Here is a 57,276-nt window from a genome sequence, read left to right as displayed (position 1 = left end):
GCCCGTGCATTGAGTGCCGCGGCAACAACCTCCGGGGTATGCGGCACAGGCGGTTCCACACAGTTCAACTCAAGAAGACCCGGACCGAGATAGGGGATCACCTCATCGGCGGCGAGCGCTTCCTTCGCCAGGTCAAGCAGCTTTTCAGCAAAACTGTCCCGCACAATGACGAGGTGGCCCGATGTCAGGATCGTGTTCATCTCGTTTCCTCGCGACGCACCTAGGGGCAGCATCAGCCCTCTTCGGAAATCTTCCTTGCCTCGACGGTGATCGGCAGACGCGTATCATGTGGGAGATCGGGTAGGAGGAGCCGCCACCCGTTCCTGAGCGTGACCGTTCCGCCCCACAACTCTTCCTTCTCGAGTTTGATGATCGGCTCTTCGAGGTCCTTTTTGGGGACATACGCCGACAAACCAGCATCGGTCCTGCGGATCATGACTTTCATCTGGCCGTCCCTTCATTGGTATTGCTTTCAGCACTGCAGGGCGCCTCGGCCTCGTCGAGGCTCATCAGTTCACGCGCTCGCATACCGACTACGGTGCCACGGTCGATCCACTCGACCGCATAGATGAAGAACTGCTGGAGAAAGGTGCCAATGTCGCGCACATATCCCTCGTCCCCCTTCCGCACGAGATTTTCGCCGATCTCCCTGCCAGGATAGGTGCCGTCATTCTTTATGTGGCGAGTGGCACGTACCCGCTCTCCCGGCATGAATCGTGGAGGCCTGCGGATTTCGATCTCCTCTTCGCGTCCGAGCGACATGTCCGTTCCCTGATTTCTCTTGCGGCTGAGATTGCGAACAAGGCGTTCCAGGCGTCCTGCGTAGGCAGCCCCCAACCATGTCGGCAGTCCAATGTCCGTTACGCAGGAACGCAGGTCTTCGGCACCGGACATACCGAGGCACATTGCTGCGCATCGAAGACCCCCTCGCATTCGGTGCACTTCTGTGACTCGATCACGTAGCTCTCGCCTTTGAACTTGATCGCGCCGGAAGGACATTCGAATTCGCAGGCGCCGCATTGGGTGCATTGGGATGCGATGATCTTGAAAGCCATTTTAACTCCTGGTCCGAATGAATGAGACAGCTCAGGCCGTCGCCGCGAGTGTGGGGGTCCCAGATGCGGCGATGTAAGTCACGCTGATTGCTGTCTCGATATAGTCATGGGCACAGGCGTCGGTGGCCCTGATTCCAGCCTCCGCGAGCTGATCCTGCGGGCAATTTCCAATCTTGGCGCACAGCACGATATCTATGCCTTGAAGCGCTGCGATGACGCCATCGAGGGCGGCTTCTGCGCCCCAGCCGCCAAGGCAATACTTGTCCACCTTCCGATGCCCGACGAAGCTGATCCCTTTCAGCGAGGCTTGATAAACCTGGAATTCCTTCGCATGGCCGAAATGCTCATTGACGCGGCCGCCGCCCTTGGTGGCCACCGCGAAGAGAAGGGACTTGCCGGGGCTCGCTGCCTTGACCAATCCGATCGCTTCTCTCCTAGCCTCGACGTGATCACGGCGCTCCTCCGCGACCAGCTCCCGATAGGCCTTGCGTTTGCTGGCATCGTAGGTGACCTCGCCGGGAATCCGGTCGACTGTGAATTCCTGGCCACGATCTTCTCCGAGCAGGCCCACGGCATCTGCCCGGCACTGCCGGCAGTGGCGCATCAACTGGGCGCCGTTTTCGACACGATCCTGAAGAGCCTTCATCTCCATTGCGTTTGGGCCGCGCTGCCCGCTCAGACCGTAGTGCGTGCCGTGGGCCGGGTCCGAAATCAGCGGCATAAGGTTGTGCAGGAACGCGCCTCGCTCCTTAATCCATCTATTCACCTCGATCAGATGCTCATCATTCACGCCCGGGATCACCACCGAGTTGATTTTGGTGAGGATGCCCCGCGCGGTCAGCATCTCCAGGCCCAACATCTGCCGCTGGTGCAGGATCCGGGTGGCTTCAATGCCGACGTAGCGGCGATGATCGTGAAAGATCCAAGGATAGATCTTTGCACCGACCTCAGGGTCGACCATGTTGATCGTGATCGTCACGTGATCGACATTCATGTCAGCAAGCTCATCGACATGGTCGGGCAGCGCCAGCCCATTCGTGGATATGCAAAACTTGATGTCTGGAATTTCCCTGGCGACCCTGGCGAAGGTCGCCTTCGTCTTCTTCCAGTCGTAGCAGGCGTCGCCCGGTCCGGCGATGCCGAGCACGGAAAGCTGCGGCACCTCATTGGCGACCGCGATCACCTTGCGTAGCGCCTGATCGGGCGTCAGCTTTTCAGAGGCTACCCCAGGCCGGCTTTCGTTGGCGCAGTCATATTTGCGATTGCAGTAGTTGCACTGGATGTTGCAGCCCGGCGCGACCGCGACGTGCATACGCGCGAAATAGTGATGCGCCTCTTCTGAAAAGCAGGGGTGATCCTTGATCTTCTCCCAGACAGCCGGATCCGTGTCGTCGGGCTTTGTCGACGAGCCGCAGGACGAAGACGCGCAGCCACCGGGTTTCATGGTGCCAAGCAACTGGTCACCGAATGTCGTGCTGAGGCTCTCAAGCGAAATTGCCGGTGCAGACATGAACGGCTCCGTTGCTGCGTGATGTCGCAGTTCAAAGCGCAAGAGCTATGCCAGCTCAAAGAGCTGTTTCGGTTCACGAATAGGCTTCTCGTGTCAGATTCCTTCGGATTGCTCCGACACACCTTTGTCGGGCTTACGACAGTGGACAAGCAAATAGGGTCGCGAGGCTAGCAGCCTCGGGCGCGCAGAGTGTGAGCGAGACCACTCCGGGCTGCTTACGCTTGACGTCATCGCGACGTCTGGAATTTCTTAACCTTGATACCATGCCGGCGCAGGGCGTAGCCGATTATCCAGGGCGTGAGGCCGGGGATACGAGCCGCCCTGGCAAAACCCAACCGGCCTTGTCAATCGCGTCGATCAGCCAATAGCGTTCCGTCAGATGCGGGCGGCAAGCGGCATGGTTCGGACGCCGGCCGTAAGGGGAGATACCTTGCTGCTGAGGCGCCGATGCGACTGGCCGGCAGCCGCAATCCGCTCGATCTGGTACAGCCTGTGGTATGAGGCGGCGAGTGCCTGATTGAGGTGCGTGGGTGTTGCCGGCAGTGGCGGCAATCTCCGGCTCTCCTTCAGCGTCCAGACGACGACTTCTCCATCACCCGTCTGCAGAAACGTGGGCAGGACGCTCACGACAATTGGCCAGCGTATGGCGAGCGTAATCTCCAGCTCGCTTGGCGCGGTCAGCACCTTCACATATCGTAGAGTCCCTGAGCGCGGTATCTGCTTAGGGCATGCGTGCGCCGGTCATCCGAATTTAAAGAGGATTCCGAAACCGCCGCGTGGATAGTTCCACTCGATCTCACCAGTCGTCCCGCACAAAATCCGGCAGGTGCCGCACTCCATGCAGCCGTCGGCAGTGATCTCCACTTGACCCTTGTCGTTCAACTCATAACATTTCGCCGGGCAGACGTGGGTCAGAGCGAGCAAATTCGCGCTCGGCTTCTGGTGCGGTCGCACTTTGATGTGCGGGCGGCCGGAATCCACCAAGTAGCGGTTCTGGTAAAGCTTGTCCTCGACACGTGACTTCGTCGCTGCGCTGGTCATTTCGTCTCCCCTCAGCGCCACGCCAATGCAAGGCGGACCGCGTCGCTGACCAGCCCCCAGCGCGAGCGCGCCTTGATGAAGGCCGCCGTGGTCGCCTTTTCCTTCTCGATCTTCGGCGTGCCGTCGACACGCATGAAGTTCTGCGCAGCTTGCGACATCAACCGCGGATAAGTCGTGAAATAATTGCATGAATTGGTGTGGAGCAAGGCCGGCATGTCTTTGTATTTCCTCAGGTCCTTGACCACGAAGGACTTGTCCAGCATGGCTTTGTAAAGGGCGAGATTCCGTTTGTTCATCGGACCGTTGCGGCTCTTGACCTCGACGATTGCCTCAGCCGCAATGCGGCCGGAGGTCATGGCGAGGTTCGAACCCTCGCGGTGAATGGCGTTGTTCAGTTGCGCGGCATCGCCGACCACGACCCAACCATCGCCAAAGAGCTGCGGAATAGCCTTGTAGCCGCCTTCGGGAATGAGGTGTGCGGAATATTCTTTCACTTCCGAGCCGGCGATCAGCGGCCGGATCGAAGGATGGCTCTTCAAGGCATCAAGGAGAACGTAGGGGCTCTCGACCATCGCGGCAAAATCGGAGACGAGGCAGCCAATGCCCAGTGAGATGGACTCCTTGTTGGTATAGAGGAAGCCGAGCCCGGCCATGCTGCGGGAGGTCGTGCCCACCGCCTCGATCACGCAGCCCTCATCGCCCTTTACGCCGAACCGCTGCTCAATGACCTCTTCGGGCAAGAAATGCATTTCCTTGACGGCGAGGGCCACGGTTTGCGGCTTTGGCATCTCGCGCAGGCCGGCTCGAGTGCCAAGCAGTCCGCAGACACCTTCTGCGAGAACGACCACGTCCGCGTAGATGGCTCCGCCCGCCCGGTCTGTGCGGACGCCGATCACCCTGTCATTGGCATCACGGATGAGTTCCGTCACGGTCGTCTCGCACAGAACGGTCGCGCCGGCCGCGCGCACCTTACGCGAAAACCATTTATCGAACTGGGCACGGATGATCGTGTACCGGTTGGGCTTCGCCTCATTGAAGTCGTCCGACCTATAGTGAATCCCTGTATGGGATGTGTCGTCCATCACCCAAAGCCGCTGTTCAACCAAATGCCGCTCGAGAGGCGCATCATCCCGGAAATCCGGGATGATCTTCTCCAGCATGTTCGCGTACATGATGGCACCCTGGACATTCTTGGAGCCCGGATATTCACCCCGCTCCAACTGCAGCACCTTCAGGCCATGGCTGGCCATGGTGTAAGCAGCTGCGTTTCCGGACATGCCTGCCCCAACAACAATGGCGTCGAAGTTTTCCTCGATCATGTCCATCCCCTTAGCTCGAAAGCTTATCGCGACTGTGGGGCGACAGCCGCCGGGTGAAGGCTTCCGTCAGTGCGGGCAGGAAGCGGATCGCGTCGGTGACGATTCCGAGGTGAGCGAAATCGAAAATCGGCGCGTTCGGGTCGGTGTTGATGGCCACGATGAGATCCGCCCCCTCCACGCCAACCCGATGCTGGACGGCGCCGGAAATCCCGGCCGCTATGTAAAGCTTCGGCCGGATCGTCTTGCCAGTTTGGCCGATCTGCCGATCAGCTGGCATCCAGCTCTTCTGGACCAACGGACGCGAACAGCCGTGCTCGGCGCCGATTGCTCGTGCGAGGTTCTTCACAAGCTGCAGGTTCTCCGCCGCGCCAAGACCAAGGCCTCCCGCAACCACGACGTCGGCATAGGCAAGGTTTGCCTTCGCCGACTGATTGTCCGGCAGGAAGCCGAGGACTTTGGTAGCGATCTCGTCCTCGGCAAGCGAAAGCTTGTGCCGGATGACACGCCCGACCGGTTTATCCGTCCGCTGCGGCATGGGCATGACCCTCGGCCGCACGGTCGCCATCTGCGGGCGGAAATTGAGCGTATAGATCGTGCACAACAAGGAACCGCCGAAAGTCGGACGCGTGGCGGCGAGCGAACTGTCGGTATCCACATCGAGTTCGGTGCAGTCGGCCGTGAGCCCCGTCTGCAAGGTCGTCGCCACGGAGCCGGCAAGATCCCTGCCCAGTGTGGTGGCACCGAGAAGAAGGATTTCGGGTTTGTGGGTATCGACCAGATCCGTCAGCGCCTTGGTGAAAGGTTCATTCCGATAGTCGGCGAGCAGGGGCGCCTCGGCGATGTACACAAGGTCAGCGCCATACGCGAATGCTTCGGCAACGGCGTTCCCGACGGCCTCTCCCGGCGGTCCAAGCACGACGCCTGCAAGCTGGACCTGAAGCTTGTCTGCTAAGTTGCGGCCTTCGCCGAGCAGTTCGAATGATACCGGATGGACCTCGCCACGTTCGAGCTCGATGAAAACCCAAACGTGCCGATAGTCCTTGAAATGGGCGGGCAATTCCTTCTTTATGCCGGCGCGGCCGGCGGCAGGGCGAGGGGTTTCTCCGTTCGCGGTCGACATCGTTTTGCTCCTTGCCGTCACGCGCCGCCGTTAAAGGCGAGCTCATGTTCCAGCGCCGGCTGGCGGGTGAAGATTGCGGTGATGAGTTCGTCAGCGACATCGCGCAAGGCCTTCTCGGCGGTGTCGATTTGTGCCGCCTTTTCAGCTCGAGCAGGAGGGGCGAAAACACGTTTGACGACCGTCGGTGAACCGCGCAGGCCGCATTTGGTGAGATCCTCAATGCCGGCGTCGGCCGCGCTCCATTTCAAGACCTGGCTGCGCGCGGCGCACAAGGCGTCCTGGATCGAGCCCCGGCGGATCTCGTTTGTGCCTTCCAGCATGGTGATGAGGCAAGGGAGCCTGCTCTTCAGCATCTGTGTGCCGCCTTCGGAACGGCGCTCGACCTTGATCTCGCGTGCAGCAAGGTCGACAGAAGGGATCTTCGCGACATAGGTCAGTTGCAGGAGTCCGAGGCGCTTGGCGATGCCGGGCCCGACCTGGGCGGTGTCGCCATCGATCGTCTGCTTGCCGGTGAAGACGAGGTCTGGCGTGCCGAACGTCTCGCCAATCTTCGCGATTGCCTGGGAAAGGGCGAACGAGGTTGCCAGCGTGTCGGAGCCGGCAAAATAGCGGTCGGTCAAGAGCACCGCTCGGTCGGCGCCGTAACCGAGCGCCTTGCGCAGCGCGTCCTCTGCCATGGGCGGACCCATGGTGAGCACAGTGACTTCGCCGCCATGTGCGTCGCGCAGTCTGAGCGCTTCTTCGAGGGCGAACAGGTCGTAAGGGTTGATGATGGTCGGAACACCCTGGCGCATGATCGTGTTCGTGACCGGATGGACCCTTATCTGTGCCGAGTCCGGCACCTGCTTGATGCAGATTACGATGTGCATTGGCGGTTTCTCTAGGCTCCTGTCCGGGTCCGGCATTGCGGTTTCTCCTTTGTCCGCATTATTCGTGCCAAGTCTCTTGCGCTCCCCTTTCCTACAACTTCGGCTGGTTGCTTCTGACGGCGCTGTGGTGATGACCGCATTTGGCGGCTGCTCGACATTGTCGCGTCGCACCCTTGTCGCCGATCATTCCCGTCCGAACCGCTTCAGTACCGAGTCGAACGGAACAAAGGTGTGACCCGGCGCGGCAGGTTTGTTCGGATCGTGGTCCTTGAGCACCTTGAAAATCCGATGTGTGAGCGGCGAGGAAATCGCAAAGTCCTCGTAAGCTCGTTCGAGCGTCGCGCGCACCCTCGCGGCAATCACCTGGTCGGGCAGACCGGAGAAATCTTCTTCGGCGAGGTATTGGCCCACACGCTTCATGATATGGAGCCGCGAGACATTCAGTACCTTCGGGTCATAGGCGACGCCTAGGACTGAGAAGAATTCCTCTGCAGCCGACAAGCGCTTCAGTCGTGCGAGGATGTCGGTGACATCCATGGGGCGGCTGTCAGCGGAACAATTCATTGCATTCTTCCTGGTCGCAAAACTGTGGCCTCTGTGCGCTCGCGCACGGCTGACTTGGACCCGCACAGCTCGATGAGGGATGGCTCGCTGCACATTCCATCGTAGAGCTCGACCAGTCGAGTTGCAGTGACGGTCGATTTGGTCTCGGCCGCCTCGCGTCGGACGCGGGCCACCATCGCGGCTGCCAGATCCGGGTCGAGATCGCGACCGCTTTCGCTCAGCACATGGGCAATCGCAGTGGCGCCGGAATGCTTGCCGATGACGATCCGCCGGCAGCGGCCCACGAGAGTCGGATCGAGCCCCTGATAAGTACGCGAGTCCTTCAGCAGCCCTGCGACGTGAATGCCGGATTCGTGGGTGAAAACATCGGCGCCGACGACCGGCTTAGTGGCTGCGGTCTGCCGGCGGGCGGCCCAAGCCACCTGGGCGGCGAGGCCGGGCAATGCGGTCAGCTCAATGCCGGTGTCTGCGCCGTCGAAGACTGCCATTGCGGCGGCCACCTCCTCCAGCGCGGCATTGCCCGCACGCTCGCCGAGCCCCAGGACGGTGACGGAGGCATGGCGCGCGCCTGCGCGGATCGCCGCCAGCGTGTTGGCGCCAGCAAGTCCGAGATCGTTGTGCGCATGAAATTCAAGGTCGATTGGAGACTGCACCACGAGCTGGGCGACAAGTTCGAAGGTCGAAAACGGGTCGAGAACACCGACTGTGTCGGCCAGCCTCACGCGGCTTGCGCCGGCGCGTGCGGCCGTCTCGATGACGCGGGCGAGATGATCCCGATTGGCCCGCGAGGCATCCTCGCAGCCCACCGCGACGAAGAAGCCGGCATCGGCGGCGCGCCTGACCATATGATCGATGACCTGGAGCGCTCCCGCCTTGTCGAGGCCGAGCTTGGCGGCAAGTTGGATGTCCGACGCAGGCAGCGACAAATTGACCGCTTGGACGCCGCTCTCGATCGCTGCATCGAGATCCAACGACGTCATCCGGCACCAGGCCATGAGCCGAACCGGAAGACGCCGCGCTACCACGGCGCGAATTGTTTCCATCTCGTCGACGCCCATGACCGGCGTGCCGATCTCGATCTCTGTCACGCCAGCCGCCGCAAGAGACTCAGCGATCTCCAGCTTTTCCGTCGTGGTGAAGGCGACGCCCGGCGCCTGCTCGCCATCGCGCAAGGTCGTATCGTTGAGGGAGACATGACCGGTCATGACAGGCAGCCTGTTCTTCTGCGGCTCACGCATAGACCGGACTACCCGGCCCAGAACCGGAAAAGCTGCGCAGCTTCCCCACGATTCCCGGCATGACCTCGAGCACCCGGTCGATGTCCTCTTCGCTGTTGTCCCGCGCCAAGGAGAAGCGGACTGCCGCGTGTGGCGTTTTCATCGCGCTTAGGACATGGCTTGGTTCCAGAGAGCCGGAGGTGCAGGCCGAGCCAGAGGAACACGCGATGCCAATGCGGCTGAGGAGAAGTGGAATTCCATCACTTTCGACATGTTCGAAGGAGATGTTTGCGGTGTTGGGCAACCGTTGCAAGGGATCACCAGTGACACAGGTGCTTGGGATGCGCTGGAGGATCCCGCCCTCCAGGCGATCGCGGAGCGACTTTACCCGTGTGGTCTCGTCGTCCATGAATTTCAAGGCGAGTTCGGCCGCCGTGCCGAGCCCGGCTATGCCGGGCGTATTCTCGGTTCCAGCACGCCGGTTGTGCTCTTGGTGACCCCCCTTGATCAGCGAATGGAAATCGACGCCACGTTTTACGAAAAGCGCACCGATCCCTTTCGGCCCGTGCAGCTTGTGGCCGGAGAGCGACAGCATGTCGATTGCGGTCGACTTCAGGTCCATCGGAAGCTTGCCGACCGCCTGCACAGCATCGGTATGGAATAGGGCGCCCACTTCCTTGGCCAACTCGGAAAGCCTTGCCACGGGGAAGATCACACCAGTCTCGTTGTTCGCCCACATTATTGACACGATTGCAACCTGTGGGGTGAGGGCGGCCATATAGGCGTCGAGATCGAGCCGACCACGGCAATCCACCGGGATCCTGTGCACCTTGAGGCGGCGGGTCTTCTCAAGATGCGCGCAGAGCGTCAGCACGGCGGGATGCTCGACCGCGGACGTCACGATCTCGGTTCGGTTGGGCGCCGCCTCGAGCGCTGAAAGAAGCGCTGCATTGTCGCTTTCTGTCCCACCCGAGGTGAAAGTGATCTCATCCTCGAACTCCGCGCCGATCAGAGCTTGCAACTGCCTCCGCGCCTTTCTCACCGCCGCACTGACTGAGGCGCCAAGTGCGTGTGCCGACGAAGGGTTGCCGAATTGATCCCTAAAGAACGGCAACATCGCTTGCACGACCTCAGGATCGACCCGTGTGGTTGCGTTGTTGTCGAGGTAGACAGGCTTCATAGGTGCGATCCTCAGTTAAACAGAATGACGCGAGCGCTAGACCGACTCGTTGAGCCTCTGGCGCATGCCGTTGATGATCATTTGAACTGGCAGCGCGCGCAGGCGCCCGGAGTGTTTGACGTAAACCGGATCTCCGTCGATATGGACATGTTCGCAGTGGCCGTAGGTCAGCCCGCAGGTAAGGACGCCCGAACGCGATAACGCTACCGATGAGCCGAATTTGGCGCAGCGGCGCGATTTGTCCGCAAGCAGCTCGGGTGCCACCAGGAACCGAGCTGCTTCGGGAGGCGACGTTCTTTGAATCCTACTGGGAGCGAATGGCGGTCCCGAGATCGGCTTTGACCTTGTCTTGTTTTTTAGGACGGGGACATCTGTTGTGCCGGCCATATAAGTCTCCTCTGCCGCAAAATCACTCTGTCGGCCGCACAGACGCTTCGGGCGTTTAACTGAAGGACTTGCCGCAGCCGCACTTTTCGCGCGCATTGGGGTTATCGAAGACAAAACCGGAAGATTGGAGCCCGGTGAGGAAGTCGACGGTCATGCCGGCTACATGGGGTTGGGAGCCCGCGTCCACGAACAGCTTGACCCCATCTGTGTCAGTGATCGCGTCGCCCTCGCGCGACACGCTCTCCAGGCCCATTAAGTATTTGAAGCCTGCGCAGCCGCCGGCCTCGACCATAATGCGAAAGCCTTCCGCCGGCTCGCTGGCACGGCAAAGAGCAGTCTTGAAGGCGGCAACAGCGTTGTCGGTGAGCGTAATCATGGCTCCATTCTCCTCAGTCCGCGACCTGCTTGCCCATCACGTTGCATGCACCGTGCCAAAGCCAAAAAACGTTTCAACACAGCGCGGCATCTCTCGCACTGGTGCCTCTTGATTGCTGATAAGGTGTCGGCCAATCGACACGTGCTGTCGGGTTTGTCGGGTCCGGCACGAGGGATGTTGGCCTGAGTTCTTGGGTGAACTCACATCACCAAGGACAGAACTTCTTCTGAGCTTGCCTCGGCGCAATTGGCACGGTTTTTGAAGCTCCGTTTGGCGAGACGGCAAGAGCATGCCGATCCACAACCATGCCGTGGGTGCCATCGCGATGGATGGGGCGAAGCAAGGGAGTAACATGTCAGGACCGTGGTCAGATACGCGTTGTTGGCAAAGCAGCGCCGCTCGTGGCATCCGAATGCCCGCTTGGCCGATTGCGACAACATCCATACTGGCTCACCACCGCCCAGTAGCCGCCGACCGGCTCGATGGGATGCCATCGGCATGTGGCTGCTCGCCGGTTTTCGCATTGGTGCGACGCCGTGCGCACGCTGTCCAGCGACACCTTGTTCATGGGCCAGCAGCAGATCAGGATCGAGCATTTCGGCGCGCCTTATCGGCTGAAGATTCCCGGGCAGGGCAGATGATCCTCACACGTCGTAGAAACAGGGGTAAGCATGGACCAACGCGAGAAACCGTCGCCCGACGAAATCCGGCGGGCGTGCAAAGACAATCCGAAGATCCGGGAGCATGATCTCGCCGCTCGATTGGGCATTTCGGAAGCCGAGTTGGTCGCGGCGCATTGTGGTCACGGCGCGGTGCGCATCGAGCCGCGCGTCGATGATCTGCTGACCGGCCTCGAAGCGGTCGGCGAGGTGATGGCGGTCACCAGCAACGAAAGTGCCGTGCACCAAAAGATTGGCGTCTACGGCAAAGTGGTCACCGGCAACCAGCATGCCATACTGCTCGGCGACGAGATCGACCTGCGCATCTTCCCGAAAGCGTGGGCGTATGGCTTCGCCGTCGAGAAGCGCGAGGGGGCCGAGATCCGCCGCAGCCTGCAATTCTTTGATGCCACCGGCGAGGCGATGCACAAAGCTCATCTCACGCCCGCCTCGAACCTGCAGGCCTATCAGGATCTGACGGCAGAGCTTGTATCCCCCGACCAGGAGCCGATCATATCGCTCGAGGCGAGCGGGGCGCGCGATAACGCAGTGAGTCCAGACCACGCCACCACGGTCGACGACCTACGCGAGCACTGGGGCCGGCTAAGCGACGTGCATCAGTTCTACCATATGTTGAAGACACTGAAGCTCAGCCGCTGCCAGGCGATGCGTATGGCCGACGAGGATGACGCCTGGCTACTCGACAATGATGCCATTGGCGCCCTGTTCCAACAGGCGGCCGAAGACGAGATGCCGATCATGTGCTTTGTCGGCAATCGTGGTTGCATTCAAATCCATTCCGGCCCGATCAGGTCGGTCAAGCAGATCGGGCCGCGGATCAATGTGCTCGAAGAGACCTTCCATCTGCATCTTAGGACCCATCGCATCCGCGAGGTCTGGGCCGTGCGCAAGCCGACGAGGGATGGTCACGTTACGTCCATTGAAGCCTATGGCGCGGACGGCAAGATGATCATCCAGTTCTTCGGCACGCGCAAGGAAGGCGAACGCGAGGGCAGCGACTGGCGGTTTCTGGCCGAGAGTCTGCCACGCGTTCCCGGTCCGACCTCCAGGGGTGTGTTGACTGCCGACAGGTCCTCGGATTGAATTGGCCGCGATAGGACTCAGCACCACGTTCCGACAGCGGCTCGCGAGCAAATCTAGGTCCATGAGCGGAAAGGATGCCGTCGTAGCGCATGCGCATGGTCAGGTGATGCACGCCGGAATGGACCGCATCTATACAGTCAAGCTGGTCGCCGGCCGGACCGGTGCGTCGAGTGCATCGCCGTCTGACCGAAAAGCCTTGCAGCGCCTGCGAGCGAAAAAACGCATACGCCATCAGCGCCGAACCGAAGCGCGGCTTGACCTTGTTGATATTTCCGACCATCTCGCGCAAGCGCCGTCGGGTCTTCTCGGACCGCACCCGATCCTTGCGCTGGATCGCGTCGTTGCTCAATCCGGGCCGTGCGATCGATCTACTCGCTCGTCGACCGGCAGGCTTTGCAGCAACAGCCAAGCCGAACAGCCCGATGTCGCGGGCTCGACAAAACCGACCACGGATGTCGGTTGTCGGACGTTGTCATAAGAATGATGGACAGGTGATCATCAGCGGCGGGCCCAGCGCAGGCTGGCATTGCTTGGTGCAGCGCCATGGCTACCCCTATCCGGCACGCGACTTGCTTCGACAATTTGATCAGCAGGGCAGAGGTGATTGACCAGTCTCTCAACCCTAACGGGGAAGCGGCCGCTTTGCTTCATGACCGGAGCGCGGCGGAGATGCCCCTCTGATCGACTTCGCAACCCATCTCATCCGCGCTGGTGCAGGTGGGCTGTATCAGGCGACAGAATCTAGAAGGCGCCCGACGAGAGACGTGCCCATGCTGGAAATCGACTTTATGAACAGCGGTGCAATCTCAATCGAGCCATGAACGCCAATGTAGAAAAAACAAAATGGCGACCAACCCCGTTCCAGATCATGTCCCGCCCGAAATGGTGAGGGACTTCAGCCTGTTTACATCGCCAGGGATGCCACCAACACCCAACGGGGATCCACACGCAGCTGTCGCTTGCGTACATGACGGGCCTCCGATCTTTTACTCCCGCTACAACACGCAAGATGGCCGGGGTACCTGGGTCATCACCCGTGCCGCGGACCAGCGGAAGGTGCTGCAGGACGCAGAGACTTTTTCCAGCCATCGCAGCATCTTCTCCTCCATACTGGGTGAGAACTGGCCGACGATCCCGCTTGAGCTCGATCCACCGGCCCATGGCGTCTTTCGCTCACTGCTTAATCCGCTGCTTTCGCCAAAGCGGGTGTTGGCTTTGGAAGCGGCTGTCCGCGAACGGGCGGTCGAGCTGATCGAAAGGATCGCCGCGTCGGGAACAAGCTGCGAGGTGATGAAGGATTTTGCCTTTCCTTTCGCGGTGAGCACCTTTCTGCGCTTTCTGGGGTTGCCTGATGACCGCCTCGATACATTCGTCGGCTGGGGGAAAGATCTGCTCCACGGCGACGATAAGGAACGACCTGTGGCTGCCCGGACGATCGTGGCATTCATCGACGAACTTGCAGCCATGCGCCGCGATGAGGCGGCTGACGATTTCATGACCTTTATAGTGCAGGCACAGGTCGAGGGCCGCCGGCTGACTGACACCCAAGTCCGCGGCATCGGCGTGCTTGTCTTCGTCGCTGGGCTCGACACGGTCGCAGCAGCTATAGGCTTTGACTTGGCGTACCTCGCACGCAACCTCAAAGATCAGCAATTGCTGCGGAGCGAACCGGACCGCATCCCGCTCGCAACCGAAGAATTGCTGCGGGCCTATCCGCCCATTCAGTTGATCCGCGTGGCCACGAAAGATATCGACTTCGAAGGCGCGCCGATCCGGAAGGGGGACTATGTTTCCTGCGCCACGATGATTGCCAATCGTGACCCGGCGGAATTCGAATGCCCCAACACGATTGATTTGGAGCGGGAGGACAACCGCCACGCAGCGTTTGGCTATGGTCCCCACCGTTGCCTTGGCTCACACCTTGCCCGGCGGGAGATTGTCATTGGCCTGGAGGAGTGGCTGGCGCGCATCCCGGCTTTCAGGATCAAGCAGGGTACGGCGCCGATAACTTCTGGCGGCCATGTGTTCGGGATCGAAAATTTGATCCTGGACTGGTCTTAGGCCCGCCCCGAGCCGGGCACAGACAATGGAGGCAGCGCCATGCGCATCATCGTCCAAAGGGCCAAATGCCAGGGCCACGCGCGATGCGCGGCGCAAGCGCCGGACATCTTCAAACTCGATAATGACGGTTACATCCTCCCTGGTGACATTGAATTTGCGGAAGGGGAGGAACTGCCTGCATCACGAGGCGTGCGATCCTGTCCTGAACGTGCGCTGGAACTCACTCGCTGACGCTCTGGATGAGACAGCATTCAACCGTGAGTCTGGCGGCTTGAACCATGTGGCCGCACTCAGCACGCGACCTCTGTCCCGCACGGTTCACGTCCAACTCTGCGGGGCAATTCCGGCGCCAGTGTTCCCCGTGAGGCGCAAACGGCAGGGCAGGGGTTCGCAAACCTCTTCGAATCACAGAATTTGCGTCAGAGCCGATGGACCAGACGAGAATTGCCGAACTACTCGACGCGAGGCGACCGGAGTGCCACACCGAAGAACTCCCCGACCCATGTTGCGGCAGGCCGGGTCTGTGCATGATTTGATAGGACCATAGCAGGAGAACGCACCATATTTGCCCAACATTATGCCCGGCTCACCACCGGCCAATGGCCGCAGCTGGAGAGGAGGTTCGACCAGCATGTGCTTGCCTGTGTGCTTTCACGTGCGCTCGAGGAGATCGAGGCCGGCGAGGCGACGGCGACAAAGGCAACCGGACTTTCGCGCGCCGAGTTGCGCGATGTCCTGGTCCGCTGTTTTCCTGCTTTTCCTATCAACGCGTTTGCCTTGCAAGAGGGGAGCGAGCCCGAGCCGGATCTGGAAGAAGAACTTCTGCGCGGACTGCTGCTGGCGCATGCCCGGCCCGACCATAAGGCAAGCGCCCGCTTCGCCAAGATCATCGCCCGGCGTGCCATGCGCAATGACCACCTCTGGCAGGACCTTGGCCTTTTTAGTCGAAGCGACCTCGGCCGCCTGCTCGCCTCGCATTTTCCGACGCTGGCGGCCGGCAACACCCAAAACATGAAATGGAAAAAATACTTTTACCGCAAGCTCTGCGAGGCCGAAGGTTTTTCGCTGTGCAGCGCCCCCAATTGCCTGGAATGCAATGATGTCGAAAGCTGCTTCGGCCCGGAGGAAGGCGAAAGCCGCCTCATACGGATCAAGGACGGCATCGCCTCGGATTGAGAGCCGCTTTCGTCAGTCGTACAGCGCTAGCGCTCGCGTGGCGCCACATGTCTGATGTCAATCTCGACGGACGCCTTCGACTGACTTGAATGCTGTGCGCTATGATGCTCGCTTCGGCGGGCCGTCATCACGGCGGTGCAGGACCCGACCCGCACCAATCGAGCGCCGAGCAACTGCTGTTCTCCCGGACCGTTGCTCCTCGCCTGCCTAGCCGGGCTCTATTCGGAGCGGGCCCGGTGCCGCCAGCCTTTGCCTGCGGAGGCGTATGGGACGCCCCATGGCGCAACTCTGCCATCAAGGGAGCAATGCCGTATGTGGTCGCCGGCTTGCGTGTCATCGCGCTAGTATAGGCGGTGCCTGGAAAATACTTGTCGCCAGACGACGCATTTGGACGCTTCAAAGGCGCCGCCCATCGGCACGGGAGGTGTTGGCCGAGCAGATAGCCGAGCCGCAGCCGGCGAGCGACTGTCCGGCCGGATTGCGCTACCTCGACTATCTGAGGGAACACGGCGCAAAGGTCTCCTACACTAACTCGATTGAAAAATTTTCACAATCAATATACGACATTTTGAGTGAGTATCTCAACAGTGCAGAATGGACGATGTGTTGGAAGAGGGGTGCTACCTCGGGTCAATAGCAATTTTGGTCAGAACTGCAAGGCAATAAACGATAATGATTATTCCGATTGGAATGGCGGCCCGCAATGAAAATAGGCATACAGTAAATTATACACCGAGACCCGGGGCCTCTAGGAACCCGTCCTTACTCCCTCGGTCACGTTATGGTCGGCTGAAAACACGCCTTGGCTTAGGACACCCTCATGCGCTTCATCTGCCCACGCTTTCCAGGTGAGTTTCGAGAATGGTGTAAGGTGGCGAGCAAAACTTGCTTCGCGAGCAGCCAGCCTATCTATCCTCGGCCAATGCCAACGCGATCCCATTGACAGATATCGAGACCACCCACGCGTCAGCGTGGCTGTGCCAACGACTGGCAAGGCTTCGACGCCGGACGGTTCGCAGGCTAAGGTGCGAGGAGAATCGAGAAAGTCAGATGACCGAAAACACCATGACTCTTCCTGTTTACTTAGATGGTCACGCAACGTCGCCGCTAGCTCCAGAAGCGGAGGCCGCGATGGCGCCGTGGTGGCATCATCGTGCGGCCAATGCCCATTCTCCTCATCGTCGTGGGACTGAAGCGGCTGCGGCTGTAGATCAGGCCCGCGTCGAGGTGGCTACCCTCGTTGGCGCTGCCCCGCAAGAGATCGTGTTCACTTCGGGCGCGACGGAGTCCAACAATATGGCGATCCTCGGCGTCGCCGAAGCGGCCGGTCGCGCCGGCGACATGCGTCGTGAAATCATAGTCTCAGCGATTGAGCACAAGAGTGTTCTGAGCGCGGCTAGAAGTCTCGAGGAACGCGGGTTTAGTGTTCAGATCTGTCCGGTAGGAAAAGATGGTCGGCTCGATGTCATCGCATTCGAGCGCATGTTGTCGGACCAGACACTTCTGGTGTCGGTGATGGCGGCTAACAACGAGATCGGGACGCTCCAGCCGATCGGCGCGATGCTCCCGATGGTCCGGGCAGTCGGAGCGATGATCCATGTCGATGCAGCCCAGCTTGCCGGCAAGCTCGTGGCGGACGTGGCCGACTATGACTACGCCAGCATCTCGTCGCACAAGATGTATGGCCCGATGGGGGTCGGTGCCTTTTTTATCAGTGCAGCCGCGCAATATCGCCCTCAACCGCTGTTTCATGGCGGCACACAGGAGGGCGGACTTCGCCCAGGAACGTTGCCGACACCGCTAATCGTAGGCTTTGGCGCGGCGGCGAGAGTCGCGGCGGACAGGTTGGAGCGTGATGGTGCCCATGCCCGCGCCTTGGCGGATCGCCTCGTTGCCGGCCTAGAGGCTCGTCAGGTCCGCCTGCGAAGAAATGTAGCGAGCGAACATCAGTTGCCAGGAAGTCTAAGTTTGGGCCTCTCTGGTGTAGACGCGCCGTCTCTAATTGATAAGCTGGCAGATACTGTATGTTTTTCAGAAGGGTCAGCATGCACTAGCGGGCAAATCCAATCGTCTCATGTACTTGGCGCAATGGGTTTTTCGGATGCCGAAAGGCGCGAAACTATTCGAATCTATTGTGGGCGATATAACGACATCTCACAAATCGATTACGCCGCAACCGCGATCGCTGACGCCGTCTATGGGATGACCCTTGCGCACTGGACCGATCGTCCAGTAAGGTCCTCGCATGAAGGACGTCCTCACCGATTCTGATCTGCGCCTGCAATTTGCAGGTCACGAGACTTTCCCGCTTCGCCTGCTTTGGCTGAAGAAGGCCTTCGATGCAGTCGCCTATCATGGGGCGGATCGCAGAACGTTTCAAGAACAATCGGCGATCGCGCAGTTTGGTGTTGGCAAGAATATGGCGCTCGCTATGCGTCATTGGGCGTTAGCGACGGGGATGCTGGCGGAAGCGGGCAACTCGCTGGTACCGACCCCCTTGGCGTGGTTACTGCTCGACAACCCAGCGGGCCTCGATCCCTTTCTGGAGGACCCGAGCACGCTTTGGCTGGTTCATGCTGCCCTCGCCGGGGCTCCGGAACAGTCGACGACGTTTTTCTTTGCCTTCAATATGTTGAATCAGGCAGTGTTCGATCGCGAGGGGTTGGTCGAGGCGATCCACGATCTGGCGAAGATACGCGGTGCGCGCGCGACGGCGGAGACAGTGAAGCGCGACGTCGAAGTTTTCTTACGTAGCTATTCTCCGCGCTCTGGCGACGTGGGGGAGGATGCTGCGGAGCCGCTGCTGGCCGAACTGGCCTTGATTCGCGAATCTCGGCTGTCAGGGCAGTTCGAGTTCGTGCGTGGCCCCAAGCCGAACCTTCAGGATGGCGTCTTCGCGTTGGTCTTAAAGCGGTTCTGGGCGCGGTGGCATCCCAATGCGCCCACTTTGTCGGCCGAGCAGGCGAGCTATGGCGCAGGATCACCTGGCCGGGTGTTCAAGCTTGATGAGGATAGCGTAATGGCGCGTCTGGCGAAGATTGGAGAGGTTACGGGCGGCGCGATCATTTGGACCGACACCGCCGGTCTACGACAGGTATCAATGACCCGCAAGCTTGCGACCATCGACGACAAGGCACTTGTTACTTCCAGCTATCCCTACCGGAGGGCCGCATGACGACCCTCGCGAAGATGGTTCGCGTCGAGCGCCGTTTTGCGCTTTCGGCACGGCTCGATTCCGACTTGACGGGGACTCCGCCGTTGACCGGGTATGTTCTCCAGCCGAGCGTGCGAAAGTCCCTCGAAGCCATGGTCGCCGGCATCGCAGATGGCGGTCAGCGGGCGTTCACCTGGACCGGCCCCTATGGGGGCGGCAAGTCGTGCGCCGCGCTTCTCGTGGCCAACCTAGTCGCAGGCGCGCCGGAACAACGCAAGATTGCGCGCGAGATCGCGGGCGAAGAGCTCGTGGCGCAATTCGGCCGTGCGTTCCCTGGCGATGATAAGCATTGGGCCGTCCTGGCCTTGACGGGGCGCCGGGCTAGCCTTGCGGGCGACCTAGTCGCCGCGGCCACGGACGCGTTCAAGTGGACGAAGACCACACGGATGGCGGTCGAGGCGGATGATCGGATCTTGATTGCACACCTTGAAGCCGAGGCGAAGATGCGCGGCGGCCTCCTGCTCATTGTTGATGAACTCGGGAAGTTCTTTGAGCACGCGATCGGCGAAGGTGGCGACGTGCATCTACTTCAGGATCTCGCCGAACGCGCCAGCCGCTCCGAGGGCAGGCTGGTGGTCGTTGGTGTGCTGCACCAGTCCTTCGAACAATACGCGGGGAAGCTCAATCGCACAGTGCGCGACGAATGGGCAAAGGTGCAGGGCCGTTTCCAGAACGTACCGTTCGTGGCCCAAGCCGACGAGGTTGCGGCGCTCCTGGCGCGGGCAGTCACCAGCGATCGTACCCCGGCTGCGGCCGAGGTCCTGGCTCGGAAGACAGCCGAGGCGGTCTCAGCGCGCCGTCCGGTTGATGCAGACAGTCTGGCGGACGCCTTACGGCAGGCGTGGCCGCTGCATCCGGTCACCGCTCTCCTACTCGGACCTGTGTCTCGCCAGCGCTTCGCCCAAAACGAGCGCAGCGTGTTCGGCTTCCTGTCGTCGGCGGAGCCACATGGATTTCAGGCGCATTTGGCGGCGACCGACGCGCGAGCGGCTGACGCCTGGTTCGGGCCGGACCAGCTATGGGACTATCTGGTAGCTAATTTTGGGTCGGCGTTGTCGGTCGGTCCGGACGGAGCCCGGATGACGCTGGCGATGGAGGCGGTTGAGCGGGCGGCGATTCGCAGTGCGCTCTGCGCAAAGCTGGCCAAGGCGGCTGCGCTTATAGAGTTCTTTCGAAACGGCTCCGGTCTAGCGGTTGCCGACGACCTTTTGCGCTTGTGCGCGCCTACGGCGACGACCGCCGAGGTCGATGCTGCGCTGGCGGAGCTGGTCTCCCGCGCGATCTTGATCCGACAACCGCGCCTGGGCGGCTACGCCCTGTTTGCCGGCACCGACTTTGATCTCGATGATGCAATCCGTCTGGCGAGTGAGAAGCTCGAAGCAGACGCCCTGACGGATTTGCCGGTTCGGCTGGGGATCGGTCCGACCGCGGCGAAGCGTCATTATTTCGAAACTGGTGCGCTGCGCACTTTCGATGTCCTGCTGCAGTTCGGTGAGCACGTCCCCAGGGACTGCAAGCCCTGGGCGGCGGCCATCGCGGCGCGTCTCGCCAGGGCCAAGCGGCGCGCCAGCGGTGTGCTCATCTTGCTATTGCCTGATGCCTACACCTTCGAGGCAAAACCCGATACCGCGGCGAAAATGCTCGGTGAAGCGCTAGAGGAAGCCGGGGTTCTTGCCGCCGTGGCCACGGCAAAGAACATCTTCATGCTTCGCGAGCACGCGACGGATCTTTACGCGGTCGACCGTATTGAGTCGTCTCACCCTCAATTGGAGGGTGACCGCATCGCCCGTCGCGAACTGTCCGCCCGTCGATCTCTAATCACTGACGCGGTCCGGCGTGAATTGCTAGACGCGTTCGCCACCGCGACTTGGTGGAGGCTTGGCGCGCGCGACAAGAATCTCGACGGGCGATCGCTCAGCGTCGTAGCGTCGGCCGTGGCCAGCACGGCGTTCTATGATGCGCCGATCATTCAAAGTGAGTTGCTCTATCGGGATCGTCCGTCGAGTAGCGCCATGGCTGGCTTGAGGGCCTTGGCGCACGCCATGGTCTCCAAATCCGGGGAAGCAGGTTTGGGCATAAGCGGGTTTCCGGCCGAGCGGGGTCTCTATCTGACGATCCTGAAGCCGTTCGGGCTTCATCGGCAGGACGATGCTCAGACTTGGCGGTTCCAGGACCCCGACAGCGAAGCCGCCGGCGAGAGTTTGCGCCCCGCCTGGAAGGTGCTCGCCACCGCTCGACGTTTGCCGCTCAACGAACTCTACGACAAATGGAGTAGGCGGCCCTATGGCCTTAAACGCGGGGTCATGCCGGTCTTGGTTCTTGCCTTTCTCATCGCGCACCGCGCCACGATCGCCGTCTATGTTGACGGGCTGTACCAGGCTGTGATTGACGATGTCTTCGTCGATAGGATGCTGCAGGAACCCAACGCAATCGAGTTCCGGCGCGTGGTGCGCTCCAAGAAGGATGATGCCTTCATTATGGGGCTTGCAACCTTGTTATCCCAGAGCGGCGAGGCGGTTGAAGCCGAGGCGTTGCCGGTTGCGTCGGCGCTCTTTCAGCGCTTCCACGCGCTTCCGATATGGGCGCAGCGCACCGTGAACTTGCCGCCTGCGGTGACGCGGGTGCGCGACGTCATTTTGAAGGCGAACGATCCGGAAGCCCTGTTGTTTGCCGACTTCGCGGAGGTTTTGAAGGATGAAGTCGATCCCGCCGTCGCGGTCGCCAAGGCGTTGGCGGCTTCCGAGGCCGCCTATCCTGCCATGCTCGCAGCGCTGAAGGGCGCGGTCGCCGATCACCTCGGCGTCGAGGTAGATACGTTCGAGGGGCTAGGAATTCGGGCGGTCACCGCCGCCGGGGTCACAGCCGACCTGCGTCTCGACGCCTTTGCCATGCGCGCCGGCGCCTTCGAGGCCAATGAGGGCGATATCGAGGGCCTGGCGAGCCTGCTGGTGCATAAGCCACCGCGCAACTGGTCCGACCGTGAGCATGAACAGGCTCTGTTCGAATTGGCCAAGCTCTCTCGCCGCTTCCGTGAAGCGGAGACCTTTGCTGGAGTGAAGGGACGAGCGCCAACATCGCAGGCGATTTCAATAATGGTCGGCCTCGATCCGAAGGAGCAGCCGGTCTTCCATACTTTTGAAGTGACAGACAAGGAGCTCGCGCAAGCCGAGAAGCTGGCCGACGAGTTCCTACGCCGAATGCGCGGACGCAATTTGCGGTCTACCGTCGAGTTGGCGGCGTTGGCGCGGATCGTCGAGCGGTTGTCGGTCGAGGAAGCGACGGAGGCCGCATGACCGATATTCGCGAGCGTCATATTCTGGGCATTTCGGGCGGACGGGATAGTGCTGCCTTGGCGGTCCATATGCGGCAAACCCGACCAGACCTGGATTTGGAGTATTTCTTCACCGACACCGGCAAGGAACTGGCCGAAGTCTACTCCTTTCTGGACCGTCTTGAAGGTTTTCTGGGCCGGCCGATCACCCGGCTTAATCCGGATCGGGATTTCGATTTTTGGCTCAAGGAATACAAGCATTTCCTTCCGTCGCCCCGCACGCGCTGGTGTACCCGTCAGCTCAAGCTGCGGCCCTTGGAGCACTGGCTCAAGGATGATCTCGAAGCCGGCGTTGTCGTCCATTCCTATGTCGCGATCCGAGCCGACGAGCCTAACCGAGAGGGCTACCAGGCGACGAACGGCAACATGGTCGTGCATTTTCCTCTGCGCGAAGCCGGTATCGATCGGGCCGGTGTGATCGACCTGTTGGAGAGTGCCGGCGTCGGCGAGCCTGACTACTATCAGTGGCGGACACGATCGGGGTGCACCTTTTGCTTCTTTCAGCAGAAGATCGAGTGGGTCCGGCTTAAACGGGAGCATCCCGACGCCTATGAGGATGCCAAAGGATACGAGAAAACCGCGCTTGAGCACGGTTCCCCCTTTACCTGGAGTCAGGGCGAGAGCCTTATCGACCTTGAACAGCCCGATCGGATCAAAGCGGTCGAGCTCGAGTTTGAGCAGCGTCGCGCGCGCCTCCTAGCGCGGCGGCGCGTCAACCCTCTGGCGGGCGGCAAGACGCTGACCGTTGACGACTACTACGGCATCGACGAAGTCTCGGCCGGCTGTGTGGTATGCCACAAATAACCCGGGCATGATCGGGAAACAGGGCTGGAAGGTTTTAGGAGTAGTCTACTCGCGACCGGCTCCAGGACGTAGGCGCGTGACAAAGGACTCTGGCGCGATTTCGTACTTGTCGCGGAGAAAGTAGGTCAGCCATTCACGCACGATCTGCCAACGCGCCGCTGCGCTCATATCGGGCGTTCCGACGAGCGCTTGGATCAGATCAGTGGCGGCCGCGTCTGACAGGTCGCTCTGAGCCGCTCTCAGAACGGTGCCGACGGCAGGCATAGTGGAAAAGCGCTCAGCAACCCGCGTGCGAAAAACCGCCTCGTTCAAGTTGGGCTCAATGGCGAGCGCTCGAAGGTCATGATCAGCCGCTTCGATGGCTGAAGACGTCAGCCTCTCCCGAGCCGAGGGCACGTAGGCGGCGTACAATCGTTCGGGGGCTGCCAGTTTGGGCAGCCACGGTCCAGCCAGCGCGTCGTCAACCGGCTTGCCGGCAGGAAGAGGCGGTCGTCGCAAACCATCCGCGACCACTTGAATAGTTGTGCGCTCCTTATTGGTTGCCAGACGCGCCGCAGATAATGCGGTCCGACACCGCAGGACCGCCCCATCGTCTGACGGGACGGGCATGAGCAGCTCAAGGTTAGGATCGTCGCACCAGCCAAGTGCCGTCGCGGTGAGGTTTGCAGAACCGGCGAGGAGCTGATTATCGGAGGCATAGAGTTTGGCGTGCAGATTATCGAGAAGCCGCATCGTGACGCCGGGCCGGCCGGCGGCGAGGTCAAACACCGCTAAGTCGCTCACGCCCGCCGCGACTTCCTCAGCATGCCAACGCGTGACGATTTCCACGGCAACATGGGGACTGATAGCGGCGAGCAGGCGCTTGGCGACGCCTAATTTGATGAAAGGTGCGCAGAGCAGGACGCTCGTCTTTGCTCGCGCTAGATGCTCGACTAGCAGATCGCCGTCACGACGCATTAGCCGAGGCCCGAAATGTCGACCGGATCAAGGAAATCGCGAGCAAGCTTGCCCCAGCTCTCTCGGACCCTTTCATACCGCGCTTGGTTTGGCGGATCCTCACGCTCCATTCGCGCCCAAGCCGCGAAGAGAAGTTGGACCGCTTGGCCGGCCTTCAGCAGGCGATCCTGCAACTCCGTGCTGGAGAGAGTGTCGAGATCGTCATCAGCGGAAACTGTATCGAAGATCATATCGAAAGCCGGATGCCGGCGATTGAAGACCACCTCTGTGAGCGGCCCGCGTGCGACAACGGTGAAAAGCTCAGACGATCCCCCAAGGGCTTTGTCGATGAAGACGACCTTCAGGTCGCCGGATACGACCCGCGCAACGATCTCCGACGTATCCTCGGCGTTACGTCCGTCCTCGGTCAAGTCGTCCGAAAGCTCGTTCAGATCGTCGGTCGAGGGCGTAGCATCCCCGTCAGGAATGGGGTTGGTCTCGTCCCGCTGCTTCCAGCGTTTGTTGGCCTCTTCGGTCGGGTCGCCATCGGTATGGCGCTTGGCGCCCTTCCGCGTTCCTTTGGCCTGGATCTTAATCGTGTTTCGAAGTTGGGAGAGGTTGTTCTTGATAGTTTCGCTGAGATAGAGAAGCACGCCTTTCGGGTCTCCCTCGTCCTTCAAGCGCGCGACAACCTCGGGCATGGTCTCGCCAGCCTCCGCAAGATCCTTCCAGTCTAGACCGGACAGTTCGTTGAAAACCGTCGCGGCCTGCTTATTGTTGGTGACGCCGAAGATTTCATCGAGTGCGGCGGGGAACTCTACCTCGCACCCCCACCAACGATCGCGCGGATCGTACTGAATTGTCCAGGATCGGTCGAGCATCAGCTCCCGGCCCTCCCGCATGACAGAGACGCCAATATTGTTGGCCGCGTCCTTTCCGTAAGCGGTGTCGCCGCGATTCACAGTGCCGGCGAGATCGAGCGTGATATCCTTGGCGACCGAGTAGCGGGTCTGAACCTGATAGGTCTTGTCATTGACTTCCACCGTGACCGGAACGCTGAAAACATCCTTGAACATGGATTCTTTGTTGAACGGCGCCGGCATGGTGGGGGCCGCAGTCAGGTACATCGGATCGTTGATCGTGACTGCGTCCGACTCTAGACCGCCGTCCTCGCCACCCGCCAAACGGATACTGAGACTCCCATCAGCCACAAACCTGCGATGGATGCGCCCGAGCAGCCAGCCGGTGTTCTTGAGTGTGGCCTTGGCCCCCTTCCACGTGAGCCGATCCGGACTAAGTTTGGTCCAGACAACCAAGGTGCCGCTGTGTCCTAAACTCAGCGCTCGATCGCGCCATTCAATCGGAACCGCTGATGGCTGCGGAATAGGTACGTCCCTGCGCAGCCGGTCCCGAATCTCTTGAACGTCGAGGAAGCTGTGGAGGGCATTGTCGGGCCCGTTCTGCCAACTCCAAACGTCGAGCCTTCCGGCTTGCGAAATGGACGCATTGGGAAGGCCCATGCCGAACCGACCGATTCCGGAGCGATCGTTTAGGCGCGTCCCATTGCCGAATTGCAGCGCTTTGCGCAGCACCACCGCATCCATCCCCAGCCCGTCGTCAAGCACTGCGATCTTCGTGAGCCGTCTTCGCTTGCGGTCGGCGAGCTGCACCTGCTCCTCGATGCAGATGATTTCGATGCTCTGGGCTTCGGCCTGGACAGAATTGTCGATCAGTTCCGCCAGGGCATAAGCAGTGTTCTTGTAACCGCTGTCTCGCATTGCTTGGATTGCGAGATCGGCGGGAATGAAGGACGCATCTTCGATTGTAGTCTCGTCAGTCGCCATCCCAGACGTCCTCCCAGTTAAAGAATGCCTCGGCAATATCCCCGAACCCAGGATATGCGGGATCGTGGACTGTGAGGATTTCGCAGTTGTCGTTACCACCGGCCCGGGGGCCACGCGTGGCCCGGCCGACCATTTGGCTATAGAGCACAAGAGATTTCGTCGGCCGCGCGATGATGGCTGCGCTCGTGCGCGGCGCATCGAAGCCAGTGGTCAGAACGCCAAAATTGCAGAGTACCTGCGGCCGGGAAGTCGCACTTTTAAAGGTCTTCAGGATCGAAGTCCGCTTAGTGCTAGGAGTATCGCCTGACACTACAGCGGACATGACACCATGCGCAGCCAGACCGCTCGCCATGTCTTGAGCATGCTCGACGCTGACCGCGAATAAGATGATCCGCGCATGGCTGCGATCGATCAGTCCCTTGGCAGCATCGAGGATCGCAAGGTTCCGGGCCGTGTCGGCGGCGAGCTTGTCTAAAGTCTCATCGGCATAATCATCAAGCCTCGCCAGCTTATTCAACTCTGCTGGGGACGGACGTATGACGGGCGAGTATTCAATCTGTTGAAACGTAGGTCGCGCCAAGTAGCCGTTATCGAGTAGGTATTTGACGGGATTGGGATCGTCGCCTATCTCCAGCACGACCTTCGAACTGCCGAAGAAATCCGACAGGGCCTTGTCGGCGCCCATATCATTCCAGGACCGACCTGGCGTGGCGGTCAAGCCGAGCAAGGCGCCTTCTCCTCCCGCGCCGCATAGACCTTCGATCACCCCACGATAGGTCGGTGCCACGGCCTGGTGGGCCTCATCCATGATGACCAAGCGAACTTTGGCCGCCAGCTTCAGGAAGGCCAAGCCGTCGCGCTCGCGCCATGCATGTAATTTGGCGAGCCCAGCGATGAGAATGCCATCAACCATGTCTTCTGGCGCTGGTGTGCGCGCGCCCCAGAAACGACGGACCTCCAGATCACGATTGCCCAGCGACGACCAAGCCGCCTCGAAGGTCTCGGCGGCTTGCTCCAAAAGTTCGCGGCTAGTGGCGAGCCAGACAACTATGCCCGGCTCGAATTCATTCAGTGCGCGGGACACTAGGTGCATCGCAGTTCGCGTCTTGCCGGAGCCGGTGGGCATGTGAATGAGCGTCCGGCCATATCCGCTGCCAACACGTGTATAAGCTCGTCGAACGACAGACCGCTGATGGGGAAAGAGAGAGAATGATGGCTGGATCTCTTGGCGATTTAGAGCCGTCGTTCCAGCGGCTGTGTCTTCGCCTTGCAAGCCGAAAAAGCCACTAGCGATGGCCCAAGGCCGGAGTGCCGCGAGATCGCTAATGTCCGGCCCATCCTCTGCGAGATCGACCCCTCCTTGAGTCAATCGGTTCTTCAATTCCTCGAGTTTACCAGGATCCAGATTTCGCAGCAGGGTCTTCCTGATTTCGACATCCGAAACGGCCTCTTGTGCGCGGTCTTGCAGAGTGCGCTCTGCCGCGGCGAGAAGAGCAGAACGGTCGCCCTTAGGCTTTGATGGAAGAAGGGGAAGCACGCGCGGGCCAACGATGATCTGAAGATCGCGCGCGGTTAGGCGACCAAGCAAACTCTTCAAGTTTTGCCCTGGAGAAGCTCCCGCATAGCCCCGCTGTGGATCGAACACCAAGATCTCATTGCCCGTTGATAGCAACTCATACCTACTCCCCGAGCAGGAAGCTATAGCCCGTCGACCAAATCTCGGAACGGGTCGCAACGGCACAATCTTCAGACTAAGCCGACTGTCGACAAGTTTCCGCGCTTCCAATTGCCCTTATACTAGCGACTCTTCCGGAACGATCATGCCGAGTCGTGTATAGCCCGAATGAACTCTGTGACTTCCTTATACTCATTGGCCTTACTAACGGGGATCAGCTGTACCTTCATATCTCGCAGCCAGCGATCTTTCTCCACATTAGTAATATCTTCCTCCGCCATCAACGCGAAATGGCTTGGGCCGGACGTTGGGGAAAAAGCATCGGCGATGTAACTCAAGAGGAGCTTGATCTCGGGGTCAGTCATTGACGCGCCGACGAAGACGATCGTGAACATCGTGAACATAGCTGACAGGAGACTTTGGTATGCTCGGTGCCGATAGATTATATTTCGGTAGTCGACCTCGGTGAGAATGATGCCGTTGCCCACTCTGGATGCGTCTCCATGCGCCTTGAGAATGAAGAACTCGCGCTTTGACAGCCTTCGCTGAACTTCGCCCGTGTCTGTGAATGTACAAACCGAGACGTCGTACATACCAGCGGCGCGATAAGCCTGTTCGATGACGATGTCGTAGTTTGTCGTCAGAACGAATTGAAGTCGGTCAGCTTGGGTCAGTGAGCGATGAAGGTCGGTGGGCCGCGGCTTCGGCGCCATGAATGTTTGATCGATAAACTCATCAAAATAGGCGGACATGTCCTCTTTCAAGCTTGCCGCGATCATCAGATACTTGGCTGGGTCTGAGACAAGCTTTCGATACTCGGCGGCCTTATGGTCGCCGATAACGCGGTGGGACTCGGCCACACCAATCATGTCACTAAGGAACTTGCCCCAAGTGGGGAGGCCGGCGCCGACAGAGGCACCTGCTCCAACAAGTACCGCGCATCTCTTGTCCCTATACGCGGCCTTTAGATTGTCAGGAATTCGGTTGGGGTCGAACGCCATTAGGGTCTCCCATCGATGTCAGGGCAGAAGGCCCGCAATGCCGCGGCGCGGATTGCTAGGTTAGCGGCTGTGCCGCCTTGGAGGCGGAACGAATTGATGTAGTTGTAGAGGTGCCGGTCCAAGGCTCTATCCCTGCGCCGCCCACGAATCAGGATCTCGGGAGAGCTATTGTATTGCCTGCGGCGGGTCTCAAATGCCTCGTAGGCGGCGGCAAGCCTCACCGGGTCAACCTGGGCATCCGCGGCGTGTCGTTGCATGACAAGCCAACACAGGTCGACGAAAATCCACTTTTGGGTGATCCGATAGTTGGCGAGTTGATTGACCTGAGCGAGGACGTTCAACGCGTCGCCAATTTCTGCGGATAGCTCGAGCACCTCAGCCGCGCGATCAGGGCCGTATTCGACGATCATCGCTCTGAGATCTGGTGCTTTGATGTCCCGAGTCAAGCGGTATGCTGCCATCGCGAAGGCGTGGGTCGCGTAGTCCTGACGCTTATAGCGAGCCTCGGGGATGCGGCCATCAAGGAAGAACTCGTGGGAGGTTGCGATCACGTCAATGACGTGTCGCATAGGCCCACCTAGGGCATTCCGCAACTCGGCAGGATTCAGTGACACACCCATCTGCAGTCGGGAAAATAAGTTGGTAATCTCATCCTGGCTGGCTGACTCAATGTCCGCGATGCTGACAACGAAATTGTCAAACCGGCTGCGAAGATGGGCGTCTAGTTCGGCGTAGCGCCGACCAGCGACAACGATACCATCGATCGGCTGTAGCGCTTCAGGATGGTCAAGCACGAGGTTGCCAGCACGAAATTCCCAGATCGCGCGAAGGCGCTGCTGCCCGTCGACTGCATCGTAGGCGTGGAGTCCACCGGTCAGGAGAGCGCGCAGATACACCTTCGGGATGTCCATTCCCCTCAAGATAGAGTCAATGAGGAGAACTTGACGAGGTGACTTCCATGCTAGACCTCGTTGCCAGGCCGGATTTAGATTGATCTCTGCCTGATCACGGACAAGCCTTTCCACCTTCCATCGCCGTTGTCGGATTATCATGATGAAACTTCCCCCTGCCGCCATCCTAGCGTGGACAGATACAACTGGAGTGGAGGCGGTTCAATGGCCACCCTCTGCAATTCCTGGAAGAAGAGAACGCGGTTGCCGAAACTGCCCTGGCGTATCAGGCAGTAGCTACATCGCCTAATTGATCTCGCTGAGGACGAGGACTACGCTAGAAGTAAAGCCGAAATTGTAATGAGTTATTAAGACTTGTTCCAAGGCAGTGTAATTGTCTCGCTCGGCCAGATTCCCCCCCCCGCTCGATGTTTTTTGCGAAGCTGGAAATGGGATGCGAACGAAGTCGCTGATGCGGTCGGCCGACCAAGGAACGCCGTGAATAAAATGGCGGTTCGCTAGTCAGGCGGCGAAGGTCGCCATGGCCCGGAGATGAAGCCGGCGAGGCGCTTCCGCTGGTCCATGCAAGCGGAGGATCGCGCCGCGCCATGCATGCGATTGCATCTCTCGCCGCGCTGCACCTCTGAGGCCTGTTCTGTCAGGCGCTCTAGGTATCGCGCTTCGGGCCGAGCCGGAAAACTATGAGGGCAGCCACGAACGTGGCAACAGCACTGTAGGCAATGGCGCTGGTAATCCCCGCATTCTCCACCAATAGTCCGCCGAAAATCGCGCCGGCTGCGATTGCCACTTGGAATGCTACGACCATCAGCACACCGGCGCTTTCGGCCTGCTCGGGAACGGCCCGCCGCACCATCCACGTCTGTAATCCCACCGGCACCGCGCCGAAGGCAAAGCCCCACGCGCCAACCGCAATCCCCGAGGCGAAGGCCGATGCTCCCGCCGTCAGTAGCGAAACAGCCGCTATCCCTATGAGCAGCGGTGCAAGGGCCGCGACTGCCTTGAGACTGTACTCGGCCAGAAGCCCGCCGGCCAAATTGCCGAAGAATCCGCCGATGCCAAAAGCAAGCAACACAAGCGAGATCGTCTCGACGTCAAGCGCGGGAATCTTTTCGAGGAAGGCGCGGATATAGGTGATTCCGGCGAAGTGGCCGGAAGCGACCAGCAGGATGACAAAAAGCGCAACCTTGACCATCGGAATCTTTGCCACATCCAGCAGGCTGCGGACGCTAGTCACTCCAATCGGAGGCAGTCTCGGAATGGTTATGAGCTGGACGAGCAGTGTAGCGACACCGCCGGCTGCGGCGAGCATGAAGGCGCTTCGCCATCCCCAGATATCGCTGACATAAGCGCCGATTGGAGCTGCGCAGACGGTAGCTACGGAAACGCCGGTGAGGATGATCGACATAGCGCGAGGCAGGAGGTGGCTTGGAACGAGCCGCATCGCCAGTGCTGCCGACATCGACCAGAAGCCTCCGAGCGCTATGCCGAGCACGACGCGTGCAGTCAGGAGAACCGCCAGCGACCACGCGCCGGCCGCCAGAACGTCCGACAGGATCAGCAGCAGCGTCATGGTCCACATGACGGTCCTGCGGTCCAGGCGCTTTGTGATGATGGCCACCGTCGGCGCCGAGATCGCCCCGACGATAGCTGTCGCCGTCATCGCCTGTCCAGCCGCTCCCTCGCTGATACCGAGATCATGCGCGAGGGGCGTGAGCAGGCTGACAGGCAGAAACTCTGCCGTGACCAGCCCGAAGGTGCCCAAGGAAAGCGAAATGATGGCACCCCATGCGGGACCAGACGGTGGGACAGGCTTTTCTGGGTCGCGCAGAACAGCGTTCATGACGCCTGCTGCGGATCGGGTCATGAACGAAGTCTCCACTTTGATGCAATGCAACGTGATGTAGGCTGCCTTGACCCAAATCTAAAAACACAAGCGCATTTCCCGGCGGCGTTGCACTGAGGAGGGGATGTTCATTGCTTCGCGATACTTTGTGACGGTGCGGCGCGCAACATCAATGCCGGTTTCCTTCAGCCGGACAGCGATGTCCTCGTCGGAAAGCACGTCGCCGGGAGATTCTGCGGCAATGATCGCTTTGATCCGATGCCGGACAGCTTCGGCGGAGTGCGCATCGCCGCCTTGGCAGGACGCGATCGCGACGGTGAAAAAATACTTCAGTTCAAAAACTCCGCGCGGGGTAAGCATGTACTTGTTCGAGGTTACCCGGCTTACCGTCGACTCGTGCACGCCGATCGCGTCAGCGACGGTTCTAAGATTGAGAGGCCGCAGGTGGGCGACGCCATGTCCCAAAAAGGCATCCTGCTGACGCACGATTTCAGCCGCAACCTTAACAATCGTCTTGGCGCGCTGATCGAGGCTGCGGATTAGCCAGTTCGCGTTTTCCAAGCATTCGTCGAGAAATGCTTGATCTTTCGAATTTTGGGCAGTCTGACGCGTGACTTCGGCATAGTAGGTTTGGTTGATCAGCAGCTTCGGCAGCGTGGCGGGATCAAGTTCGATCTGCCACCCGCCTTGCGGCGAGGGCGTGACCCAGACGTCGGGTATGATTGATTCAGACGCACCGGATTCGAATCTGTTCCCAGGCTTTGGATCGAGCGCACGAACCTCATGCATCATGTCGAGAAGGTCTTCTTCATCGACGCCGCAATGCTGCTTCAGCGCCTCAAAATCGCGTCGCGCAAGCATTTCAAGATGGGCAACCAAAGCTGCCATTGCCGGGTCGAGCCGGTTTCGCTGGCGCAACTGAATCTCGAGGCATTCTCTGAGATTTCGCGCAAAAACTCCCGGTGGATCAAATTGCTGCAAGGTTCCGAGAACCCGTTCCACAACAGCCTCATGGACATTTAGGCTCTCGGCCAGCTCCAAAAGGTTTGCCCGAAGATAGCCAGTGTCTTCCAGATCGGCGGCAAGCTGGCCAGCGATCAGCCGCTCCTGTGGTGTGAACGCAGTGAGGGCGATCTGACGAGCGACATGGTCGTGCAATGTTTCGGCGAGGGTGGCAAACTCGTCGAGGGAAGGGCCATTGCCCGGCGGGTTGTTGGTCGTGTTGCGAAGTGATTTCCATTGCCCGAGCCGTTCAGGCGACCCTGCCCCGGTCGGACCTTCAACGGCGTTTGCCCCAAAGCCGACAGGCTGATCCGCTCCCGAAATCGAAGCATCGTCAAAAGGCCCGCCATCGTTTGACGCAGATTCCAAGAGCGGGTTCTTCTCGATTTCCCCCTCCACGAACTGATGCAGTTCGGTATGCGCCAGTTGCAGCAAGCGAATCGACTCAATGAGTTGAGGCGATGCGACGATGGATTGCTTCTGGCGCTGAAACAGGCTTGCTGAAGATTGCATGGTGAGTGCGATAATCCTGTCGAGGAGCCTCTTGGGGCCTGCAATGGCGCCAGTGAGACGTTTTCTAGGTCATGCGGCGGCTTTCAGCGTTTCGAGAACGTTTTGCGGGGATGAAACGCCATACGGGTCGGCCTCGCAGTTGTCGGAGAAACCTTCCTCCTCGAACCAGTGCTCCACCACGCCATTGTTGATCAGGGCGGCGTAGCGCCATGAGCGCATCCCGAATCCGAGATTGTCCTTGGCAACCAGCATGCCCATCTTGCGTGTGAACTCGCCTGAGCCATCGGGGATGAGCTGGACCTGCTTCAGGCCCAAGGACTTTCCCCACGCATTCATGACGAAGGCATCGTTGACAGAGAGGCAGTAAATCGCGTCAATTCCCTGCTTCGCAAACTGATCATAGAGCTCTTCGAACTTGGGCAATTGGTAGGTCGAGCAGGTCGGGGTGAAGGCGCCAGGCAGCGAGAACAGGATGACCCGCTTGCCGGCAAAGTAGTCGTCAGATGTTTTTTCTTGCCAGCGATATGGATTTGGCCCCTGGACTGACTTATCGTGAACACGCGTGAGAAAGGTGACGAAGGGAACTTTCTTTCGAACTGTCATCAAGTTGCTCCTTAAGAAGACTGCGCTGAATTCTGGCAGAGGCTGGCGCAATACCGGGCAAAGGCTCGTATCCCGGCACGGAATGAGGGCCTCGCGGCTCGCAACCTCCTTTTTTCCCTCCCGACGTATGGGAACGTCTTGGCGGTTGGTCTTGGCCACCCGAACGCAATCGATCTGAGCGAGCTGGACACCGTCGAGCCGGTTGCTTTCCACGGCTATGGCGCCGGAAGCGGGATCGGTCACTAGCGATAGTGCGTTTGGAAAAGGGATAGCGGCCGGAAGGAGCCAATATCGCAAAGCATGTGGGGGCCTGAAATGTCACTTCACGCAACAGACCCGCTTCACTGGATTCCGCGTCACTGGACTGGTTCAGCATGTTGTCGATATGTGGCAGTGACCCGCCGGCTTTGGCTTGTGTGACGACCCTTTGACAAGGCTTTTCGGCACTCACATGCTGAACAGAACCGGCAAACCGCATTTGCGCGCGCTGCCCGTGTTGGCGTGCCGGCATCGGACCAGCCATGCGCAAAGCGGCCATCCAGAACGGACTTCCGGAGGAGACGATGCCCCGATGTTCAGCTGCAAGGGGCACCGTCTCCTCAGGCCACGGTCTGGAGCTTCGCGTGTCGGGCATGGTGCAAGTCGCTTTCATCGTGATTTGATGGTGCTCTAACCAGGAGCAGCAAGCGGCGTGCCATTTGGAATAGAGGGGCTGTTGGACCGCCCCTCCTTCTCGGAGGCCGTGTCTTAGAAGATCGGGCGCGCGCTATAACCGCCTCGTCACACAGGCAACAACGATGCTGTATCGTGCGGATATTCGGCGCTTCAGCCCCGGCTGGGCAAAGACGAACCGGAAGCCGAGCCGATGCATTACCTGAGCCTGGAGGGCACTCCAGTCATTGCGTAACGTGTGGCGCTAGCGTTCATTGGTGCGCCGGCACGGCTATCGCGAACATGCGCCTGTCGCAGCGACCATGAGCGGGCGCTCTTGGGCAAGCGCCTTGGCCCCGTGAGGATCGAATTCCCCAATCGTGTCTGTTCGCCGCCTCTTATGTTCGAAACTGGACCAGAATGTCGCAAGCCCGACCTAAAGGTCGCCGAGGCGTTCTGTCCGAGACTGTTCCGTCGCCTTTGTTGGCCCGCGACACCGGCCTATTTCGCCTAGCTCTTCTCTGGCCTCAGGCTAAGCCCCTAAAAGCATCACAGATTTTTTTCTTCGGTTGGCCAAATTGGCACGAGTTTTGAAGCCGCTTCGTTGCGGGCCGGGAGCCGCCGACCGACTTTCATTTCGTGGATGGCACGAATGGAACGAAGAAAGAAAAACAAAATGTCAAATCCGCGTCGGATAGCGTCTATGGGCATGGGGTCCTCGGCGAAACCGCCCTTACCCAACAGCTCGCCGCTCTTGTCGACCCTTGCGCAGGAAATCTTGGCTGGCGGCGGCTCAAAGGCCCACCACACCGACCTTATCCTGACCTCGAAGGTGCAGGATAACGTTCTGCATATCGCCGCGCGATGTGCCTAGACAGTTACGCGTTAGCCGCTCTTGATAATCGGTCTGCCTTCGGACGACGTCATCTATATGCCGTCTTAGGTCTTCGCTGCCGCAGCGGCCGCCGGTCACCTTCCGCCCTCGCTATAGAGTGAAGTGCCACCATGTCCGAACAACCCTTGCCGACGCTGCCGATGTGGCGCGTCGATCACATTGAGCCATCCCCCGAGATGTTGGCGCTACGCGCCAACGGTCCGATCCACCGCGTGCGCTTCCCGTCCGGGCACGAAGGCTGGTGGGTGACAGGCTATGACGAGGCCAAGGCGGTGTTGACCGACGCGGCGTTCCGGCCCGCGGGAATGCCGCCGGCGGCATTCACCCCGGATTCGGTGATTCTCGGTTCGCCAGGATGGCTGGTCTCGCACGAGGGGGGCGAGCATACGCGGTTACGCACGATCGTGGCGCCGTCCTTCAGCAACGGCAGGGTGAAGCAGCTCGCTCAGCAAGTGGAGGCGATCGTCGCGCAGTTGTTCGAGACGCTGGCGGCCCAGCCCCAGCCCGCCGATCTGCGGCGCCACCTCTCCTTTCCGCTTCCTGCCATGGTCATTGGCGCGCTGATGGGCGTGCTCTACGAGGATCACGCCTTTTTCGCCGGGCTGTCCGACGAGGTGATGACGCACCAGCATGAAAGCGGCCCGCGAAGCGCGTCGCGCTTGGCCTGGGAAGAACTCCGCACCTACATTCGCGGCAAGATGCGGGACAAGCGCCAGGATCCGGGCGACAACGTGCTGACGGATCTGCTCGCGGCGGTCGACCAGGGCAAGGCGACCGAGGAAGAGGCGATCGGCCTGGCGGCGGGCATGCTGGTGGCGGGGCACGAGAGCACCGTGGCACAGATCGAATTCGGCCTGCTGGCCATGTTCCGCCATCCGCAACAGCGCGCACGCCTGGTGGGCGATCCATCCCTGGTGGACAAGGCGGTGGAGGAAATCCTGCGCATGTACCCGCCGGGCGCGGGCTGGGACGGCATCATGCGCTATCCGAGGACCGACGTGACCATCGCGGGCGTGCATGTTTCCGCGGAGAGCAAGGTGCTGGTCGGCTTGCCGGCGACGTCCTTCGATCCGCGCCATTTCGACGACCCGGAAATCTTCGATGTCGGACGTGACGAAAACCCGCACCTGGCGTTCTCCTACGGGCCGCACAGCTGCATCGGCTTGGCGCTGGCCAGGCTGGAACTAAAAGCGGTGTTCGGTTCGATCTTCCAGCGCTTTCCCGCGCTGCGCCTGGCGGTGGCGCCCGAAGAACTGGAGTTGCGCAAGGAGATCATCACTGGCGGGTTCGTGGAGTTCCCGGTGCTCTGGTGATGCGCGGACGCCACGAGGAATCGCGATGTCCTCGAATTGCCCGCGCGACTGCCGCGCGCCGATCAGATCAGCCAACCAACAGGTGACCAAGATGGACGTGCAAGAAACCACGGCAGCATGCCGGGACGCCTTCGCCGAACTGGCGTCGCCAGCGTGCATTCAGGACCCGTACCCATTCATGCGGTGGTTGCGCGAGCACGATCCGGTACATCGCGCGGCGTCGGGCCTCTTTCTGTTGAGCCGCCACGCCGACATCTACTGGGCGCTCAAGGCCACGGGCGATGCTTTTCGGGGGCCGGCACCAGGCGAACTGGCGCGCTATTTCCCGCGTGCGGCGACCAGCCTGTCGCTAAGTTTGCTGGCGTCCACTTTAGCGATGAAGGAACCTCCAACGCATACGCGTCTGCGCCGGCTGATCTCGCGCGATTTCACCATCGGCCAGATCGACAAGCTGAGGCCGACCATCGCTCGCATTGTCGCAGCGCGCCTGGACGGCATGGCGCCCGCACTGGAGCGCGGGGAGGCAGTGGACCTGCATCAGGAATTCGCGCTGGCCTTGCCCATGCTGGTTTTCGGCGAGCTGTTCGGCATGCCCCGGGACGACATTCTCGGCCTCGTCACCGGCATCAGCGCCATTCTGGAAGGCCTGAGCCCGCACGCCAGCGATCGCCAACTCGCTGCGGCGGACGCGGCCAGCGCCAGGGTGCAGGCCTACTTCGGCGACCTCATCCAGCGCAAGCGCACCGATTCCAGCCACGACATCGTGTCAATGCTGGTCGGCGCACACGACGACGATGCCGAGATGCTGTCGGATGCGGAATTGATCAGCATGTTCTGGGGCATGCTGCTGGGCGGCTTCGCCACCACTGCCGCGGCCATCGGCCATGCTGTCCTGGCTATGCTGGCGAATCCCGAACAGCGGCACTGGCTGGAGGGAGATGCCGTGGGGGTGAAGGCATTCGTCGAAGAAGCCCTGCGCTACGACGCGCCCGCCATGTTCAGCTCCATTCCGCGTATCGCCCAGCGCGACATCGAACTGGGCGGCGTGGTGATCCCGAAGAACGCGGACGTGCGCGTGCTGATCGCGGCCGGTAATCGCGACCCGGACGCCTTCGCCGATCCCGATCGCTTCGATCCCGTGCGGTTCTACGGCACCAGTCCTGGCATGTCGATCGACGGGAAGATCATGCTGACCTTCGGCCATGGGATCCACTTCTGCCTTGGTGCGCAACTGGCCCGGGTCCAGTTGGCCGAGAGCCTGCCGCGGATCCAGGCGCGCTTCCCCACGCTGGCATTGGCCGAGCAGCCGACCCGGGAGCCCTCCGCGTTCCTTAGGACGTTCCGCGCGCTGCCGGTGCGGCTGCATGGGCAGGAGGGCTGAGATGCGCGTCGTGGTCGATCAGGATCTGTGCGGAACGACGGGGCAGTGCGTGCTGACGCTGCCGGGCGCCTTTCGCCAGCGCGAACCGGACGGGGTGGCCGAAGTGTGCGTGGCGACGGTCCCGCAGGCGCTGCACGCCGCCGTGCGGCTTGCGTCCAACCAGTGCCCGGTCGCCGCCATTCGGGTCATCGAAAGCGACGCTGGCCATGACGAGCGCGCCAGCGCCGACCCTGCGCCTTCTCCGGCGCAGGCCGATCGGCATGCCGCGAAAGACCAATGCAATTCAGGAGACACGATGGGACGGTTTGGAGGCAAGGTGGCCGTGGTGACCGGCGCTGGCGCCGGCATCGGCAAGGCATGCGCTCTCGCCATAGCGCGCGGGGGCGGCAGAGTGGTGGCGGCCGACATTGATGGCTCGGCGGCCATCGCCTGCACCGCCCAGATCGCGGCCGAAGCAGGCCACGCGCTGCCCATAGCCATGGATATCGCCGATGAGCAGGCGGTGGCAGCGCTGTTCGAGACGGCGGAGCGGCACTTCGGGGGGGTCGACCTGCTGGTGAACAATGCGAGCGCCATGCATCTGACCCCGCGCGACCGCGCGATCCTCGAGCTGGACCTGGCAGTCTGGGACCAGACCATGGCGACCAATCTGCGCGGCACGCTGCTCTGCTGCCGGCAGGCTATCCCACGGATGATCGCCCGCGGCGGTGGCGCGATCGTCAACATGTCGTCGTGCCAGGGGCTCAGCGGTGATACCGCGCAGACGTCCTACGCCGCCTCGAAGGCGGCGATGAACATGCTGTCGGCCTCGCTCGCCACCCAGTACGGTCACTCGCAGATCCGCTGCAACGCGGTTGCGCCGGGTCTTATCATGACCGAGCGTCTCCTCGCCAAGCTGGACGAGTGCATGCAACGGCATCTGCGTCGGCACCAGCTCCTGCAGCGCGTCGGCCGTCCCGAGGACGTTGCCGCACTCGTGGCGTTCCTGCTCTCCGACGATGCTGCGTTCATCACCGGCCAAGTCGTGTGCATCGATGGCGGCATGCTGGCGCATGTGCCGACATACGCCGACGGCGGCAACAGCTGCGCCGCGCGCCCTGTCGGCGACACCGAATCGGCGGCGGCGGCGCGCTGCTGATGCACATGCTGCTCAACCCACTCAACCGTCGGCACCGGCTACGATGCGACATCCCGGTCATGCCTGGCGCTTTCCCCCTGGTCGGGCATCTTCCCGCCATTGTCTGCGACCTGCCGCGCCTGCTGCAGCGCGCAGAACGCATGCTGGGCAGCCACTTCTGGCTGAATTTCGGCCCTGCCGGACATCTGATGACCTGCGTGGATCCGGACGCATTCTCACTGCTCAAGCACAAGGACGTGTCCTCGGCGCTGATCGAAGAGATCGCGCCCGAATTGCTTGGCGGAACGTTGGTTGCCCTGGATGGCGACGCGCACCGGCAGGCGCGCGATGCCATCAAGGCAGCGTTCTTGCCCAAGGGGCTGACCCAGGCCGGGATCGGCGACCTGTTCGCGCCCGTCATCCGGGCGCGGGTGCAGGCATGGCGCGCCCGCGGCGAGGTAACCATCCTGCGCGAAACCGGCGACTTGATGCTGAAGCTCATCTTCAGCCTCATGGGAATCCCCGCGCAGGACCTGCCGGGATGGCATCGCAAGTACCGGCAATTGCTGCAGTTGATCGTCGCGCCACCGGTCGACCTGCCCGGACTGCCTTTGCGGCGCGGCCGCGCCGCCCGCGACTGGATCGACGCGCAGTTGCGCCAGTTCGTCCGCGACGCGCGCGCGCAAGCCGCGCGCACCGGGTTGATCAACGACATGGTGAGCGCCTTCGACTGCAGCGACGGTCCGCTCTCCGATGACGTCCTGGTCGCGAATATTCGCTTGCTGCTGCTTGCCGGTCACGACACCACTGCCTCGACGATGGCCTGGATTGTAATCGAGCTGGCGCGGCAGCCTCTGCTGTGGGACGCCCTGGTTGAGGAGGCGCAACGCGTGGGCGCGGTGCCAACCCGGCACGCGGACCTGGCGCAGTGTCCGGTCGCCGAGGCGCTGTTCCGCGAGACACTGCGCCTGCATCCGGCGACCACGCTCCTGCCGCGTCGCGCGCTGCAGGAATTGCAACTCGGCCAACGGCGCATTCCCGCAGGCACCCATCTATGCATCCCGCTGCTGCATTTCTCGACCTCGGCGCTGCTGCACGAGGCGCCTGATCAGTTCCGCCTGGCGCGGTGGCTGCTTCGCACAGAGCCGATCCGGCCCGTGGACATGCTGCAGTTCGGTACCGGCCCACACGTCTGCATCGGCTACCACCTGGTATGGCTGGAAATGGTGCAGTTCTGCATCGCCTTGGCGCTGACCATGCACAAGGCCGGGGTGCGGCCGCAGTTGCTGAGTGACGTCGAAAAAGGCCGGCGCTATTACCCGACCGCACATCCGTCCATGGCAATCCGCATAGGCTTCTCATGAGCTGGCATAGCATGCCCCGTGTGGCAAGGCAGCGGCGCCGGCGAGGCGCGGCATTGCTGCACTCAGCGCACGCGCTCGGTGTGACGCCGGCAACACCGTAACGGCTTGCGCTCGCCGTGGCCGTCTCAGCTACAAGGACATCAACAACATGCAGACCGGTTCCACTCCACGCGACCGAATCGGCGTTTCCGCATCCGGCGGATTGGGCGCGCAGGCGCGCGGCGCATCTGGCGGGCTGCTCCCGGAGATCTGGATGCAGGACGGCGCAAAGCGGGTCGAACAGGCGCTGGCGCGTCTGCTCTGCGCCGAAGACGACGGTGAGACAGAGCTGATGGCGGCCATGCGCTACGCCACCTTGCATGGCGGGAAGCGCACCCGCGCCTTGCTCTGTCTGGCTGCCGGCGCACTGGCGGGCACGCCGGCGCACATGCTCGACGACGTCGGTGCCGCCATCGAAATGATGCACGCCTGTACCCTGGTTCACGACGACCTGCCCGCGATGGACGACGACGTGCTTCGCCGCGGGCTTCCGACCCTGCACGTAAAGTTCGGCGAAGCCACTGCGATCCTGGTCGGCGATGCGCTGCAGGCCCACGCCTTCCTCACCCTGGCGAGCCTGGATGCGCCGGGCGACAACCGTATCGCGCTCGTGCGCGAACTGGCGCAGGCGGTGTCCGCCGAGGGTGCCGCAGGCGGGCAGGCCATCGATCTGTCGTTGGTCGGAAAGCACGCCGGGCTGGACAGGATCCTGGCGATGCACGGGATGAAAACCGGAGCGCTAGTGCGCGCGTCGGTTCGCATGGGCGCGTTATACTCCATCGCGGAGGATGCCGCGCACGCTGCGCTGTTTGCTGCGCTCGATCGCTACACCGCCTGTTTCGGCCTGGCGTTGCAGGTGGCCGACGACATTCTCGACGCGACGGCGGATACCGCGACTCTTGGCAAGACCCCCGGTAAGGACGCGGCGGCGCAGAAGCCGACCTGCGCGTCGATCATGGGGCTGCAGGCTGCGCGCCAGTTCGCCCTGTACTTGTTGCACGACGCCGGGGAGGCCATCGCCCCTCTGGGGCCGCGTGCGGAAGGGTTGGCGCAGATGCTGCAGCGGGCCAACGTCTATCTGTCCGCGCCATACTCATGAGCGGGCCCATCCGTAAGGACTCGCCCCTGTGCTGGTGCGATCGGCCGGCGCGCGCTGCATGCTGCACTGTGTCCGTGTCGGCGGCGACGTGCGCGGCGTCTGCCCGTTTCTGTTCTCTTTAGCCCTCTGCAGAAGGAACATACCGCGTGAACGCGCTGTCCGAACAGATCCTTTCCGAATTGCGTCACCTGCTGGGCGAGATGAGCGACGGCGGCAGCGTCGGTCCGTCCGTATACGACACGGCGCGAGCTCTGCAGTTCCACGGCAACGTCACCGGTCGGCACGACGCATACGCGTGGCTCATCGCGCAGCAACAGGCCGATGGCGGATGGGGGAGTGCGGACTTCCCGCTGTTTCGCCATGCGCCCACGTGGGCGGCGTTGCTGGCATTGCAGCGTGCCGATCCTCTTCCCGGCGCTGCCGACGCAGTCCAGGCTGCAATCCGGTTCCTCGAGCGCCAGCCCGATCCCTACGCGCATGCGGTGCCGGAAGACGCGCCCATCGGCGCGGAGCTGATCCTGCCGCAGTTGTGCGACGAGGCCGCATCGTTGCTGGGCGGCTTGGCGTTTCCGCGCCACCCGGCGCTGTTACCGTTGCGGCAAGCACGCCTGGTCAAGCTGGGGGCTGTGGCGACGTTGCCGAGCGGCCATCCGTTGCTGCACTCCTGGGAAGCCTGGGGGACGTCGCCGGCCACCGCATGCCCGGACGACGACGGCAGCATCGGCATCAGTCCAGCGGCCACCGCCGCGTGGCGTGCCCACGCCGTGACACAGGGGAACACGCCGCAGGTCGGGCGCGCCGACGGGTATCTGCAGGCGGCATCGCGGGCGACGCGCAGCGGCATCGAAGGTGTCGTTCCCAACGTCTGGCCTATCAATGTGTTCGAGCCATGCTGGTCGCTGTACACCTTGCATCTGGCCGGTCTGTTCGCGCATCCCGCTTTCGCCGAGGCGGTGCAAGTGATCATCGCGCAGCTCGACGCCCGCCTCGGAGCGCGCGGTCTGGGCCCGGCCTTGCACTTCGCGGCCGATGCGGACGACACCGCAGTTGCGTTGTGCGTCCTTCGCCTTGCAGGCCGCGACCCGGCGGTCGACGCGTTGCGCCATTTCGCAACCGGCGAGCTCTTCGTCACCTTCCCCGGCGAGCGCAATGCCTCGGTGTCGACCAACATCCATGCCCTGCATGCGTTGCGAATTTTGGGAAAGCCCGCCGCCGGCACCAGCGCCTACGTCGAGGCCAATCGCAACCCGCACGGTCTATGGGACAACGAAAAATGGCACGTTTCGTGGCTGTATCCCACCGCGCATGCGGTAGCTGCGCTGGCGCAAGGCAAGCCCCAGTGGCGCGACGAGCGCGCGCTGGCAGCGCTGCTGCAGACGCAGCGCGACGACGGCGGCTGGGGCGCCGGTCGCGCGTCCACATTCGAGGAAACCGCCTATGCGCTGTTCGCGTTGCACGTGATGGACGGGACCGAAGAGCCGGCAGGGCGACGGCGCATCGCGCAGGCGGTGGCGCGCGCGCTGAAGTGGATGCTCGGCCGCCACGCAGCGCACGCACTGCCCAAGACGCCGCTGTGGATCGGCAAGGAACTGTATTGCCCCACCCGGGTGGTGCGCGTGGCCGAACTCGCCGGGTTGTGGCTGGCGCTTCGTTGGGGGCGGCGCGTCTCGGCCGAGGGAGCAGGAGCCGGGCCATGATCCCGACCGATCGCGCGCTGCAGCAGGTGCTAGAGTGGGGGCGTTCCCTGACCGGGTTCGCCGACGAGCATGCCGTGGAAGCAGTCCGGGGCGGCCAGTACATCCTGCAGCGCATCCAGCCGAGCCTGCGCGACACCAGCGCCCGCACCGGCCGCGATCCGCTGGACGAAACGCTGATCGTGGCGTTCTATCGCGAACTGGCGCTGCTGTTCTGGCTGGACGATTGCAACGACCTTGACCTGATCGCGCCGGAGCAGCTCGCCGCGGTGGAGCAGGCGCTGGGGCAGGGCTTGCCGTGCGCGCTACCAGGATTCGAGGGCTGTGCTGTGCTGCGCGCTTCGCTCGCCGCGCTCGCCTACGATCGTCGCGACTATGCCCAGCTTCTCGAGGATACCCGGTGCTACTGCGCGGCGCTGCGCGCCGGGCACGCGCAGGCGGCAGGGGCGGAGCGATGGTCCTACGCCGAGTACTTGCAGAACGGCGTGGACTCGATCGCCTACACGAACGTGTTCTGTTGCCTGTCGTTGCTGTGGGGGCTGGACATGGCGACCTTGCGCGCGCATCCGGCGTTTCGCCAGGTCCTGCGGCTCATCTCCGCGATAGGGCGCTTGCAGAACGATCTGCATGGACGCGAAAAGGATAGGTCGGCCGGCGAGGCCGACAACGCTGCGATCCTGCTGCTGCAGCGCTATCCGGCCATGCCTGTGGTGGAGTTCCTCAATGACGAGTTGGCCGGCCACACACGCATGCTGCACCGGGTGATGGCGGAAGAACGTTTTCCCCCGCCGTGGGGACCGCTGATCGAAGCCATGGCGGCCATCCGCGTGCAGTACTACCAGACCTCAAACAGTCGCTACCGCAGCGACGCTGCGGGGGCAGCCCAGCGTGCGCCGGCCTGAACGAGCGGAAAACGGCGGCGTGCGCGCGCTGCCGTCGGTCCGACCCGACGCAACGCCGTCGCCCGATGACGCGGATGGAGCGAGCATCAGCGACACCAACTTGAGCCGGCGCAAGGACGACCATCTGGACATAGTGCTGAATCGGCGAACGGCACGGGCCAAGGCCACCGGCTGGGAGTACATCCGTTTCGAACACTGCGCATTGCCCGAGTTGGACCTGACGCAGATCGACCTCAGCGCCTCGCTGCTGGGCAAGACCATGCGCGCGCCTCTGCTGATCAGCTCCATGACTGGGGGCATGCAACGCGCCGAGGCCATCAACCGGCATCTGAGCGAGGCAGCGCAAGCCTTGGGGATCGCCATGTGCGTCGGTTCGCAGCGCGTGAGCCTGCAATCCCGCAACTCCCAGGGGCTGACGCGCGCGTTGCGCCGCTTGGCCCCAGACGTTCCCTTGCTGGCCAATATCGGCGCCGCGCAACTGCGCGAGGCCGACGGCCTGGACCTCGCGCGCCGGGCGGTGGATGCACTGGAGGCCGATGGACTCATTGTCCATCTCAATCCGCTGCAGGAAGCGGTACAGCCGGAGGGCGACCGCGACTGGCGCGGCGTCCTGGCCCAGATCGCTCGCGCCGCACGTAGCGTCGGCGTGCCGATCGTGGCCAAGGAAGTGGGGTCGGGCCTCTCTGCCTCGGTGGCTTGTGCGCTCGTTCAGGCGGGCGTGGCGGTGATCGATGTCGCCGGCGCCGGCGGCACCAGTTGGGCCGCGGTGGAGGGCGAGCGGGCCCCCGATGCCGCCGACCGTACAGTTGCGATGGCGTTCGCCGATTGGGGGATCCCGACCCCGGCCAGCGTGCAGGCGGTACGTCGGGCGCTGCCAGCGGTGAAGCTGATCGCGTCTGGCGGGGTCAGCGACGGCGTCGACGTGGCCAAGGCTATCCGCCTCGGCGCGGACATCGCCGGGCAGGCAGCCGGCGTGCTGCGCGCGGCTACGGTATCCACCGAGGCAGTTGTCGCGCATTTCGAGATCGTCATCCGCCAGTTGGCCGTCGCCTGCTTCTGCACCGGCTCGGCTGATCTTGCCGCGTTGCGTCAGGCGCGCTTGTTGCCCTCGGCGCATCTGCCCGCCGGTTGATGCAGGCGTCGCGCGCACGTGGCGGCGGGCGCCTAGTTTACTGAGTGAGAAAGTCTCGGAAGCGGGGGATTCGCGCTGGTCGCGGGCTTGTTCGGGTGCTGCTTCGTGATCAGGGAGGTGCCCCGCCATGCCCGAACGGACAGCCGAGAGTAAAGCGGTATTCGACGGCTATGTCCGTGCTTGATCCAGGATGATCGGTCACGCGAACCGCGCTGAGCCCCTGAAAGGTCGGAACACCAGTTGCCGCGGGAGACCGGCAGGAGCAGATGGTGCAAAGCCATTGCAATGAACGAGTAGCGATCCACATTGACACCAGTCAGCGCGGCCGGCCGTATGAACCAGAAGAGACGAGCGATTTCAGCTGCCGGACCGCCTTGATTTAACGTCCGATGATTTCGGAGCGCTGATCGGGCGTCCGTTTCGGACGGCGCCATCGTCGGGCGGCGCTAAATGCAGGATAATTGATCTCTTTTCGTATCATAAAGCTGATGCATGATACGCGAACAGATCATATCGTGTTGACTCGATCGCTGGATAAGGTACTCTGCCATATCATCTAGCATTGGAATGGATCGTTTACGTATCATATGGACTCTCAATCGGAAATTCTGCGCGAAATCGGTGGGTTTTTCAGGCAGGCGAGGCTGGCCGCTGCCATGACGCAGGAGCAGGTCGCTGATTTGGCGGGTATATCCCGTCCCCGATATCGCGACATCGAAAAGGGAGCCGCAGCCGCGCGTGCGACGACGCTCATGAATATCGCTCGCGCGCTCGGTCTGGAAATGATGCTGGTTCCGCAAGCCATGGTTCCGGCTGTCCAGGCTCTATTGCGTCCGCATGATGATGACGATCGACCCGCCTTTGTTTCTCAACCTGACGATGACGATCATGGCCCCAGTCTTTCGCGCACCTAAGACGATCCCGTCCCTGGACGTGCTCTTGAACGCAGTGAAGATCGGCACAATCGTCAGGACGCCGGGTGATTTCAATGCATTCAACTTCGATGAGGCCTACCGCGCGACGGGCGGCTTTCCGGTTCTCAGCCTGTCGTTCCGGGCAGCGACGGGAGGATTGCGGAAAGATCCGAAGCCTATGGCGGGCGCCTTGCCCGCTTTCTTCGCGAACCTCCTGCCGGAGGAGAAATTGCGCGAGGCGATGGAAAGGCACCACGAAGGCAATGTGCGGCCAGGCAATGATTTCGACCTTTTAGCGGCGCTGGGCGCCGATCTGCCGGGAGCCGTACGGGCGTTGCCCAGTGACGGCGCGATAGCGGTGTCACAGGATGCTTCAAAGGATAAGCCCAAGGCACGGTTCTCGCTTGCCGGCGTGCAGATGAAACTGTCGGTCATGAAGAACACTGGAAAAGGCGGCGGCCTTACCTTGCCGATGGACGACGAGCAGGGCCGGTACATCGCCAAGTTCCCGTCGACGGCCTTTCCGGACGTTTCCGAGAACGAATTCGCCAACCTGGCGCTGGCAGCAGCAATCGGCATGCAGGTTCCTGAATGCGAACTGGTCGAGAAGTCCGATTTTGAGGGCGTTCCCGAAGAATTCAATACGCTGTCGGAAGGCAAGGTCCTTCTCGTCAAACGCTTCGATCGCGGCGCCGGTGGCGGGAGGATACACATCGAGGATTTCGCTCAGGTCTTCGGTGTCTACCCGTCGCGCAAATATGAGGGGGCTGCTTATCACGACATAGCCTTGGCTCTTGGTGTCGCCGTCTCGCCTACGGCGGCTCTCGAGTTCGTCCGCCGCCTGGCACTGACCGTCATCACCGGCAATGGCGACATGCACCTGAAGAATTGGTCTTTGATCTATCCGGGTAACGGCGACAAGCCGGCGCTTGCACCAATCTACGACGTCCTGTCCACCGTGCCATACATTCCCGCCGACGCCTTGGCGCTGTCGCTTGGAGGAGAGCGCTCGTTTAAGGCGCTAGCAGCACCGCGATGGAAAGCATTTGCGAACCGTGCACGGCTTCCGGAGCCAGCAGTCCTAAAGGCAGTGGTCGAGACGGTCAAACTCGTCAACGAACACTGGTGGCATCTGCCTGAGCGCGACCTTGTCGCTGCGAAAGTGCTCGAGCGGATCGACGAACATGTGAAGGCGATGACGCCGGTACTGAACTCCTGTGCCGACAGGTGAGCCGAGACCCCTCGGGTTGCTGATATAGCGGGACTATCCGCCTGTGGGACCGGATGAGTGGCCGCGGACCGATGGTATGCCGTCGCGCGCAAGATTCTACGCAGTGTCGACGAGGACACGAGAGACGAAGCACGTCAGCTCGCCGGAACAGAAGAGTTCGCAGCATGCCGCAGAGGGTCGAGATGCTGTTCCTCCACCTCAATACAACGATGCGGTTCAACCGAATGCGGTGACTGAGGATCGCGATCCGACGCTTTGTGTCGCCAATGTCGCGTCCGCTACACGGGCTGTTCCGACGATCTTTCTTGGAACTCAAGCTAAACCCCTGAAAAGCAACCCGAAATTATTCTTCGGTTGGATCAGGCAAATTGGCATGAGTCTTGAGATCCTTAGGTGCGAGGCGGCTAGAGCTGCCCGACCGGCATTCATGTCGCGGCAGCCGCGATGAATGGAACGAAGGAAGGAAAGCTACATGTCAGGTTTGCGTCAGATCGCCTTTTACGGCAAGGGCGGCATCGGCAAGTCCACCACCTCCCAGAATACGCTCGCCGCCCTTGTCGATCTCGGGCAGAGAATCCTCATCGTCGGCTGCGATCCCAAAGCCGACTCCACCCGCCTGATCCTGAACGCGAAGGCGCAGGATACGGTCCTGCACCTCGCGGCAGAGGAAGGTTCGGTGGAAGACCTGGAACTCGCGGACGTGCTCAAGGTCGGCTACAAAGGAATCAAATGCGTGGAGTCGGGCGGCCCTGAGCCGGGTGTCGGCTGCGCCGGCCGCGGCGTGATCACCTCGATCAACTTCCTCGAGGAGAACGGCGCCTACGACGACGTCGACTATGTCTCCTACGACGTGCTCGGGGATGTGGTGTGTGGCGGTTTCGCGATGCCGATCCGAGAGAACAAGGCCCAGGAAATCTATATCGTCATGTCCGGCGAGATGATGGCGCTCTATGCCGCCAACAACATCGCCAAGGGTATCCTGAAATACGCCCATTCGGGCGGCGTGCGGCTCGGCGGCCTGATCTGCAACGAGCGCCAAACCGACCGCGAGCTCGACCTCGCCGAGGCGCTTGCTTCCAGGCTCAATTCCAAACTTATCCACTTCGTGCCGCGCGACAACATCGTCCAGCACGCCGAGCTCAGGAAGATGTCTGTGATCCAGTATGCGCCGGACTCCAAGCAGGCCGGGGAATACAGGGCGCTGGCCGAGAAGATCCATGGGAATTCGGGCCAGGGCACCATCCCGACCCCGATCACCATGGAGGAGCTCGAGGACATGCTGCTCGACTTCGGCATCATGAAGACGGACGAGCAGATGCTTGCCGAGCTTCAGGTCAAGGAAACGGCTAAGGCGGCCGCACAGTAGCGACCGCTGCCGACATGAGGCGCCGCCTGATCTGGTGCGTCTTTCAAAGAACGGCGCCTCGTCGGTGAGGCGTCACCCTGAACCTTGAAAGGGGTCCCATGAGCCTGGAATACGAGAATGACGGTGGCCTCCATGCGAGGCTTATCGAGGAAGTGCTGTCGCAATATCCTGACAAGGCGGCGAAGCGCCGCAAAAAGCACCTCAGCGTCGCAAAAAGCGGCGACGAGGCTGGCGAGGAAAGCGAGGTCCTTTCCGAATGCGAGGTCAAATCGAACATCAAGTCCATCCCCGGCGTGATGACAATTCGCGGCTGCGCCTATGCCGGCTCGAAAGGCGTGGTGTGGGGTCCAGTCAAGGATATGGTCCATATCTCGCACGGCCCGGTCGGATGCGGGCAATATTCCTGGTCTCAGCGCCGCAACTACTACGTCGGCACGACCGGCATCGACACGTTCGTCACCATGCAGTTCACCTCCGATTTCCAGGAGAAGGATATTGTTTTCGGCGGCGACAAGAAGCTCGAACGGATCATCGACGAGATCGAGGAACTCTTTCCGCTGAACAAGGGCATGACTGTGCAATCCGAATGCCCGATCGGCCTGATTGGCGACGACACCGAAGCTGTGTCCCGCAACAAGGCCAAGCAGCACGAAAAGACAATCGTGCCGGTGCGCTGCGAGGGCTTCCGCGGCGTCTCGCAATCCCTCGGCCACCACATCGCCAACGACGCGATCCGCGACTGGGTGTTCGAGAAGAAGGACCTCGAGTTCGAAGCCGGCCCGTACGATGTCAATGTGGTCGGCGACTACAATATCGGCGGCGACGCCTGGGCTTCGCGCATCCTGCTCGAAGAGATGGGTCTGCGCGTGGTCGGCAACTGGTCGGGCGACGCTACCCTGGTCGAAATAGAGCGAGCGCCAAAGGCGAAACTGAATCTCATCCATTGCTATAGGTCGATGAACTACATCTGCCGGCACATGGAGGAAAAGTATGGCATCGCCTGGATGGAGTACAATTTCTTCGGGCCCTCCCAGACCGAAGCCTCTCTGCGCAAGATAGCCAAGCACTTCGGGCCGGAAATCGAGGCAAAGGCCGAGGCGGTCATCGCCAAATACCGGCCGCTGGTCGAGGCGGTCATAGCCAAGTACCGGCCGCGCCTCGAAGGCAGGACGGTGATGCTCTATGTCGGCGGGCTGCGCCCCCGTCACGTCGTCACCGCATATGAGGACCTGGGCATGGTGATCGTCGGCACTGGCTATGAATTTGGCCATAACGACGACTATCAGCGCACCGGCCACTACGTGAAAAAGGGCACGCTGATCTATGACGACGTAACTGGTTACGAGCTGGAGAAGTTCATCGAGGGGATCCGTCCCGATCTCGTGGGCTCCGGCATCAAAGAAAAGTACCCGGTCCAGAAGATGGGCATACCGTTCCGTCAAATGCATTCCTGGGATTATTCCGGCCCGTATCATGGCTACGACGGCTTCGCCATCTTCGCGCGCGATATGGACCTGGCCATCAACAACCCTGTCTGGAATCTCTACGACGCCCCCTGGAAGAAAAAAGCCGAGCCGTCGGCGGCGATCGCAGCCGAATGAAACCCTGGCTTCCCGGAAGCCGGGAGGCCGCGAACGCCTGTGGCCGCTTGTCCGCGGGAGACCTGAAAACGTTTCGACGTCCCTGTGCCGCCGTATGGCGGGCCAGATGGAAAGAGGTAACCACCCATGCCGCAGTCGGCTGAAAAAGTTCTCGACCACGCGCCCCTGTTCCGCGAGCCGGAATACAGGCAGATGCTCGCCGAGAAGAGGCTGAATTTCGAATGTCCTCACCCGGACCAGATCGTTACCGACCAAGGCGAATTCACCAAGACGTGGGAATACCGCGAAAAGAACCTTGCTCGCCAAGCCCTGGTGGTGAACCCCGCCAAGGCCTGCCAGCCGCTCGGCGCGGTGTTCGCGGCCGCAGGCTTCGAGCGAACGATGTCCTTCGTCCACGGCAGCCAGGGCTGCGTGGCCTATTACCGCTCGCACCTTTCGCGCCATTTCAAGGAGCCTGCTTCGGCGGTTTCCTCCTCGATGACCGAGGACGCGGCAGTGTTCGGCGGCCTGAAGAACATGGTCGACGGGCTCGCCAACACGTACCAACTTTACAACCCGAAGATGATCGCCGTCTCGACCACTTGTATGGCGGAGGTCATTGGCGACGACCTGCACAGCTTCATCGAGAACGCCAAGGACGAAGGCTCGGTCCCGCGCGACTTCGACGTGCCCTTCGCCCACACGCCGGCCTTTGTCGGCAGCCATGTCGACGGCTATGACGTTGCGGTCAGGGGCATTTTGGAGCATTTCTGGAAAGGCGAGGAGCGAACGGAAGCCGAGGGGACCATCAACGTCATTCCGGGTTTCGACGGCTTCTGTGTTGGCAACAACCGGGAACTCAAGCGCCTGCTCGATCTGATAGGCGTGTCCTATACTTTCATCCAAGACGCCTCTGACCAGTTCGACACGCCGTCCGACGGCGAATACCGCATGTATGACGGCGGCACGAAGATCGCAGACGTGAGGAAGGCACTCAACGCCGAGGCGACACTTTCGCTACAGCATTACAACACCCGAAAAACACTGGAGTATTGCGAGGGGGTAGGGCAGGCGACTGCCTCGTTCCATTACCCGCTCGGAGTTCAGGCGACCGACGACTTCCTGACGGAGGTCTCCGCGATTTCCGGCAAGCAAATCCCCGAAGCACTCCGCCTGGAGCGCGGCCGACTTGTCGACGCCATGGCGGACAGCCAATCCTGGCTGCACGGTAAAAAATACGCCATCTACGGCGATCCGGACTTTGTCTACGCCATGGCCCGCTTCATCATGGAGACGGGCGGCGAGCCGACCCATTGCCTCGCGACCAACGGCACCTCGGCGTGGGAAGCGGAGTTGAAGGAGCTGCTTGCATCATCGCCCTTCGGCAACGGTGCTCAAGTCTGGGCGGGCAAGGACCTCTGGGCGATGCGCTCGCTGCTCTTCACCGAGCCGGTGGACCTGCTGATCGGCAACTCCTATGGCAAGTATCTGGAGCGCGACACGGGCACGCCGCTGATCCGGCTGACGTTTCCGATCTTCGACCGCCACCATCACCATCGGTTTGCGCTCATGGGCTACCAAGGCGGATTGCGCGTCCTGACGACGATCCTCGACAAGATCTTCGACAAGCTCGATCGCGAGACAAGCGAGACGGGCGTGACGGACTACTCGTATGACCTCACCCGCTAAGCATGACGGTCGGCTTTGGCCGGTCGTCTTCCCGAGGGACTTTGGAGACCGACGCAATGTCCTTGCTCAGAGCCAAAATCCAGGATGTCTTCAACGAGCCCGCCTGCGAGCAGAACCGCGGCAAGGATGCCAAGGCGCGCAAGGAGGGCTGTTCGAAGCCACTGACCCCCGGGGCGGCGGCCGGCGGCTGTGCCTTCGATGGCGCCAAGATCGTACTGCAGCCGATCACCGACGTCGCACACCTGGTCCATGGGCCGCTCGCCTGCGAGGGCAATTCCTGGGACAACCGCGGTGCGGCTTCGTCCGGGCCAACGCTGTGGCGCACGAGCTTCACGACCGACCTCACCGAACTCGATGTTGTGATGGGGCGGGGCGAGCGGAAGCTTTTCAAAGCGATCCTCGAGATCAAGGAAGCGTATGGGCCGCCTGCGATCTTCGTTTATCCGACCTGCGTGACGGCGCTGATCGGCGACGACATCGAGGCCGTCTGCAAGCGCGCGGCGGAAAAGTACGGCTTGGCGGTTGTACCGGTCAATGCGCCGGGCTTCGTCGGCTCCAAGAATCTCGGCAACAAGCTTGCCGGCGAGGCGTTGCTCGAGCATGTCATCGGCACGCTCGAGCCCGACGATGCCGGCCCTTACGACATCAACATTCTTGGCGAATTCAACCTCTCGGGCGAATTCTGGCTGGTGAAGCCGCTGCTGGATCGGCTCGGGATCCGGGTGCGCGCCTGCATTCCGGGTGACGCCCGTTACGTCGACATTGCCTGCGCGCACCGCGCCCGGGCGGCTATGGTGGTGTGCTCGACCGCGCTCATCAATCTCGCCCGCAAAATGGACGAGCGCTGGGACATCCCGTTTTTCGAGGGCTCCTTCTACGGCATCACCGATACCTCGGATGCACTCCGGAACATCGCTGAGCTGCTCGTAAAGCAGGGTGCTGATCCGGAGATCCTCGGCCGCACCGAGGTATTGATTGCAGAGGAAGAGGCGATCGCCGGGAAGAAGCTAGCGGCCTACCGGCCGAGGCTCGCAGGCAAGCGCGTGCTGCTCAACACCGGCGGCGTGAAGTCCTGGTCGGTCGTCCATGCGCTGATGGAGATCGGGATCGAGATCGTCGGCACCTCTGTCAAGAAGTCGACCGTCGAAGACAAGGAGCGGATCAAGCAGATCCTCAAGGACGACAACCATATATTCGAGCAGATGGCAGCGCGCGAGCTTTACGCCATGCTCTCAGAACGCAAGGCCGATATTATGCTGTCGGGCGGGCGCACGCAGTTCATCGCCCTGAAGGCCAAGACACCATGGCTCGATATCAACCAGGAGCGCCAACACCCTTACGCCGGCTATGACGGCATGGTGGAACTCGTACGCCAGATCGACATCGCCATTCACAACCCGATCTGGGCGCAGGTGCGGGAGCCGGCACCATGGGATTGCCAGCCTGCCAGGGAGGAACGGCCGCGCACGAAAAGCGAGACCCCGACCTTGCATGTTGTCCAGGAATTCGCCGGCACGACGGCCGGTAATTTCGGCGATTGTTGAGGAAAGCCGATGGTCCGCATCCTTCCCCAGACCAAAGCGGCGGCGGTCAATCCGCTGAAGTCATCGCAGCCATTGGGTGCCGCCTTGGCCTTTCTTGGCGTCGACGGCGCGATGCCGTTGTTCCACGGCAGCCAAGGGTGCACCAGCTTCGCGCTCGTGCTCTTCGTGCGACATTTCAAGGAAGCCATTCCCTTGCAGACAACCGCGATGGACGAGGTGGCAACGATCCTCGGCGGGGCAGACCATCTGGAAGAGGCGATCCTCAACCTCAAGGCCCGCACAAAGCCAATGCTGATCGGGGTTTGCACGACCGCGCTGGTGGAAACCCGGGGCGAAGACTGCGCAGGCGATATCGCCAATATCAGGCTGAAGCGCACCAAAGAACTCGCGGGTACGGAGGTGGTGCTGGCCAACACACCAGATTTCGATGGTGCGATCGAAGAGGGCTGGGCCAAAGCCGTCACCGCGATGATCGAAGGGATTACACGGCCCGGCGAGCAGGCGCGGCAATCGAAGAAGATCGTGATCCTGCCAGGCTGGAACCTGACTGTCGCTGACATCGAGCATTTGCGTGAGATGGTTGAAAGCTTTGGACTGCAGCCGGTGATTTTGCCGGACGTCTCCGGCTCGCTCGACGGTACCGTGCCCGCCCATTGGGTCACGACTACCTATGGCGGCACCAGCGTGGAGGATGTCCGCGAGCTTGGCACGGCCGAGCAATGCATCGTCATCGGTGAGCATATGCGCCGCCCGGCCGAGGTGCTGCAGAGGTTGACCGGGGTGTCTTACGTGCTGTTCCGGTCGTTGACTGGATTGAGGGACGCCGACCGGTTCGTATCGCTGCTGTCCGCAGTTTCGGGCGAAGCGGCGCCGGCTGGGGTGCGCCGTCGGCGGGCGCAGTTGCAGGACGCGTTGCTCGACGGACATTTCCACTTTGGAGGCAAGAAAATTGCGATCGCTGCTGAACCAGACCAACTCTACCAACTCGCGAGCTTCTTCATCGGCATGGGCTCCGAAATCGCGGCGGCGGTCACAACGGCCGCTATGTCGAAAATTCTGGAGGAAGTGCCGGCGCAGTCGGTTCAGATCGGCGATCTCGGCGATTTGGAAGCGCTTGGCGCCGGCGCTGATCTTCTCGTTACTCATTCCCACGGCCGCCAGGCGGCGCAGCGCCTCGGCATTCCGCTCATGCGGGTCGGCTTCCCGATCTTCGACCGGCTCGGGGCCCAGCACAAGCTCACAATCCTCTACCAGGGGACCCGCGACCTGATCTTCGAGGTTGCCAACATTTTCGAAGCCAACGGGCGAGCGCCGACGCCTGAGGCGCTTGATCCACTCCGTAAGCGAGAAATCCCAGATGAGCTCCGTCCGTCGCCTCTCGCTCGTCACTGACGAGGTTCACGCACCGACGCCGGAACGCCAGGCGGGCGCATTGCGCGTGGCGATCGCCACGCAGGACATGATGAACCTCAACGCCCATTTCGGATCGGCCAGGCGCTTTGCTGTCTACGACGTGATGCGCGAGGAGTGGAATCTCGTGGAAGCCGTGGCCTTCGATGACGTTTCCGACGAGAGCGGGAAGCATCGAATCGAGGGCGATGACCGCATCACCCCGAAGGTCGAAGCGCTAAAGGGCTGTCATCTCCTGTTTTGTCTGGCGATCGGCGGACCTTCGGCAGCCAAACTTGTTTCCGCAAAGATCCATCCGATCAAAGTGCCGCAGCCCCAGACCATCCAAGAGGTGCTGTTGCGCACGCAGATGATGCTCAGGACGTGTCCTCCCCCTTGGCTGCGCAAGGTGCTGGCGCAGGCAGGTGTCGCTGAACAGAAACCCTCCTTCGAGGACGAAAGCTGAAATGAGGAGTGGGCGAAATGTTTGAAGCCGCTGTTAGCCCTGCCGCCACCGAGGACGAGGCGGCCGCCCTTGCCACCCCGTTCGCCAAATGCCTCGTGCGGCTGATCCGTGCCAATGATTCCCACGGGTCATGGGAAGGCAAATCGGACGCCGAGCTGCTGGGCGACTTCATCATCACCAGGGAACAGCGCCGAGCAATTCCAATCATCGGCGATCCCGATCCGGACGTGCTGTGGAGGCTCGATAAGTTCTACACCGCCGTCGGGCTTGCGATTGAGGAACGCTCCGGCCTGATGGCATCGCCGATGATTGAGATAAGCCATGAGGGCTTCGGGCGCGTGCTCTTCACGGCCGGGCGGTTGGTCGTTCTGTCCAAAACCCTGCGCGACGTCCACCGGTTCGGTTTCGAGACGTTCTGGAAACTCGCCGCGGCCGGTACTCAACTGGCCGGCGATGCCACCGCAGCCATTGAGGCTTATCCCGAGGTGGCGCGGGCGTGATGGAACCGGTTTTCGATCAAGGGGATCATGTCAGGCTCGAGGATATGCGATCGCCAGCCCTCTCAGTCGAGGCGGTCGAGGCCGATGTAGTTCCTGGGGTAGCGCTGATGAAGCCACTGGTCCTGATCTGTTCGCAAGGTGCGGAGTTGTATCTGCACTACAGCCACATTCTGGGGGTGGATGGCTTCAGGATTGAACTGGCCAGAAGCGTGGAAGAAGCGCTGGCATTAGCCAGTGTACGGGAGCCGCAGGCCGTGGTGCTGGACTGCCAGCCGGCAAGCTCGACAGGGTCCACCATCTGTGCCCAGCTCAAGGCGGAGTTCCGGAACAGAGGCCTGCTGGTTATTGCGCTGATCGCGCCCGGCGCCGAAAACCAGCACCTCGATCTCTTGAAGGCAGGCATTGACGAGAGCTTTGTGCGGCCCTTCGCGCCGGTGATGCTGCTCGACTGTCTACGCACGAAGCTGGCGCTGCCAAAGCCGGGTTCAAACGGGATCGAAAACGGCAGCTGGCTCCGCTGTGGCAGGCTAGAGATGAACGTCGATGCCCGCCGAGTCCATGGTAACGGCCAGGACATCCACCTTGGACCGATCCAGTTCAAGCTGCTGCGGCATTTGCTCGAGACTCCCGGCATGGTGTTCAGCCGAGTCGCGTTAAAGAACGCAGCTTGGGGGGAAAAGATCCATGTCGGTGAACGCACCGTCGATGTCCATATCAGCCGGATCAGAAAGGAGCTGGAGAGGACGTCGGCCGGGAGCGTCATTCGAACCATCAGGTCCGACGGCTACTCGCTGGAGGAGGAGGACGTTGAGCCTGAAGCTGACGGCGGATAGGCATCGGTGCGGTGCCACTCGCTCGGGTGGCCGGACGGCCGAACAGCGAAGATGTAGTGCCACCCCATCTCCGTCGTGCTAAGGGCAAGCCTTGCGGCTTCGAAACGCGCCTACAGATACGACATACTTAGGCCTACAGATACGACATACTTAGAAAGAGCAGTCAGATGGCCTTCAAAAGCGTACTCGGTGTGACGGGAGTTGACCACTCCGATCAGGATGTCAGGAAAGCTGCCGGCTTGTGTGCCGAAGTCGGCGCGTATCTTTCCGTACTGGTGATGTCGCCTCCGCCGCTCGTGATGCTCGCCTCGGCCGCTAGGCGGTGGCATCCCCAAGTGGCCTGGACAATGCGCACACGCCATTGCCGCACTGGAACAACGGTACAGGCAAAGAGATTTTCACAGGACACGGCCAGTTGGGAAAAAACATCCAGGGAAATTCACAAACTAGTGAAAGCGACGTGGCGGTGCTATGATGTCGATATTGCGAACTGCGAAGCATCGGTGACGCGGTGCGACAGCGGGCGCTCTGCAACGATCTGACAACGTCGGCCGCACTTCTCAACCACATTAACGTCGGTCCTCTTGTTATCAACGGCTGCCCTGTTCGACACCGGAAAGCCGGTGCTTGTCGTGCCGGAGGGCGGCTGAGGCGACTCCGTCTCCACGGCGCGTGCTGGTCGGCTGGGATTCGCGAGTCGAGGCCCGTTAGGTTCGGGAAGCGCTGGATCTGCTATCCAGTGCTGAGGAATCTCGCGTCTCACTAGATGTTTAGTCCCAAGGTTTGATGGGTTGGATCGAGCCTGAATCGTTCGGGCTCTTTTGTCCAGATTTTGCAGATGTATTCAAAGGGCGTGAGGCCC

General features: G+C 61.4%; 53 protein-coding genes and 2 pseudogenes (1 of these 55 only partly in view). 30 read left to right on the top strand and 25 right to left on the bottom strand.

All coding sequences use genetic code 11. The annotated features are described in order from the left end of the window. From NKI37_RS27595 to NKI37_RS27525, 15 genes are all read right to left on the bottom strand, one after another. Window positions 1-200, bottom strand: partial view of an SIR2 family NAD-dependent protein deacylase gene (locus NKI37_RS27595; protein WP_352790029.1) — the beginning only. The gene continues 694 nt to the left of window position 1, outside the view; the window shows 200 of its 894 coding nt (coding positions 1-200); its start codon is at window positions 198-200; its stop codon lies off the left edge, out of view. A gap of 32 nt (window positions 201-232) precedes the next feature. Next, window positions 233-445 carry a putative nitrogen fixation protein NifT gene (nifT, locus tag NKI37_RS27590; RefSeq protein WP_023672220.1) on the bottom strand — a complete coding sequence of 71 codons (213 nt, stop codon included), beginning with the start codon at window positions 443-445 and terminating at the stop codon, window positions 233-235. Further along, window positions 442-762: a nitrogen fixation protein NifZ gene (locus NKI37_RS27585; protein WP_023672219.1), complete on the bottom strand. Its 321-nt coding sequence runs from the start codon at window positions 760-762 to the stop codon at window positions 442-444. Before NKI37_RS27585 ends, nifT begins: the two co-directional genes overlap by 4 nt. A 98-nt stretch (window positions 763-860) precedes the next feature. Beyond that, entirely contained in the window at window positions 861-1,055 is a 195-nt protein-coding gene (locus NKI37_RS27580; protein ID WP_023672218.1) for a 4Fe-4S dicluster domain-containing protein, read from the bottom strand. Window positions 1,056-1,086: 31 nt separating this feature from the next. After that, window positions 1,087-2,565, bottom strand: coding sequence for a nitrogenase cofactor biosynthesis protein NifB (gene nifB, locus NKI37_RS27575; protein WP_352790032.1), 1,479 nt, complete (start codon window positions 2,563-2,565; stop codon window positions 1,087-1,089). A 375-nt stretch (window positions 2,566-2,940) separates the two neighbouring features. Continuing rightward, entirely contained in the window at window positions 2,941-3,255 is a 315-nt protein-coding gene (locus NKI37_RS27570; RefSeq protein WP_352790034.1) for a hypothetical protein, read from the bottom strand. Window positions 3,256-3,306: 51 nt separating this feature from the next. Then, window positions 3,307-3,606 (bottom strand): ferredoxin family protein, encoded by a 300-nt coding sequence (locus NKI37_RS27565; protein ID WP_023806340.1) that lies wholly within the window; start codon window positions 3,604-3,606, stop codon window positions 3,307-3,309. Window positions 3,607-3,617: 11 nt separating this feature from the next. After that, window positions 3,618-4,925, bottom strand: a complete 1,308-nt coding sequence (locus tag NKI37_RS27560) for an FAD-binding protein (protein WP_023712672.1) — start codon at window positions 4,923-4,925, stop codon at window positions 3,618-3,620. A 10-nt stretch (window positions 4,926-4,935) separates the two neighbouring features. Further along, window positions 4,936-6,045 (bottom strand): electron transfer flavoprotein subunit alpha/FixB family protein, encoded by a 1,110-nt coding sequence (locus NKI37_RS27555; protein WP_023685019.1) that lies wholly within the window; start codon window positions 6,043-6,045, stop codon window positions 4,936-4,938. Window positions 6,046-6,062: 17 nt separating this feature from the next. After that, window positions 6,063-6,914, bottom strand: coding sequence for an electron transfer flavoprotein subunit beta/FixA family protein (locus tag NKI37_RS27550; RefSeq protein WP_023672212.1), 852 nt, complete (start codon window positions 6,912-6,914; stop codon window positions 6,063-6,065). A gap of 183 nt (window positions 6,915-7,097) precedes the next feature. After that, the gene (nifW, locus tag NKI37_RS27545; protein WP_023687348.1) at window positions 7,098-7,478 is read right to left on the bottom strand and encodes a nitrogenase stabilizing/protective protein NifW; all 381 of its coding nucleotides are present in this window, start codon (window positions 7,476-7,478) and stop codon (window positions 7,098-7,100) included. Further along, window positions 7,475-8,683, bottom strand: a complete 1,209-nt coding sequence (gene nifV / locus NKI37_RS27540) for a homocitrate synthase (RefSeq protein ID WP_023712671.1) — start codon at window positions 8,681-8,683, stop codon at window positions 7,475-7,477. Before nifV ends, nifW begins: the two co-directional genes overlap by 4 nt. Window positions 8,684-8,708: 25 nt before the next feature. Beyond that, window positions 8,709-9,875 carry a cysteine desulfurase NifS gene (gene nifS / locus NKI37_RS27535; RefSeq protein ID WP_023685015.1) on the bottom strand — a complete coding sequence of 389 codons (1,167 nt, stop codon included), beginning with the start codon at window positions 9,873-9,875 and terminating at the stop codon, window positions 8,709-8,711. A 36-nt stretch (window positions 9,876-9,911) separates the two neighbouring features. Beyond that, a complete protein-coding gene (locus tag NKI37_RS27530) occupies window positions 9,912-10,262 on the bottom strand; it encodes a hypothetical protein (RefSeq protein WP_155921674.1) in 351 nt (116 codons plus the stop codon). A gap of 55 nt (window positions 10,263-10,317) precedes the next feature. Further along, complete coding sequence (locus tag NKI37_RS27525) at window positions 10,318-10,638, bottom strand: HesB/IscA family protein (RefSeq protein ID WP_023672207.1); 321 nt, start codon at window positions 10,636-10,638, stop codon at window positions 10,318-10,320. Between the two features lie 500 nt (window positions 10,639-11,138). Here NKI37_RS27525 and hemP point away from each other — a divergent pair, with 500 nt between their 5' ends. From hemP to NKI37_RS27475, 10 genes are all read left to right on the top strand, one after another. Next, the gene (gene hemP / locus NKI37_RS27520; RefSeq protein ID WP_352790037.1) at window positions 11,139-11,279 is read left to right on the top strand and encodes a hemin uptake protein HemP; all 141 of its coding nucleotides are present in this window, start codon (window positions 11,139-11,141) and stop codon (window positions 11,277-11,279) included. Window positions 11,280-11,309: 30 nt separating this feature from the next. Further along, complete coding sequence (locus tag NKI37_RS27515) at window positions 11,310-12,401, top strand: hemin-degrading factor (RefSeq protein WP_023672205.1); 1,092 nt, start codon at window positions 11,310-11,312, stop codon at window positions 12,399-12,401. Between the two features lie 61 nt (window positions 12,402-12,462). Beyond that, window positions 12,463-12,879 carry a hypothetical protein gene (locus tag NKI37_RS31995; RefSeq protein ID WP_502896375.1) on the top strand — a complete coding sequence of 139 codons (417 nt, stop codon included), beginning with the start codon at window positions 12,463-12,465 and terminating at the stop codon, window positions 12,877-12,879. A 365-nt stretch (window positions 12,880-13,244) separates the two neighbouring features. Beyond that, complete coding sequence (locus tag NKI37_RS27505; protein ID WP_352790040.1) at window positions 13,245-14,462, top strand: cytochrome P450; 1,218 nt, start codon at window positions 13,245-13,247, stop codon at window positions 14,460-14,462. A gap of 39 nt (window positions 14,463-14,501) precedes the next feature. After that, complete coding sequence (locus tag NKI37_RS27500) at window positions 14,502-14,693, top strand: ferredoxin (RefSeq protein WP_352790042.1); 192 nt, start codon at window positions 14,502-14,504, stop codon at window positions 14,691-14,693. A 330-nt stretch (window positions 14,694-15,023) separates the two neighbouring features. Continuing rightward, the gene (locus NKI37_RS27495) at window positions 15,024-15,638 is read left to right on the top strand and encodes a nitrogen fixation protein NifQ (RefSeq protein WP_352790098.1); all 615 of its coding nucleotides are present in this window, start codon (window positions 15,024-15,026) and stop codon (window positions 15,636-15,638) included. A 1,050-nt stretch (window positions 15,639-16,688) separates the two neighbouring features. Then, complete coding sequence (locus tag NKI37_RS27490) at window positions 16,689-17,909, top strand: cysteine desulfurase family protein (protein ID WP_352790045.1); 1,221 nt, start codon at window positions 16,689-16,691, stop codon at window positions 17,907-17,909. After that, window positions 17,884-18,813, top strand: coding sequence for a DUF4007 family protein (locus NKI37_RS27485; RefSeq protein ID WP_352790048.1), 930 nt, complete (start codon window positions 17,884-17,886; stop codon window positions 18,811-18,813). The genes NKI37_RS27490 and NKI37_RS27485 overlap by 26 nt, the downstream gene beginning before the upstream one ends. Continuing rightward, window positions 18,810-22,145 (top strand): hypothetical protein, encoded by a 3,336-nt coding sequence (locus tag NKI37_RS27480; protein WP_352790050.1) that lies wholly within the window; start codon window positions 18,810-18,812, stop codon window positions 22,143-22,145. The genes NKI37_RS27485 and NKI37_RS27480 overlap by 4 nt, the downstream gene beginning before the upstream one ends. Next, complete coding sequence (locus tag NKI37_RS27475; RefSeq protein ID WP_352790052.1) at window positions 22,142-22,987, top strand: phosphoadenosine phosphosulfate reductase domain-containing protein; 846 nt, start codon at window positions 22,142-22,144, stop codon at window positions 22,985-22,987. Before NKI37_RS27480 ends, NKI37_RS27475 begins: the two co-directional genes overlap by 4 nt. A gap of 45 nt (window positions 22,988-23,032) precedes the next feature. On the opposite strand, the gene NKI37_RS27470 is transcribed toward NKI37_RS27475, so the two are convergent. The 9 genes from NKI37_RS27470 to NKI37_RS27430 form a co-directional block, all read right to left on the bottom strand. After that, window positions 23,033-23,944, bottom strand: a complete 912-nt coding sequence (locus NKI37_RS27470; RefSeq protein ID WP_352790054.1) for a phospholipase D family protein — start codon at window positions 23,942-23,944, stop codon at window positions 23,033-23,035. Continuing rightward, window positions 23,944-25,767: an ATP-binding protein gene (locus tag NKI37_RS27465; RefSeq protein ID WP_352790057.1), complete on the bottom strand. Its 1,824-nt coding sequence runs from the start codon at window positions 25,765-25,767 to the stop codon at window positions 23,944-23,946. The genes NKI37_RS27470 and NKI37_RS27465 overlap by 1 nt, the downstream gene beginning before the upstream one ends. Further along, on the bottom strand, window positions 25,757-27,412 hold the full coding sequence (locus NKI37_RS27460; protein WP_352790059.1) for a DEAD/DEAH box helicase: 1,656 nt from the start codon (window positions 27,410-27,412) through the stop codon (window positions 25,757-25,759). The genes NKI37_RS27465 and NKI37_RS27460 overlap by 11 nt, the downstream gene beginning before the upstream one ends. Window positions 27,413-27,585: 173 nt before the next feature. Then, window positions 27,586-28,443, bottom strand: coding sequence for an SIR2 family protein (locus tag NKI37_RS27455; protein ID WP_352790061.1), 858 nt, complete (start codon window positions 28,441-28,443; stop codon window positions 27,586-27,588). Continuing rightward, window positions 28,443-29,495 (bottom strand): GmrSD restriction endonuclease domain-containing protein, encoded by a 1,053-nt coding sequence (locus tag NKI37_RS27450; protein ID WP_352794612.1) that lies wholly within the window; start codon window positions 29,493-29,495, stop codon window positions 28,443-28,445. Before NKI37_RS27450 ends, NKI37_RS27455 begins: the two co-directional genes overlap by 1 nt. Before the next feature lie 505 nt (window positions 29,496-30,000). Further along, window positions 30,001-31,218, bottom strand: coding sequence for an MFS transporter (locus NKI37_RS27445; protein WP_352790067.1), 1,218 nt, complete (start codon window positions 31,216-31,218; stop codon window positions 30,001-30,003). Between the two features lie 57 nt (window positions 31,219-31,275). Further along, complete coding sequence (gene rpoN / locus NKI37_RS27440) at window positions 31,276-32,712, bottom strand: RNA polymerase factor sigma-54 (RefSeq protein ID WP_352790069.1); 1,437 nt, start codon at window positions 32,710-32,712, stop codon at window positions 31,276-31,278. Window positions 32,713-32,781: 69 nt separating this feature from the next. Beyond that, window positions 32,782-33,315, bottom strand: coding sequence for a peroxiredoxin (locus tag NKI37_RS27435; protein WP_023724551.1), 534 nt, complete (start codon window positions 33,313-33,315; stop codon window positions 32,782-32,784). A gap of 1,200 nt (window positions 33,316-34,515) precedes the next feature. After that, window positions 34,516-34,776, bottom strand: coding sequence for a hypothetical protein (locus NKI37_RS27430; protein ID WP_352790072.1), 261 nt, complete (start codon window positions 34,774-34,776; stop codon window positions 34,516-34,518). Between the two features lie 195 nt (window positions 34,777-34,971). On the opposite strand from NKI37_RS27430, the gene NKI37_RS27425 reads away from it, so the two are divergent. The 20 genes and pseudogenes from NKI37_RS27425 to NKI37_RS27330 all read left to right on the top strand — a co-directional run bounded on the left by NKI37_RS27425 (window position 34,972) and on the right by NKI37_RS27330 (window position 56,956). Next, window positions 34,972-36,174, top strand: a complete 1,203-nt coding sequence (locus NKI37_RS27425; protein WP_352724013.1) for a cytochrome P450 — start codon at window positions 34,972-34,974, stop codon at window positions 36,172-36,174. A gap of 91 nt (window positions 36,175-36,265) precedes the next feature. Next, the gene (locus tag NKI37_RS27420) at window positions 36,266-37,555 is read left to right on the top strand and encodes a cytochrome P450 (protein WP_352790075.1); all 1,290 of its coding nucleotides are present in this window, start codon (window positions 36,266-36,268) and stop codon (window positions 37,553-37,555) included. Further along, window positions 37,539-37,682, top strand: a pseudogene (locus NKI37_RS27415) (ferredoxin); the annotation flags it as partial. The gene NKI37_RS27420 and the pseudogene NKI37_RS27415, both read left to right, overlap by 17 nt. Before the next feature lie 168 nt (window positions 37,683-37,850). After that, the gene (locus NKI37_RS27410; RefSeq protein WP_352790101.1) at window positions 37,851-38,693 is read left to right on the top strand and encodes an SDR family oxidoreductase; all 843 of its coding nucleotides are present in this window, start codon (window positions 37,851-37,853) and stop codon (window positions 38,691-38,693) included. Next, window positions 38,693-40,036 (top strand): cytochrome P450, encoded by a 1,344-nt coding sequence (locus tag NKI37_RS27405; RefSeq protein WP_352790077.1) that lies wholly within the window; start codon window positions 38,693-38,695, stop codon window positions 40,034-40,036. Before NKI37_RS27410 ends, NKI37_RS27405 begins: the two co-directional genes overlap by 1 nt. A gap of 148 nt (window positions 40,037-40,184) precedes the next feature. Further along, window positions 40,185-41,174, top strand: a complete 990-nt coding sequence (locus NKI37_RS27400) for a polyprenyl synthetase family protein (protein ID WP_352790080.1) — start codon at window positions 40,185-40,187, stop codon at window positions 41,172-41,174. Window positions 41,175-41,320: 146 nt separating this feature from the next. Further along, window positions 41,321-42,871, top strand: a complete 1,551-nt coding sequence (locus NKI37_RS27395; protein ID WP_352790083.1) for a hypothetical protein — start codon at window positions 41,321-41,323, stop codon at window positions 42,869-42,871. Beyond that, window positions 42,868-43,770 (top strand): terpene synthase family protein, encoded by a 903-nt coding sequence (locus tag NKI37_RS27390; protein ID WP_023748870.1) that lies wholly within the window; start codon window positions 42,868-42,870, stop codon window positions 43,768-43,770. The genes NKI37_RS27395 and NKI37_RS27390 overlap by 4 nt, the downstream gene beginning before the upstream one ends. 28 nt (window positions 43,771-43,798) lie before the next feature. Continuing rightward, window positions 43,799-44,902 carry a type 2 isopentenyl-diphosphate Delta-isomerase gene (gene fni / locus NKI37_RS27385; RefSeq protein WP_373420165.1) on the top strand — a complete coding sequence of 368 codons (1,104 nt, stop codon included), beginning with the start codon at window positions 43,799-43,801 and terminating at the stop codon, window positions 44,900-44,902. 587 nt (window positions 44,903-45,489) lie between these two features. Beyond that, on the top strand, window positions 45,490-45,816 hold the full coding sequence (locus NKI37_RS27380; RefSeq protein WP_352748885.1) for a helix-turn-helix domain-containing protein: 327 nt from the start codon (window positions 45,490-45,492) through the stop codon (window positions 45,814-45,816). Next, window positions 45,791-47,047, top strand: coding sequence for a type II toxin-antitoxin system HipA family toxin (locus tag NKI37_RS27375; RefSeq protein WP_352790106.1), 1,257 nt, complete (start codon window positions 45,791-45,793; stop codon window positions 47,045-47,047). The genes NKI37_RS27380 and NKI37_RS27375 overlap by 26 nt, the downstream gene beginning before the upstream one ends. 472 nt (window positions 47,048-47,519) lie before the next feature. After that, window positions 47,520-48,413 carry a nitrogenase iron protein gene (nifH, locus tag NKI37_RS27370; RefSeq protein ID WP_023712801.1) on the top strand — a complete coding sequence of 298 codons (894 nt, stop codon included), beginning with the start codon at window positions 47,520-47,522 and terminating at the stop codon, window positions 48,411-48,413. A 98-nt stretch (window positions 48,414-48,511) separates the two neighbouring features. Further along, window positions 48,512-50,014, top strand: coding sequence for a nitrogenase molybdenum-iron protein alpha chain (gene nifD, locus NKI37_RS27365; protein ID WP_023750062.1), 1,503 nt, complete (start codon window positions 48,512-48,514; stop codon window positions 50,012-50,014). Window positions 50,015-50,140: 126 nt separating this feature from the next. Beyond that, on the top strand, window positions 50,141-51,682 hold the full coding sequence (nifK, locus tag NKI37_RS27360; RefSeq protein ID WP_352562691.1) for a nitrogenase molybdenum-iron protein subunit beta: 1,542 nt from the start codon (window positions 50,141-50,143) through the stop codon (window positions 51,680-51,682). A gap of 56 nt (window positions 51,683-51,738) precedes the next feature. Further along, on the top strand, window positions 51,739-53,226 hold the full coding sequence (gene nifE / locus NKI37_RS27355; protein WP_352790088.1) for a nitrogenase iron-molybdenum cofactor biosynthesis protein NifE: 1,488 nt from the start codon (window positions 51,739-51,741) through the stop codon (window positions 53,224-53,226). A gap of 9 nt (window positions 53,227-53,235) precedes the next feature. Next, window positions 53,236-54,618, top strand: a complete 1,383-nt coding sequence (gene nifN / locus NKI37_RS27350; protein WP_352790091.1) for a nitrogenase iron-molybdenum cofactor biosynthesis protein NifN — start codon at window positions 53,236-53,238, stop codon at window positions 54,616-54,618. Then, complete coding sequence (nifX, locus tag NKI37_RS27345; RefSeq protein WP_023746020.1) at window positions 54,584-55,081, top strand: nitrogen fixation protein NifX; 498 nt, start codon at window positions 54,584-54,586, stop codon at window positions 55,079-55,081. Before nifN ends, nifX begins: the two co-directional genes overlap by 35 nt. A 17-nt stretch (window positions 55,082-55,098) precedes the next feature. After that, a complete protein-coding gene (locus NKI37_RS27340) occupies window positions 55,099-55,581 on the top strand; it encodes a NifX-associated nitrogen fixation protein (RefSeq protein ID WP_023746021.1) in 483 nt (160 codons plus the stop codon). Then, the gene (locus NKI37_RS27335) at window positions 55,581-56,414 is read left to right on the top strand and encodes a response regulator transcription factor (protein WP_352790108.1); all 834 of its coding nucleotides are present in this window, start codon (window positions 55,581-55,583) and stop codon (window positions 56,412-56,414) included. Before NKI37_RS27340 ends, NKI37_RS27335 begins: the two co-directional genes overlap by 1 nt. Window positions 56,415-56,581: 167 nt before the next feature. Next, the gene (locus NKI37_RS27330) at window positions 56,582-56,956 is read left to right on the top strand and encodes a hypothetical protein (protein ID WP_352790095.1); all 375 of its coding nucleotides are present in this window, start codon (window positions 56,582-56,584) and stop codon (window positions 56,954-56,956) included. Between the two features lie 220 nt (window positions 56,957-57,176). Here NKI37_RS27330 and NKI37_RS31990 read toward each other — a convergent pair. After that, window positions 57,177-57,276: pseudogene (locus tag NKI37_RS31990) on the bottom strand (IS481 family transposase); the annotation flags it as partial.

Source organism: Mesorhizobium sp. M0626 (assembly GCF_040320665.1).
In the GTDB taxonomy this organism is placed as follows: domain Bacteria; phylum Pseudomonadota; class Alphaproteobacteria; order Rhizobiales; family Rhizobiaceae; genus Mesorhizobium.
This window is presented reverse-complemented; position numbering and strand designations above follow the sequence as displayed.

What these genes read in the sequence shown, in the direction of transcription:
- NKI37_RS27560 (WP_023712672.1), bottom strand. Translation starts at nt 4,925, where the DNA reads ATGATCGAGGAAAACTTCGACGCCATTGTTGTTGGGGCAGGCATGTCC.
- NKI37_RS27375 (WP_352790106.1), top strand. Translation starts at nt 45,791, where the DNA reads ATGGCCCCAGTCTTTCGCGCACCTAAGACGATCCCGTCCCTGGACGTG.
- nifB (WP_352790032.1), bottom strand. Translation starts at nt 2,565, where the DNA reads ATGTCTGCACCGGCAATTTCGCTTGAGAGCCTCAGCACGACATTCGGT.
- NKI37_RS27410 (WP_352790101.1), top strand. Translation starts at nt 37,851, where the DNA reads ATGGGACGGTTTGGAGGCAAGGTGGCCGTGGTGACCGGCGCTGGCGCC.
- NKI37_RS27490 (WP_352790045.1), top strand. Translation starts at nt 16,689, where the DNA reads ATGACCGAAAACACCATGACTCTTCCTGTTTACTTAGATGGTCACGCA.
- NKI37_RS27400 (WP_352790080.1), top strand. Translation starts at nt 40,185, where the DNA reads ATGCAGACCGGTTCCACTCCACGCGACCGAATCGGCGTTTCCGCATCC.
- nifH (WP_023712801.1), top strand. Translation starts at nt 47,520, where the DNA reads ATGTCAGGTTTGCGTCAGATCGCCTTTTACGGCAAGGGCGGCATCGGC.
- NKI37_RS27445 (WP_352790067.1), bottom strand. Translation starts at nt 31,218, where the DNA reads ATGACCCGATCCGCAGCAGGCGTCATGAACGCTGTTCTGCGCGACCCA.
- NKI37_RS27585 (WP_023672219.1), bottom strand. Translation starts at nt 762, where the DNA reads ATGTCGCTCGGACGCGAAGAGGAGATCGAAATCCGCAGGCCTCCACGA.
- nifW (WP_023687348.1), bottom strand. Translation starts at nt 7,478, where the DNA reads ATGAATTGTTCCGCTGACAGCCGCCCCATGGATGTCACCGACATCCTC.
- rpoN (WP_352790069.1), bottom strand. Translation starts at nt 32,712, where the DNA reads ATGCAATCTTCAGCAAGCCTGTTTCAGCGCCAGAAGCAATCCATCGTC.
- nifK (WP_352562691.1), top strand. Translation starts at nt 50,141, where the DNA reads ATGCCGCAGTCGGCTGAAAAAGTTCTCGACCACGCGCCCCTGTTCCGC.
- NKI37_RS27450 (WP_352794612.1), bottom strand. Translation starts at nt 29,495, where the DNA reads ATGATAATCCGACAACGGCGATGGAAGGTGGAAAGGCTTGTCCGTGAT.
- NKI37_RS27335 (WP_352790108.1), top strand. Translation starts at nt 55,581, where the DNA reads ATGGAACCGGTTTTCGATCAAGGGGATCATGTCAGGCTCGAGGATATG.
- nifD (WP_023750062.1), top strand. Translation starts at nt 48,512, where the DNA reads ATGAGCCTGGAATACGAGAATGACGGTGGCCTCCATGCGAGGCTTATC.
- nifN (WP_352790091.1), top strand. Translation starts at nt 53,236, where the DNA reads ATGGTCCGCATCCTTCCCCAGACCAAAGCGGCGGCGGTCAATCCGCTG.
- NKI37_RS27475 (WP_352790052.1), top strand. Translation starts at nt 22,142, where the DNA reads ATGACCGATATTCGCGAGCGTCATATTCTGGGCATTTCGGGCGGACGG.
- NKI37_RS27340 (WP_023746021.1), top strand. Translation starts at nt 55,099, where the DNA reads ATGTTTGAAGCCGCTGTTAGCCCTGCCGCCACCGAGGACGAGGCGGCC.
- NKI37_RS27555 (WP_023685019.1), bottom strand. Translation starts at nt 6,045, where the DNA reads ATGTCGACCGCGAACGGAGAAACCCCTCGCCCTGCCGCCGGCCGCGCC.
- NKI37_RS27380 (WP_352748885.1), top strand. Translation starts at nt 45,490, where the DNA reads ATGGACTCTCAATCGGAAATTCTGCGCGAAATCGGTGGGTTTTTCAGG.
- NKI37_RS27390 (WP_023748870.1), top strand. Translation starts at nt 42,868, where the DNA reads ATGATCCCGACCGATCGCGCGCTGCAGCAGGTGCTAGAGTGGGGGCGT.
- nifT (WP_023672220.1), bottom strand. Translation starts at nt 445, where the DNA reads ATGAAAGTCATGATCCGCAGGACCGATGCTGGTTTGTCGGCGTATGTC.
- NKI37_RS27405 (WP_352790077.1), top strand. Translation starts at nt 38,693, where the DNA reads ATGCACATGCTGCTCAACCCACTCAACCGTCGGCACCGGCTACGATGC.
- NKI37_RS27550 (WP_023672212.1), bottom strand. Translation starts at nt 6,914, where the DNA reads ATGCACATCGTAATCTGCATCAAGCAGGTGCCGGACTCGGCACAGATA.
- nifX (WP_023746020.1), top strand. Translation starts at nt 54,584, where the DNA reads ATGAGCTCCGTCCGTCGCCTCTCGCTCGTCACTGACGAGGTTCACGCA.
- NKI37_RS27485 (WP_352790048.1), top strand. Translation starts at nt 17,884, where the DNA reads ATGAAGGACGTCCTCACCGATTCTGATCTGCGCCTGCAATTTGCAGGT.
- NKI37_RS31995 (WP_502896375.1), top strand. Translation starts at nt 12,463, where the DNA reads ATGAGCGGAAAGGATGCCGTCGTAGCGCATGCGCATGGTCAGGTGATG.
- NKI37_RS27580 (WP_023672218.1), bottom strand. Translation starts at nt 1,055, where the DNA reads ATGGCTTTCAAGATCATCGCATCCCAATGCACCCAATGCGGCGCCTGC.
- NKI37_RS27565 (WP_023806340.1), bottom strand. Translation starts at nt 3,606, where the DNA reads ATGACCAGCGCAGCGACGAAGTCACGTGTCGAGGACAAGCTTTACCAG.
- NKI37_RS27435 (WP_023724551.1), bottom strand. Translation starts at nt 33,315, where the DNA reads ATGACAGTTCGAAAGAAAGTTCCCTTCGTCACCTTTCTCACGCGTGTT.
- NKI37_RS27515 (WP_023672205.1), top strand. Translation starts at nt 11,310, where the DNA reads ATGGACCAACGCGAGAAACCGTCGCCCGACGAAATCCGGCGGGCGTGC.
- NKI37_RS27505 (WP_352790040.1), top strand. Translation starts at nt 13,245, where the DNA reads ATGGCGACCAACCCCGTTCCAGATCATGTCCCGCCCGAAATGGTGAGG.
- NKI37_RS27530 (WP_155921674.1), bottom strand. Translation starts at nt 10,262, where the DNA reads ATGGCCGGCACAACAGATGTCCCCGTCCTAAAAAACAAGACAAGGTCA.
- nifE (WP_352790088.1), top strand. Translation starts at nt 51,739, where the DNA reads ATGTCCTTGCTCAGAGCCAAAATCCAGGATGTCTTCAACGAGCCCGCC.
- NKI37_RS27500 (WP_352790042.1), top strand. Translation starts at nt 14,502, where the DNA reads ATGCGCATCATCGTCCAAAGGGCCAAATGCCAGGGCCACGCGCGATGC.
- NKI37_RS27420 (WP_352790075.1), top strand. Translation starts at nt 36,266, where the DNA reads ATGGACGTGCAAGAAACCACGGCAGCATGCCGGGACGCCTTCGCCGAA.
- NKI37_RS27465 (WP_352790057.1), bottom strand. Translation starts at nt 25,767, where the DNA reads ATGGCGACTGACGAGACTACAATCGAAGATGCGTCCTTCATTCCCGCC.
- nifV (WP_023712671.1), bottom strand. Translation starts at nt 8,683, where the DNA reads ATGACCGGTCATGTCTCCCTCAACGATACGACCTTGCGCGATGGCGAG.
- NKI37_RS27525 (WP_023672207.1), bottom strand. Translation starts at nt 10,638, where the DNA reads ATGATTACGCTCACCGACAACGCTGTTGCCGCCTTCAAGACTGCTCTT.
- NKI37_RS27455 (WP_352790061.1), bottom strand. Translation starts at nt 28,443, where the DNA reads ATGGCGTTCGACCCCAACCGAATTCCTGACAATCTAAAGGCCGCGTAT.
- nifS (WP_023685015.1), bottom strand. Translation starts at nt 9,875, where the DNA reads ATGAAGCCTGTCTACCTCGACAACAACGCAACCACACGGGTCGATCCT.
- NKI37_RS27330 (WP_352790095.1), top strand. Translation starts at nt 56,582, where the DNA reads ATGGCCTTCAAAAGCGTACTCGGTGTGACGGGAGTTGACCACTCCGAT.
- NKI37_RS27425 (WP_352724013.1), top strand. Translation starts at nt 34,972, where the DNA reads ATGTCCGAACAACCCTTGCCGACGCTGCCGATGTGGCGCGTCGATCAC.
- NKI37_RS27480 (WP_352790050.1), top strand. Translation starts at nt 18,810, where the DNA reads ATGACGACCCTCGCGAAGATGGTTCGCGTCGAGCGCCGTTTTGCGCTT.
- NKI37_RS27470 (WP_352790054.1), bottom strand. Translation starts at nt 23,944, where the DNA reads ATGCGTCGTGACGGCGATCTGCTAGTCGAGCATCTAGCGCGAGCAAAG.